Genomic DNA, 57,175 nt, shown 5'->3' on the forward strand with positions numbered 1-57,175 from the left:
GCCGCTTTGATGGTTCGCGTGAGAGCGTCCATGACCGGACTGTACGCGGTTGTCCCGCGCGTCCCTTGACGGCGCACCGCCTGTCGGAGAAAGTGATGACGAGAGGAGGCTCGGGTGGGAACGCTGATCTACGACGGAGCCGATGGCTTCGCATTCGACGACCGCGTGCTGGCGCACCTTCAGGCGGTGATCCAGCAGAAGCTGCGCCGCCGTGAGGGATTCCTGCTGGTCTGGACCGACCGCACGGCGGAGCCGATCGGCGTCCTCCGCTCGATCTGGCTCGACCCGGCCATCTCCGTCCAGTTCGTGTTCACCGGCTCGACGCTGCCCGAGCTGAACCGCGACTGGCTGACCCTGCTGAGCGAGCGGGCCAACAGCAACTCGGGACTGATCCTGGAGGATGACCTGCGGGCGGAGATCCGCGAGGAAATGCCCGAGGGCAGCTACCGGGCGAGCAAGACCAAGCCGGCTGCGCGGCACGGGGGCTCCTGACGTGGGGAAGCTCGTCTACGGCTACGGGGCGCAGGAGTACGAGTTCGACGACCGGACGCTGTCTCACGTCAAGATCGCGATCGTCACCAAGCTGCGCCGGCACGAGAGTTTCCTGCTGAACTGGCAGGTGCCCGGCGAGCACGGCGGCGGCCGGGTGAGCCTCTGGATCAGCCGCGAGATCCCGATGGCGTTCATCTTCTCGGGCAGCCGGCCGCCGAAGCTCAACGAGCGGTGGATGGAGGCACTGCTGCAGTCCAGCCAGCGGACCGGCGGCATGGTCATCGTGCCGGAGGTCGAAGCGGAGACGCGGTAGGCTCATCCCGCCCGGCAGGTGGCCGGCGGAACACGCACAGGGGGAGTGGATGTCGTTCCAGGCATACCTCGACACGATCGAGGACAAGACAGGACGAACGCCGCGGCAGCTGGTGGACGAGGCGACCGCCAAGGGTTTCGGCCCCGGTAGCAAGGCGGGGGAGATCCTGGCCTGGCTGGCCGATGACTACGGGCTGGGCCGCGGTCACGGGATGGCCCTGGTGCACGTCATCACCAAGGGGCCGACGATCTCCAGCAAGCACGTGGGGACGGACGGCGTGCACCGCGACGAGTCGGAGACGCTCTGGCTGGACGGCCAGGCGACGAAGCCGTCCCCCTGAGCGACTCTCCGGTTGGCGAGGCTAGGGCAGCAGGGCGAGTTTGCCGCCGGGGTGGCCCTGCCTGAGGAAGGCGAGCGCTTCGGGGGCGTCGGCCAGTGGGTAGGTGCGGGCGACGGGGACCTGAAGGCGGCCCTCGGCGGCGAGGTCAAGCAGCCGGCCGCGCACGGAGTCGCGGTACGCCTGGCTTTCGGGCTGGGCGCCGAACACCGCGTGGAAGCCCTCCTGCTGGGCGCGCGCGGCGGCCACGATGGTGACGATGCGCTGCCGGTCGGGCACGAGCTGGAGCGAGACGTCGACCGCCTCGTCGGTGCCGACGGTGTCGAGCGCTGCGGCCACGGAGCCCTGGGCGGCCTCGGCGACGCGGTCGGCGAGACCCGGACCGTAGGCGACCGGCAGCCCGCCGAACCGCCGTACCCGGGCGAAGCTCGACTCGCTCGCGGTGCCGACGACCCGGGCGCCGAGTTCGGCCGCCTGCTGCAGGATGCTGACGCCGACCGCACCGGACGCCCCGTGCACAAGGATGGTCTCGCCCGGACGGACGTCGGTCACATGAAGCATCTGCGCCGCGGTCGTGCCGACCAGCAGGAGATTCGCGGCCTCCTCGTCGGAGAGCCGGGCGGGTTTGGCGAAGACGTCCTTCGCCGGGACGGTGACCTCGGTCGCGTAGCCGCCGCTGATGCGGAACGCCACCACGGCGTCGCCCACCGCACCCCCGCCCGAGGCGATCTCGGTGCCGGGACCGATCGCGGAGATGACCCCGGACACCTCGTAACCGATCGGGACCGGCAGCTCGAGGCCCTCACGCGGGGCCGAGACGTGCTTGTAGTCGGCAGGGTTCACGCCGGCCGCGCGCACCGCGATGGTGACCTCGCCCGCACGCGGCTCCCGCGTTTCCACCTCCGCGAACTCCCACGTCTCCGGCGAGCCCCAGGTCGTCGCCCTCCACTGTCGTGCCATGCCCGCAGCCAACTCCTTGCCGACCGGAGGCTCAAGACGCCGAGACCGCGTCGCTCGCCCGGCCGCTGTGCCGGACGCGGCGAGAACGGGTGGGAGCCAGCCGCAGCATCTGCGCGGTGGAGCTGTCGTCGAGCTCGACCAGATCGCTGCGCGACTTGATGAAATCGCTGAACGAGCGGTAGCCGAGGGCCTTCTCGCTGAACGACGGGTCCATCCGTTTCATCTGGCCCTTCACCGTCGAGCTGTGCAGCCACTCCGAGTCGTCCTTCTCGTGGCCGAGCTGCATCGCACGGGCCAGCAGCCGGGTCGCGACGAGCTGGCGGTCCTCCGACGGCTCCTCGGCCGTGTCCTCCGGCTCCGCCGGCGCTGCGGCGCGCCTCCGGCCGCCCCTGCGTGCAGGCTGCTCCGCCTCCTCGGCGACCGCCGGTGTCGCGTCGCCGCCACCCTCGGTCGATGCCTCGGCGGCCGGCTCCGCCGTGGTGGACGTCTCGGCAGCGGCCTTGGCCCCCCGGCGGCGGCCGCGTGCCGGCGCGGCGGCAGCTTCCTCCGCCGCGGCGCCGACCCCGGACACCTCGACCTCGTCGGCCTCCGCCGCCTCGTCGCGGGCGACACCGGGCAGGTCGTCGTAGCTCACGAACTCGTCGCACGCCGCGGCGAGCGACTTGGCGGTCGATCCGGCCACGCCGATGCCGATGACGTACCGGCCGAGCCGCTTGACCCGCTGCGCGAGCGGGACGTAGTCGGAGTCGCCGGCCACGATCACCACGTGCGTGAGCTCGGGCAGCCGGAACAGGTCTTCGACCGCGTCGACGGCGAGCCGGATGTCGGCGCCGTTCTTGGCATAGGCGGCGGCGGGGAACAGCTGCACCAGGTCGACCGCGCGGCCCACCAGCTGGCCGCGGTACTCGGCGTTCACGGCGGAGGACCAGTCGGCGTAGGCCCGGGTCAGCACCAGCGTGCCGAACGACGAGGAGAAGTCGATGACGGCGCCCAGATCGACCCGCGCCTCCTCCAGCTTCTCCGCGAACCCGGCCTTGGGCTGGGTGGAGCTCGACTTCGGGCGGTCGCGCATGTACGAGCCGCGGCCGTGCACCTGGTCGTAGCGCGAGATCACGATGTTGTCGAAGTCGATGTAGACGGCGACGCGGCCATCTCCGGGTTCAGTCATGCTGCAACGATATCCCGCGCCCGCCGCGGGAGATCCGGGCGGGCGCGGGGTGGGGAGAAGCCGCTCCCTGGGGAGAGGCGCACCACGGTCGTCAGGCGCGGGCGTAGCGGTCGGCCACGTCGAGCGCCGCATCGATCGCGGCGAGTCCGCTCCGCAGCTCGTCCTCCTCGATGATCAGCGGAGGCGCGACGTGCACCCGGTTGAAGTGCGTGAACGGCCACACCCCGGCCGCCTTGCAGGCCGCGGCGACCTCCGCCATCGGCGCGGCGTCCGCCCCTGCCGCGTTGAACGGCACCAGCGGCTCGCGGGTCTCGCGGTCGCGCACCAGCTCCAGCGCCCAGAACAGGCCGCGGCCGCGCACCTCCCCGAGCGACGGATGCCGGTCGAGCCACGACCGCAGCTCCGGCTCGACCACGCGCGAGCCGAGGTCGCGCACGCGGTCGAGGATGCCGTCCCGCTCGAACACCTCGAACGTGGCGACGCCCGCCGCGCACGCCAGCGGGTGCCCGGAGTAGGTCAGGCCGCCCTGGAACGGCACCTCGTCGAAGAACGACGCGATGGCGTCCGAGATCACGACGCCGCCCAGCGGCACGTAGCCCGAGTTGACGCCCTTCGCGAAGGTGATCAGGTCGGGCACGACGTCGAACGCGTCGACGGCGAACCACTCGCCGACCCGCCCGAAGCCGACCATGACCTCGTCGGCGATGTACACGATCCCGTACCGGTCGCACAGCTCGCGCACCCCGGCCAGGTACCCGGGCGGCGGCACGAGCACGCCGTTGGTGCCCACGACCGTCTCCGCGATGATCGCGGCGATCGTGCCCGCGCCCTCGAGCACGATGACGTTCTCCAGGTGCTCCAGCGCCCGCGCGGTCTCCTCCTCCGGAGAGGCGGAGTGGAAGGCGCTGCGGTACGGGTAGGGCCCGAAGAAGTGCGCGACGGAGGGATCGGTCGGCTCGTTCGCCCAGCGCCGCGGGTCGCCGGTCAGCGCGATCGCGGTGGCCGTGCCGCCGTGGTACGAGCGGTACATCGACAGCACCTTGCGGCGGCCGGTGACGCGGCGCGCCAGGCGCACGGCGTACTCGTTCGCGTCCGCTCCGCCGTTGGTGAAGAACACCTTGTTCAGGCTCCCCGGCGCCACCTCGGCGATGCGGCGGGCGAGCTCCCCGCGTACGTCGTTGGCCATCGACGGCTGGACTGTGGCGAGCCGTCCCGCCTGCTGCTGGATGGCCGCGACGAGATCAGGATGCTGGTGCCCCAGGTTGAGGTTGACCAGCTGCGAGCTGAAGTCGAGGTACGCGTTGCCGTCGTAGTCCCAGAAGGTGGAGCCATCGCCCGCCGCGATCGGCAGCGGGTCGATCTTCGCCTGCGCGCTCCAGGAGTGGAAGACGTGGCCGCGGTCATCGGCGCGCACCTGCGCCTCGGCCGCCGCGTCGCCGAACGCGTGCTCGGCGCCGTGCCGGTCGACGTATCCCGTGCGGGTCCGCGCCGCGGAGTGGATGGTGTCGGTCATGTCGTGGTCCTCTTCGGTCTCAGGAGTTGCCGGGGAAGGCGAGCTCGATGCGGGAGTGCACGGGGTCGGGCCAGCGCGTGGTGACCACCTTGCTGCGCGTGTAGAAGTGGAACGACTCCGGCCCGTAGATGTGCGAATCGCCGAACAGGGAGTTCTTCCAGCCGCCGAACGAGTACGCCCCGACCGGGACGGGGATGGGCACGTTGATGCCGACCATCCCGACCTCCACCTCGAACTCGAAGCGGCGGGCCGCCCCGCCGTCGCGCGTGAACAGGGCGACGCCGTTGCCGTACGGGTTCGCGTTGATGAGCTCGATCGCGTCCTCGAAGGTGTCGACGCGCACGACGGAGAGCACCGGGCCGAAGATCTCGTCGTCGTACGCCTTCATGCCGGGTCTCACGTGGTCCAGCAGGCTGACGCCGACGAAGAAGCCGTCGCCCTCGAAGTCGCGCTGGGTGCCGTCGGCGACGACGGTCGCGCCCTCGGCGGCGGCCCCCGTGACGTAGGAGGCGACCTTGTCGCGGTGCTCCCGCGTGATCAGCGGACCCATCTCGCTGGCCGCGTCCGTGCCCGGTCCGATCCGCAGCGCGTCGAGGCGCGAGTGGATGGCGGGGACCAGCCGGTCGGCCACGTCGCCGACCGCGACGACCACGCTCACGGCCATGCAGCGCTCGCCGGCGGAGCCGTACGCGGCCGAGACCGCGGCGTCGGCGGCGGCGTCGATGTCGGCGTCCTCCAGCACCACCATGTGGTTCTTCGCACCGCCCAGGGCCTGCACGCGCTTGCCGTTGGCGGACGCGCGCTGGTAGATCGAGCGCGCGATCGGGGTCGAGCCGACGAAGCTGACCGCGGAGACGTCCGGCGAGTCGAGGATGGCGTCCACCGCCTCCTTGTCGCCGTGCACCACGTTCAGCACGCCGTCGGGGAGCCCGGCCTCGCGGAACAGCTTGGCCAGGTAGACGGACGCGCTCGGGTCCTTCTCGCTCGGCTTCAGGACGACGGTGTTGCCGCACGCGATCGCGCTCGCGACCATCCACAGCGGCACCATGACGGGGAAGTTGAACGGGGTGATGCAGCCGACGACGCCGACCGGCTGCTTGACGCTGTGCACGTCGACGCCGGTGGAGACCTGCTCGCTGTACTCGCCCTTGAGCTTGTCGATCAGGCCGCTCGCGAACTCCACGTTCTCCAGGCCCCGGCCGATCTCGCCAGCGGCGTCGGAGAGCACCTTGCCGTGCTCGCTCGTCACGATCGCGGCCAGCTCCTCCTTGCGCTCGGTGAGGAGGTGGCGGAGGCGGAACAGCACGTCCGCGCGCTTGGTCAGGCTGGTGGCGCGCCAGGCGGGGAAGGCGGCGCGCGCGGCCGCGATGGCTCGCTGGGTCTCGGCGGTGTCGGCGAGCGCGACCTCGTGCTGCCGCTCACCCGTCGCGGGATTGAAGACGGGGCCGGTGCGCACGGCGCCGGTCGGCTCGGCGGGCGACTCCTCGCCGGCGATGAAGTGTCGGATCAGGGCCACGGAGGTCCTCCTCGAGGGTTCGGCCGGACGTTCTGCTCGGCCGGGGCGGTAGGCTTTCCTCCCAATGATCACAGAGCGGGGGCCGGAGGAGCGATGCCAGATCGTCGGGACCACAGAACGGGTCGGACAGTTCGTCCGGATGCGGGCGAGGCGTCGTCGTCCGTGCTGCCCACCGTGCGCGAAGTGCTGCGGATGGAGCCGGTCGCGCGCGCGCTTCCGGAGGTGCTGACCGGTCGGGAGCGGCTCGACGCGCCGGTGCGCTGGGTACACGTCGCCGAGACCGCGGAGGCGGCGCGGCTGGGCTCCGGCGGGGAGCTGCTGCTCGCCACGGGCGTCGGCTGGCCGTCCGACGACGCGTCGCTGCGGCGGCTGGGGCGCGTGCTGATCGAGGCGGACGTCGCCGGGCTCGTGCTCGAGCTCGGGCCGCCGATGCCGGTGCCTCCGCCCGCGCTCGTGGACGAGTTCCGCACCGCGGGGCGGCCGTTCGCGGTGCTGCACAGGGAGGCCCGGTTCGTGGCGATCACGGAGGCCGTGCACTCCCGGATCATCGCGGAGCAGATGGGGGCGCTTCGGGCGAGGGACGACATCCACGCGCTCTTCACCGACCTCAGCCTGCGCGGGAGCCCGGCCGACTTCATCGTCGACCAGGCCGCGCGGGTGCTCGGCTGCCCGGTCGTGCTGGAGGACACCAACCACCGCGTGATCGCGGCGGGCGGGGTGGACACGGGCTCGCGCACCGGGCAAGGCGCGGAGCTCGCGGACTGGGAGCAGCGGTCGCGCGCCGAGCACCGCTCCCGAACGGGCGGCTGGACGATCGTGCCGGTGGAGGCGCGCGGGATGCGGTGGGGGCACCTCATCGCGCTGCCGGGGGAGCCGCACCCGGCCGGGCGCTCGAACGTGCTCGAGCAGGCGGCGGTCGCGCTCGCGCTCAGCCGGCTGACCGACCGCGACGACGACGAGTGGACACGGCGCAGCCACGACGCGCTGCTCGCGGCGCTGCTCGGCCGCCGGTTCGCCGGGGAGGGCGGCGTGACTGCGCGGTTCGAAGCGGCGGGGTTCCCCCTCAGCGGGCGGACGGTGGCGGGCGCGGCGGTGCGAATGCGGTCGGGCACGCTCCCGGTGTCCGCAGCGCCGCGGGCGGTGGAGGCGGCCCGGGCGGCGGGCGTGGACGCGGTCGCCGGGCGGCATCCCGAGCATGCCGGAACGCTCGTCGTCGCGGTGTCGCCGCGGCCGGGTCGGACGCTCGGCGACGCGGTGTTCGCCGCGATCGCGGAGGCCGCCGCGTCGGCGCGCACGGACGACCCTGCGGCGGTCGTGGCAGTCGGGTCGGACGCGAGGGGCATCGCGGGGCTGCTCTCGTCGCTGGAGGAGGCGGTCGCGCTGGCGACCGGCTCCTCGGCGGGGCGGCCGGAGGGGCGGCTCGGCCGCACGGTCGCGGTGCAGCGCGTGTCGCACCGGCCGCTGCTGCGGCTGGTGAACGCGCTCGGCGGCGACCCGCGGATGCTGGAGCACACGGAGCAGATGCTGCGGCCGCTGATCGAGCACGACCTCGCCACCGGCGGCGACCTGGTCGAGGTGCTGCGGGCGTACCTCAGCCACCCGGGCAACCGCACCCGCGCCGCCGCGGCGAGCCACCTGTCCCGATCGGTGTTCTACCAGCGGATCGCCCTCATCGAGGAGCTGCTCGGGATGGACCTGGACGACGGCGAGACCGTCGCCGCCCTCCACGCGGCCGTGCTGGCGCGGGGGCCTGCGCGCTGACGCGCCCGCCGCGTCCATGGGACGCAACACGCCGTTATGCGCGACGCATAACGGCGTGTCGCGACCCATGGATGCGTCTGGTTGACGCGACACGCCGTCGCCGGGCGCCGCCGCGCGGCGTGTTGCGTCAACCAGGCGGGGAGCGCGGCGCGTTAGGAGTCGAAGCCGAGGCCGACGGCGTCGAGGGTGCGGAGGAAGGCGTTGCGCCGGCCGCCGCGGTGGTCCGCCTGGTCGAGCGACCAGCGGGTGAGGTTGATGCCGACCGCGGCGGCCGGCTCGGGCGGGAAGGGGAGCGGGCGCGTCCGCACCATCTCCAGCTCGGTGCGCTCGGTGGTGCGGCCGGCCAGCAGGTCCAGCATCACCTGCGCACCGAAGTGCGTCGCCGCGACGCCGAGCCCGGTATAGCCGGCGGCATACGCGACCTTCCCCTCGCGGGCGGAGCCGAAGAACGCGCAGAACCGGCTGCAGGTGTCGATCGCTCCGGCCCAGCGGTGCGTGAAGGTGAGCCCCTCCAGCTGCGGGAACGTCGTGAAGAAGTGGCTCGCGAGCTTCCGGAACGTCTCCGGCCGCTCCTCGTACGACTCCCGGATGCGGCCGCCGTAGTGGTAGATGGCGTCGTAGCCGCCGAACAGGATGCGGTCGTCGGCGGTGAGCCGGTAGTAGTGGAACTGGTTGGCCGAGTCGCCGATGCCCTGCCGGCCCTCCCAGCCGATCGACGCCCGCTGCGCCGCGGAGAGCGGTTCGCTCATCAGCACGTAGTCGTACACGGGGACGGTCGCGAGCCGGTTGCGGCGCAGCAGGCTGGGGAAGACGTTCGTGGCGAGGGCCGTCCGCCGGGAGCGGAGGGTGCCGGTCGGCGTCTCCAGCACGGTGCCGTCGCCGATGCTCTCCACCGGGCTGTGCTCGAAGATCTCGACGCCGGCGTCCACGCAGGCGCGGGCGAGCGCCCTCGCGAGCTTGGCGGGGTGGACGAGGGCCGAATCCCGCGTGCGCAGCAGCCCCGCCTCGTAGGTGGGCGAGTGGACGAGGGAGCGGACCGCGTCGCGGTCGAGCAGCGTCGCCTCGGGACCCGCCGCCTCCCGCAGCCACTCCACCTGGTGCGGCTCGGTGGCGACGTCGAGCGCGCCGTTGCGTTCGAACTCGGCGTCCAGGCCGAGCTCGGCGACGGTGCGCTCGATCTCGTCGAGGTTGCGCATCCCGAGCCGCTGCAGCTCGTCGAACTCGCCGGGCCAGCGGCTTCGCCCGTTCTCGTCGCCGTGCGTCAGGCTCGCCTCGCAGAAGCCGCCGTTGCGGCCGGATGCGGCCCAGCCGACCCGACGGCCCTCCAGCACCACGACGCGCGCGGACGGGTCCTCGCGCTTGGCGAGCAGGGCCGTCCAGAGACCGGTGTAGCCGGCGCCGACGACGGCGAGGTCGCAGCCCAGGTCGCCGCGCAGCTGCGGGTAGCGGTCGCCCGGGGCGTCCTCGGTCCAGAACACCGCCTGACGGCTGGGCGCGAGGGCGTGGCGCACCACCGCGTCGGCCGGGCGTGCGCGTTCGAAGACGGTGCTGGTCCGGGAGGGGCTCACGCCGCCATTCTGCCCGACCGGGTGGTGGACGATCGTCGGGAATGGGGTGCGCGTCCAGGCAATCCGTCCGGTCCGATGAGCACGTTCGCAGCGAAATGCTGGGATGCGCAGCGGAGTCGAGCCAGTAGTGTAAGCCGCGCACCAGGAAGGGAGGCGGCCGTGAGCAACGCAGGGCGCGTGACGATCGCGGGGCTCGCCGAGCAGCTCGGCCTGTCCAAGGCGTCCGTGTCGTACGCGCTCAACGGCCTCCCCGGGGTCAGCGACGAGACCCGGGAGCGGGTGCTCGCGCTCGCCGAGCAACTCGGCTGGCACCCCAGCTCGTCCGCGCGGGCCCTGTCGCGGGCGCGCTCCGACACGATCGGGATCGTGCTGCGCCGCGACCCCAGCCTCCTCGGCACCGAGCCGTACTACATGAGCCTGCTCGCCGGCGTCGAGAGCGAGCTGTCGGAGACCGGCCGGTCGCTGCTGCTGCGCATGGTCGGGACGGACTCGGGCCAGGAGGTCGCGGCCTACCGGCGGTGGAGCGCCGAGGCCCGCGTGGACGGCGTCATGCTCTTCGACCTCACCTTCGACGACCCGAGGCCCGCGCTGCTCGAGCAGCTCGGCCTCGCCTACGTGCTGCACGGCAACCGCGAGACGCTCGCGCCGGGCAAGGTGCTGCTGTACGACGCCCGGGCGGACGCCGAGGTGCTGGTGACGCACCTCGCCGCCCTCGGACACCGGAGGGCGCTGCACATCGCCGGTCCCGCCGAGTTCGAGCACGAGGCGGACCGGCGCGACGCGGTCGGCGCCACCGGGCGCGAGCTCGGGCTGGAGTTCGCGTTCGCGGCCTCCGACTACTCGATGGGTTCGGGGGAGCGGATCGCCGCGGAGGCGATCGCGGCGGACCCGGGGATCACTGCGGTGCTCACCTCGAACGATCTGCTCGCGCTCGGCGCGCAGACCGCCCTCAACCGTGCCGGCAGGGAGGACGTGGCGATCGCCAGCTGGGACGACTCCCTGCTCTGCCGTCTCGGGACGCGGCCGATCACCGCGCTCGACCGCTCGCCGGAGGAGCAGGGCCGCCGGTCGACCCGGATGCTGCTCGACCAGCTCGCGGGCGCGCCGACGCCGGACCACCGCGCCCGCGCCAGCCACCTCATCCCGCGCGCGACCAGCGTCCCGGCCCCGGCCCCCGCCGCCCGCTGACGCGGCCTGCCGGCTCGCGCTGGGCCGCGACTGGTGACGAATCGCGCCCATTCGTCACGAATCGCGCCCATTCGTCACGAGTCGCCCGCGGAGGTGGTGCGTTCCCACCGTGACCGTAGCGTCGCCGAAGCGTGACCGGAGCGTGACCGCAGCCGCCCGGGGAGCGAGACCGGCCGGTATACCCTCGGACGAGGCGAAGTCAAGGATTGACACCTGAACCGGTTAAGTTAGGCTCAGCGTGCGTCCCGTCCGCCGTAGCACCCGCGGCGGGATCGCCCCCATCAAGAGACGAAGGAGTCACAATGAGGAAACGCGCCATCGCCGTCGCGGCACTGGCCGCTGCGGTCTCGCTCGTGGTCGCGGGCTGCAGCAGCTCGGGGTCAGGAGGGTCGTCCAGCGGGTCGACGCTCACCTACTGGGCCAGCAACCAGGGGACGAGCCTCGACAACGACAAGCAGGTGCTCACCCCGGTGCTCGACGACTTCACGAAGCAGACCGGCGTCAAGGTCAAGCTCGAGGTCATCGGGTGGAACGACCTGCAGACCCGCATCCAGACCGCCGTCACTTCCGGCCAGGGCCCCGACGTGCTCAACATCGGCAACACGTGGGCCGCGTCGCTGCAGGCGACCGGCGCCTTCCTGCCGTTCGGCGACAGCGAGATGAAGGCCATCGGCGGCAGCGACAAGTTCGTGAAGACCGCCCTCGAGACCGGCGGCGCCGCAGGCAAGACCCCGACCAGCGTCCCGCTGTACGGGCTCGCCTACGGCCTCTACTACAACAAGAAGATGTTCACCGACGCCGGCGTGCAGCCGCCCACCTCGTGGGAGGAGCTGGTGGCCGCGGCCAAGAAGCTCACCAACGGCACCACCTACGGCTTCTCGCTCGCCGCGGGCAGCTACACGGAGAACGCGCACTTCGCCTTCATCAACTCGGCCCAGAACGGCGGCGCCTGGTTCGACAGCAAGGGCGAGCCGACCTTCACGACCGACGCGAACGTCACCGGCATCAAGCGCTACCTCGACCTGATGCAGACCGACAAGGTCGTCAACACCTCCAACGCCCAGTACGACAACGGCGTCCAGGCGGTCAACGACTTCGCCACCGGCAAGGTCGCGATGATCCTCAGCCAGAACAACGCCGACTCGTCGATCGTGGCCAACGGGATGACGTCCGACCAGTACGGTGTCGTCCCGTTCCCGGCTCCCGACGGCGGCAAGCCGGTCGCCAGCCACGTCGCCGGCATCAACCTGTCGATCTTCAAGAACACGAAGAACAAGGACGCGGCGCTGAAGTTCGTGAAGTACATGACGAGCAAGGACGTCCAGACCACCCTCGGCAAGCCGTACGCGAGCCTGCCGGTGCTGAACGACGCCAAGCCCGTCTTCACGGACAACGCCGACGAGGCCGCCACGTTCCAGAAGATCTACAACGAGATGTCCAAGCCGCTGCCGCTGGTGCCGGCCGAGGACCAGTTCGAGAACACCGTCGGCAAGGCGATGAACGACATGTTCGCCAAGATCGCCACCGGCGGCACGGTCTCCGACGCCGACATCAAGTCGGCGCTGAAGAACGCGCAGGACCAGGTCAAGCAGTCCCTGGGCGGCTGATCCGCCGAAGCATCGCACGCCGGGCGGGGCGCAGCCGCGTCCCGCCCGGCGGTCAGCCACACCTGTAAGGAGACCCATGTCGACGACGACAGACGTCCGCGGCCCCGCCGTCACCGTGCCGGCCGCCGCTGCCCCTCCGAAGCCGAAACGGCGCCGCCCCAAGGGGTGGTGGCTGCCGTTCGTGCTGCTCGCACCGGCCATCGTGTTCGAGCTGCTGATCCACGTGGTCCCGATGCTCACCGGCATCTGGATCAGCTTCACCCAGCTGACCAAGTTCTACATCGCCAATTGGGGCGAGGCGCCCTTCGTCGGCTTCAAGAACTACGCGGTCGCGCTCGACTTCTCCGGCTCGGTCGGCCAGGGACTGCTCAAGTCGTTCTTCGTGACCGTCGGGTTCACCATCCTGGTCGTCGGCCTCTCCTGGGTGCTCGGGATGGCCGCGGCCGTCGCGCTGCAGGGGCGGTTCCGGGGCCGAGCGTTCTTCCGGACGCTGTTCCTGGTGCCCTATGCGCTGCCGCTGTACGCCGGCATCATCACCTGGAAGTTCATGTTCCAGAAGGACACCGGCGCGATCAACCACTTCCTGTTCGACAACCTCGGGCTGCCGGGCGACAAGCCGTTCTGGCTGATCGGCGGCAACGCGTTCTGGTCGATCGTCATCGTCGCGATCTGGCGACTGTGGCCGTTCGCCTTCCTGATGCTGATGGCCGGCCTCCAGTCGATCCCGTCGGACGTCTACGAGGCCTCGGCGGTGGACGGCGCGAAGCCGTTCCGGCAGTGGCGCTCGATCACGCTGCCCATGCTGCGGCCGGTGAACCTCGTGCTGCTGCTTGTCATGTTCCTGTGGACCTTCAACGACTTCAACACGCCCTACGTGCTGTTCGGGAGCACAGCCCAACCCGCGGCGGGCGACCTGATCTCCTTCCACATCTACAACGCGTCGTTCCTGACCTGGAACTTCGGCTCGGGGGCCGCGATGAGCGTGCTGCTGCTGCTGTTCCTGCTGGTCGTGACCGGCATCTACCTGCTCGTCGTCAACCGGAGGAGCCGCAATGCGTGAGACCCGCTCATCCCACGTCTTCCGCTGGGTCACGATCGTCGTGCTGACCGTGTTCACGGTGGTCCCGCTGTACGTGATGATCACGTCGTCGGTGAAGCCGCTGTCGGAGGTGCAGTCCGCCTTCACCTGGTGGCCGCAGACGATCACCTTCCAGCCGTTCATCGACATGTGGTCGACGGTGCCGCTGGCGTCGTACTTCGTGAACAGCCTCATCGTGTCGAGCGCGGCGACGCTGATCTCGCTGGTCATCGCCGTGTTCGCCGCGTACGCGGTGTCGCGCTACCGGTTCAAGGGCCGCAGCGTCTTCACGACGACGGTGCTGTCGACCCAGATGTTCCCCGGCGTGCTGTTCCTGCTGCCGCTGTTCCTGATCTTCGTCAATATCAACCAGGCGACGGGCATCCAGCTCGTCGGCACGCGCTGGGGCCTCATCATCACGTACTTCACGTTCGTGCTGCCCTTCTCGATCTGGATGCTCGCCGGCTACTTCGACAACATCCCGCGCGAGCTCGACGAGGCAGCGAAGGTGGACGGCTCCGGCGCGATGGGCGCGCTCTGGCACGTGGTCATCCCGGCCGCCCGTCCCGGGCTCATCGCGGTCGCGATCTACTCGTTCATGACCAGTTGGGGCGAGGTGCTGTTCGCGTCGGTGATGACGACGGACGAGAACAGGACGCTCGCGGTCGGGCTGCAGCTGTACTCCACCCAGACCAACGTCTACTGGAACCAGATCATGGCGGCGTCGCTGGTGGTGTCCATCCCGATCGTGGTGGCGTTCCTGCTGCTGCAGCGCAACTTCGTCGCGGGCCTCACCGCCGGCGCGGTCAAGTGAGCCGCGGCTCCTCCCCGAAGAAAGGCATCATGGATCGTCCCTCCCCGGTCTTGCAAGTCGGCGACGCCCCGGTGGTGTGGCTCGGCGCCAACTTCTGGTCGCGCACTGGCGGCCCGCTGATGTGGACCCGCTACGACCCCGCGGTCGTGCGCGAGGAGCTGCGCGTGCTCGCCGACCACGGCCTCAACATGACGCGCTCCTTCTTCTACTGGCCCGACTTCCATCCGACGCCCGACTCGCTCGACGAGCAGTGCGTGGCGAACTTCGCCGACTTCCTCGACGCGCACACCGAGGCGGGCATGACGACGGTGCCGACGTTCCTGGTCGGGCACATGTCGGGCGAGAACTGGGACCCGGTGTGGCGGGAGGGGCGCGACCTGTACCGCGACGTCTGGTTCGTCGGGCGGCAGGCCTGGTACGTGCGGGAGCTGACGGCGCGGTTCGCCTCGCACGCCGCGGTCGCCGGGTGGCTGCTGACCAACGAGGTGCCGATCTACGGCGGGGAGGCGCCGCGTCCCATCGTCGACGCCTGGGCGTCGCTGCTGGTGGATGCGGTGCGCGCGGGCGGCGGGACGCAGCCGGTCGCGGTCGGCGACGGCGCGTGGGGGATCGAGACGACGGGACACGACAACGGCTTCTCGGTGCGCGACCTGGCGGAGTTCAACGACTTCATCGGGCCCCACGTGTACCGGATGGAGACCGACCAGATCCGGCAGCACCTGAAGGCGGCGTTCATCGCGGAGCTGTCGGCGACCCACGGTCTCCCGGTGATCATGGAGGAGTTCGGGCTGACCAGCGACTTCGTGTCGGACGCGGGCGCTGCCTCCTACTACCGGCAGCTGCTGTACTCGACGCTGCTGGCGGGCGCGACCGGCTGGATCGCCTGGAACAACACCGACTACGACGACCTCGCCGACCAGCGGCCGTACTCGCACCATCCGTTCGAGATGCACTTCGGCATCACCGACCGGCACGGCAACCCGAAGCCGCCGCTGCGCGAGCTGGCGCGGTTCGCCGCGGACCTCGCCGCGATCGACCTGCCGCAGGTGCGCCGGTCGCCGGTGGATGCCGCGCTCGTCGTGCCGTCGCACCTCGCCGAGGACTACCCGTTCACCAACGAGGCCGAGCGCGCGCACATCGTGGCGACCGGCGAGCAGGCCTACGTGGCGGCGCACGAGGCGCACATCCCGGTCGCCGTGGTGCGCGAGAAGGCCGACGGCGGGCTGCCGGCCGGGTACGGGCTGTACCTGCTGCCCTCGGTGAAGCAGCTGTGCGCGACCTCGTGGGAGCAGCTGGTGTCGCTCGCGCGCGACGGCGCGACCGTGTACGCGTCGTACTCTCACGGGACGAGCGGCGTGCAGCGCGGGCCGTGGTGGGCGCACACCGAGGAGCTGTTCGGGGTGCGGATGGACTCGGCGTACGGCCTCGCGGAGCCGGTCGCGGACGACACCGTGGTGCTGCGGTTCACCTCCGACTTCGGTCCGCTCACGGCCGGCACGGAGCTGCGCTTCGCGGCCGCCGGCAACGAGAACGGGCGCACGTACCTGCCGGTGCGGGCGACCTCGGGAGAGGTGGTGGCGGTCGACGCGCACGGCCGCCCGGCGATCGTGGTGCAGGAGCACGGTGCGGGACGCGCGGTGCTGTCGACGTATCCGCTCGAGTTCTTCGCGTCGGCGCAGGCGCGGGTGAACCCCGAGCAGACCTGGCGGCTGTACGACGCGCTTGCGGCGGTGGCGGACGTCGAGCGGGACGTGCTCCTCGACGATCCGCGAGTCTTCACCGACACGCTGGTGCACGCCGACGGCCGCCGGTTCGTCGTGTTCCTCTCGCAGCACGAGACCCCCGTCACCGTGACCCCGTCCGTCCCCGGCGGCACCCTCACGGCCCTCGACGGCACTCCGTCTCCCGCGCTCGAGCTCGCCCCCTACGGCGCCGCCCTCCGCCTCCTCACCCTCGACTGACCCACTCCCTCCGTCGAGTCCGCAAAGACTACACGCGACACGCCGTCGGAGCGTGCAGTCTTTGCGGACTCGATGGTGGGGTCAGGCGGGGGCGTGGCGGTCGAGGAAGGCGTAGACCTCGGTGGGGTCGACGCCGGGGAAGGTGCCGGTCGGGAGGGCCGCGAGCAGGGAGGTGGGCGTGCGGGCGGCGGGCCACGCCATCCCGGTCCAGCGGTCCGCGAGCGCGGCGGGCGGCCGCCGGCAGCACGACTCGTCGGGGCAGCGCGACACGGCGCGGTGCGGCGTCTCCCGGCCGCGGAACCACTTCACGTGCGCGAACGGGACGCCGACGCTGACCGAGTAGTCGCCCTCCTTCGCCTTCTCCACGCGTGACGTGCACCAGAACGTGCCGCTCGTGGTGTCCGTGTACTGGTAGTACGGGCTGAACCGGTCGGCCACATCGAACACCGTGCGCGCGGTCCAGCTGCGGCACACCGGCGTGCCCTCCACCGCTCCGAGCGCATCCGAAGGGAACACCACCGCGTCGTTCTCGTACGCCTTGATGATGGTGCCCGACTCGTGCACCTTCATGAAGTGCACCGGGATGCCGAGCCGCGCGGTGGCGAGGTTGGTGAACCGGTGCGCGGCGGTCTCGTACGACACCGCGAACGCGTCGCGGAGGTCCTCCATCGAGATGCGGCGGAAGTTCTTCGCCTCGGTGAGGAACGCCACTGCGTCCTTCTCGGGAAGGAGCAGCGCCGCGGTCAGGTAGTTGGTCTCCACCCGCTGTCGCAGAAAATCGGCGTAGTTTCTCGGCTCGTCGTGGCCGAGCACGTGCGAGGCGAAGGCCTGCAGGATGGGCGAGCGCGAGTCCCGTGAGGCCGACTGCTCGGTGGGCAGGTAGATGCGCCCGTTCCGCCGGTCGGTCACCGAGCGGGTGGAGTGCGGGAGGTCGCCGACGTAGTGCAGCGAGTACCCGAGGTGGTCGGCCATGTCGGTCACCGTCTGGTGCGACACCGGCCCTCCGGTGTGCCCGACGGCGGAGAGCAGGTCGGCCGCGATCGTCTCGAGCTCGGCGAAGTGATTGTCGCGCGCCCGCATGGTCGCGCGCAGCTCCGCGTTGGCGCGGCGGGCCTCCTCCGGGGTGGCGGCGCGCTCGCGGTGCAGCCGCTCGACCTCCTGGTGCAGCGCCAGGATCGCCTGCAATGTCGCGTCGGGAACGGTCCGCCCCACCCGCACGGGGTCGATCCCGAGGGAGGCGAACACCGGTCCGCGCTGCGCCCGCTCGACCGCGATCTCGAGGGCCGCGCGCTCGTCCGGCGGCTCCGGCGCGAGCAGGTCGTCGACCGTGACCTCCAGTGCGGCCGCGATCTGCCGCAGCTGCGCGAGCCGCGGCTCGCGGTTGCCGTTCTCGATCGTGGACACCTGCGACGGCGCGCGGTCGAGCGCCGCGGCCAGCGCCTCCAGGGTCATCCCGCGCCGCTGCCGGAACGCGCGGATGCGGCGGCCGAGGGTGAGCGCGTCGGCCGCGGGGGCCTCGTCGTGCACGTCGTCGATGACGGTCATGCCAGCCATGGTGACACCGCCGCGAAGTTCTGGCAAACAGAAGAACGGCCGGATTTCTGTCCGCCGATCCGGTCACGGGGCGGTGCGCAGGGCGAAGGATCGTGTCATCCGATCAGACCGATGATCCGACCGATGGAGGTCACCATGAGCACCGACAACCGTCCAGGCGACACCACGCAGACCCCCGCCGAGCTCCAGCTGGAGTGGGACGCGGACCCGCGCTGGACCGGCATCCGCCGCGACTACACGGCCGACGACGTCGTGGCCCTGCGCGGACCGGTCCGCGAGGAGCAGACCCTCGCCCGCCGCGGCGCCGAGCGGCTCTGGCAGCTGCTGCAGCGCGAGAGCACGCCGGAGGATCCGCGCTGGGTCGCCGCCCTCGGCGCACTGACCGGCAACCAGGCCGTGCAGCAGGTGCGCGCAGGGCTCGAGGCGATCTACCTCTCCGGCTGGCAGGTCGCCGCCGACGCCAACCTGGCCGGGCAGACCTACCCCGACCAGAGCCTGTACCCGGCGAACTCGGTCCCCGCCGTCGTCCGCCGCATCAACAACGCGCTGCTGCGCGCCGGTCAGATCGAGGGCACCGACGGGCCGGTCGCCGAGTGGATGGCGCCGATCGTCGCCGACGCCGAGGCCGGCTTCGGCGGCCCGCTGAACGCCTACGAGCTCATGCACGGCATGATCCAGGCGGGGGCCGCGGGCGTCCACTGGGAGGACCAGCTGGCCAGCGAGAAGAAGTGCGGGCACATGGGCGGCAAGGTGCTCATCCCGACCGGGCAGCACATCCGCACCCTGAACGCCGCCCGGCTCGCGGCCGACGTGGCGGGCGTGCCCACCATCGTCATCGCGCGCACCGACGCGCTCGCCGCCACCCTGCTCACGAGCGACCACGACGAGCGCGACCGGCCGTTCCTCACCGGCACCCGCACGGCGGAGGGCTTCTACGAGGTGCGCAACGGGATCGACCCGGTCATCGCCCGCGGCCTCGCCTACGCGCCGTACGCGGACCTGCTCTGGGTGGAGTCCGCCGAGCCCGACCTGGAGCTCGCCCGCCGCTTCGCGGAGGCCGTGCACGCCGAGTTCCCCGGCAAGAAGCTCGCCTACAACTGCTCGCCGTCGTTCAACTGGCGCCGCCACCTCGACGACGAGACGATCGCCCGGTTCCAGCGGGAGCTGGCGGCGATGGGCTATGCCTTCCAGTTCATTACGCTGGCCGGCTTCCACGCCCTCAATCACTCCATGTTCAGGCTCGCCCGGGACTACTCCACCCGGCACATGAGCGCCTACGTCGACCTGCAGGAGGCGGAATTCGCCTCCGAGGCCGACGGGTACACGGCGACCCGCCACCAGCGGGAGGTCGGCACCGGCTATTTCGACCGCGTCGCGAGCGCGCTCAACCCCGACAGCGCAACGCTCGCCCTGGCCGGATCCACCGAAGCACACCAGTTCTGAGGAGAACGACCATGATCCAGATCACCGGGCCGCGGATCGACCGCGGCGACGACATCCTGACCCCGGAGGCCATCGCCTTCGTCGACCACCTGCACCACGCGTTCGCCGCCCGGCGGCAGGAGCTGCTGGCCGAGCGCCGCCGCCACCGCGAGGAGGCCGGCAACGGCCGCGACCCCCGCTTCCTGAGCAGCACGGCCGCCATCCGCGAGGACGGCAGCTGGCGTGTGGCGGGCGCCGGCCCCGGCCTCGAGGACCGCCGGGTCGAGATCACCGGCCCGACCGACCCGAAGATGGCGATCAACGCGCTCAACTCGGGCGCCCGGGTCTGGCTCGCCGACCTGGAGGACGCGACCAGCCCCACCTGGGCGAACATCGTCGGCGGCCAGCGCACCCTGTACGACGCCGTGCGAGGTCGGCTCGCCTTCACCAGCCCGGAGGGCAAGGACTACCGGGTCACCACGCCGTTCGAGCACACGCCGACCATCGTGATGCGCCCGCGCGGCTGGCACCTGGTGGAGAAGCACCTCGCCTTCACCGACCGGGCCGGCCGCTCCACCCCGGCCAGCGCCTCGCTCACCGACTTCGGGCTGTACTTCTGGCACAACGCCCAGGCGCTGGTGGATGCGGGACGCGGGCCGTACTTCTACCTCCCGAAGCTGGAGTCGCACCTGGAGGCGCGGCTGTGGAACGACATCTTCGTCTTCGCGCAGCAGCGCATCGGGATGCCGGTCGGCACCATCCGGGCGACCGTGCTCATCGAGACGATCCCCGCGGCCTTCGAGATGGACGAGATCCTGTACGAGTTGCGCGACCATTGCGCGGGCCTGAACGCCGGCCGCTGGGACTACATCTTCTCGATGATCAAGACGTTCCAGGGCCGCGGGCGCCGGTTCGCGTTCGGCGACCGCGACCGCATCACGATGACCGTGCCGTTCATGCGGGCGTACACGGAACTGCTGGTCGCCACCTGCCACCGCCGCGGCGCGCACGCGATCGGCGGGATGAGCGCCTTCATCCCGAACCGGAGGGATGCGGAGGCGACCGAGCGGGCGCTGCGGAAGGTCGCCGACGACAAGCGGCGGGAGGCCGGCGACGGCTTCGACGGCACGTGGGTGGCGCATCCCGACCTCATCCCGACGGCCCTGGCCGAGTTCGACGCGGTGCTGGGGGAGCGCCCGAACCAGGTGGAGCGGCAGCGGGACGACCTCCACGTCACGGCGGACGACCTGCTGGATGTGGCCGGCGCCGACGCGACCGTCACCGACGGTGGGGTGCGCTCGAACGTCTCGGTGGCGCTCCGCTACCTGGAGGCGTGGCTGCGCGGCACGGGCGCCGTCGCGATCGACGGGCTGATGGAGGACGCGGCGACCGCCGAGATCTCCCGTTCGCTGTTGCGGCAGTGGATCGACAACCGCATCGTCACCGCGGAGGGCACCCCGGTCGACGCGGCGCTGGTCGCGAGCATCCTCGACGAGGAGCGGGCGCGGCTGGAGACGGACGGCTCGCGCTTCGCGGACGCCGCCGACCTCCTGCGCGAGGTGGTGCTGGGGGAGGACGTCCCGACGTTCCTCACGATCCCGGCCTACGCGCGGTACCTGGTCGACACCGCGCCGGCGGAGGAGGACCTGGCGCTCGCCGGCTGACCCCGACCGGTCCGGATCAGGAAAGGTGCTCGAGGTACTCCTCGAGCACCTTTCCGTGGTTCAGCTCCGGGTCGCGGGCGCCGACGAGGAGCGTGACCACCGGATGCGCCCGCACCAGCTCGCGCAGCGTCCCGACGGCCGGATTCGTGGCCAGCTCGTCCTCGTAGCGGGCGCGGAACGCGTCGAACAGCTCCTCCTCGGCCGCCGCATCCTGGTGGAACCACCGCCGCAGCTCGGTCGACGGCGCCACCTCCTTCAGCCAGAGGTCGATGTCGGCGCGCGCCGTGCTGACGCCGCGCGGCCAGAGCCGATCGACCAGCACGCGGTAGCCGTCGTCGGCCGCAGGCGCCTCGTAGATGCGCTTGACCCGGATCACGGGATGCTCCTCTCGGTCAGCCCGCCGCCAGAGCCGCGTCGGTCTCGGCCGCCGTCGGCGCGGTCGCCGGACCTTCCCTGGTCACCGCGATCGCCGCGGCGGCGGTCGCCCGGCGCGCGGCGGAGAGCGGGTCGGCACCGCGGGTGAGGGCGGCCGCGAGCACGCCGCCGAACGCGTCCCCGGCTCCCGTCGTGTCGACGGCGGTCACCGGCAGCGCGGGCACGTGCGTCGGTGCCGGGTCGCCGGTGGCCACCCAGCACCCGGAGGCGCCGTCGCGGACCACGGCGACGCCGCCCTCGCGCAGCATCCCGCGCAGGGCGCCGGCGGCGGGCGCGGGGTGGGCGTGCGAGCGCAGGATGCGCGCCTCCCGCGAGTTGGCGCTGAGCACGTCGGTGCGCCGCAGCACGGTCTCGAGCAGGTCGCGGTCGAGCGTCCCGACCAGCGGAGACGGGTCGAAGACCACGCGCGTGTCCGGGCCGAGCGCCTCCACCCAGCCCGCCACCGCCGGGCCCGCGGCGGCGTGCGCGAGGCTGTACCCGGAGACGTAGACGACGTCGCCCGGCCGGGGGTGGACGGCGTCCAGGTCGGCGCGGCTCAGCATCCCCTCGGCCCCGGCCGCCGTGACGAAGGTGCGCTCGGCGCCCGCGTCGACGAGGACGACCGAGTACCCGTTGTCGGCGGACTCCAGCGGAGGGTTGGCGACCGAGATGCCCTCGCGCCATAGCGCCTCGGCGACGACCTCGCCGAACGGCCCGGTGCCGGAGCGGCCGGCGAAGACCACCTCGACGCCGTCGCGCGCGGCGGCGGCCATGACGTTGAAGCCGCCGCCCGCCGCCATCCCGGCCGACGAGGCGAGCACGTCGCCGCCGCGCTCGGGCAGCGCGTCGACGCGCAGCAGCAGGTCGACCACCACGGTCCCGGTGAAGATCAGCCGTCCCTCAGCCACGTCGCCTCCTCAGCTCCAGCAGTCCGTCGACCAGGGGCTCCAGGTCGATGGCGTTCACGCGGCGCACCGTCTCGAGCGCGGTGCGCGGCCAGTCGGCGGCACCCGTCGCCCCGAGGACTGCGCCCGCCATCGCGGCGATCGTGTCCGTGTCGCCGCCGAGGGAGGCCGCGCGGCAGAGCGTCTCCCAGGCCGCGTCGCGGTCCGGATGCGCCGGGTCGCCTGCCGCGACCGCCACGCCGACCAGGGCGAGCGCGGCCACCACCGACTCCTGCGCGGCGACCGAGGTGCCGATCACGTCCGCGAGCGCGTCGTCCTGCGCGTCCTCGTCGAGTTCCAGCAGATACGGGACGGCCCACTCCAGCCGGGCCGCGATGTCGCCTCCCGCCACCCAGTGACCGCGGCGGGCGCCCTCGCGCGCGGCGGCGACCGCGACATCCAGAGCCTCCGGCGTCTCCGCTCCGTCGATCCCGGCGCTGACGGCGGCGCCGACCGCCGCGGCTCCGGCGATGCCGATCCCGGTGTTGTGCGTGAGCGCGCTCACGGACGCGACAGCGTCGACGAAGAGGCCGAGCGGCTCGACCGGCACGGCGATCCCCACGGGCGCGATGCGCATCGCGGCGCCGTTGGTCGCGCCGAACCGGCCCGCCTCCTCCGGCGGCATGCCGTCCTGCAGCCGCTGCAGGGCGGCGCGCGTGCTCGGGCCGAGCAGGTCGAGCGAGCCCTTCGCCTCCATCGCGCGCTCCCAGGCGAGCAGCTCGCCGGCGAGCACGCCGGGACGCACCGTCCCTCCGCCGTCGATCAGCAGTCGCGCCAGCAGCACGGCCTGCTCGGTGTCGTCCGTCACCGAGCCCGCCGGCATCCCCGCGGCGATCTGCTGCCGCGGACCGGCGGCGACGAGCCCCGTGATGCGCCCGTGGTCGGCGAGGATGCGCTCGCGCGAGAGCGACTGGGTCGGCATCCCGAGGGCGTCGCCGAGCGCCAGGCCCTGCAGTGCGGCCAGGGCTCTGGCGCGGGTGGAGTCCCTCACAGCGGCGCCAGCAGCGCCCCGCGCAGCCGATCGCTCAGGCCGGGCGGCACCTGCACGGCCGCGCCCAGGGCCTGGATGGCGCGGCTGTAGTAGTTGCGCGCCGCGGCCGCGAGGGTGATGTCGACGATCTCGCGGTCGGTGAAGCCCAGATCGCGCAGCAGCTCGGTGTCCGCGTCCGTCATGTCGTGGGAGGCGCGGCTGACCTTCTGGGCGTAGTCCATCATGGCGACCTCCGCCTCGCTCAGGTCGGCGTTCCGGTAGTCGCGCGCGATGCGCTCCAGCTCGTCCTCATCGATCAGGGAGAGGGTCTTGAGCCCGTGGGCGAGGCGGCAGTGCTCCGAGTGCAGCGCCTGCGCCGCCGCGAGCGTGACGAGCTCGTAGCGGCGCTTGCCGAGCTGCGCGACGATCGAGCGGACCAGCGCCTCGAAGGCCCGGACCGCCTCGGGGTTCACGCTCATCACCCGCGTGTAGTCGGCGACGTAGCCCAGCTCGTCCAGGTCTTCCCGGTAGAGCACGGCGACCTCTCCGGTCGCCTCGGACGGTTCCGGCGTGCGGATGATGCTCACGGCTGCCTCCTCGCGTAGGTCTCCCATTCTCACGCGCGGTCGCGGGTGGATGCTAGGGCGGCCGAACGATTGACAGGGGCCTGTCGGTTAAGCGAGGGTGGTGGCATGACCAGCGCCCCCGTCCTGCACCGCCCCGTCCTGCACCGTCTCGTCCTGTCCGCGAAGTCGCTCCCCGCGGCTCTCGACCTCTACGCCGGCGCGCTCGGGCTCGCCGTGGAGCGGACGGCCGACGGGTTCGCCTGGCTGCGCACGGCCGACGGGGTGGAGCTGATGGTGCACGAGCGCCCGGCCGTCGCCTCCGACGCCGCCGTGGCGGTGACCTTCGCCCTCCCGGAGCTCGACGCCGCGGTCGACCGCTGGGTGGCCGCAGGGGGCACGGTGGTGGATGCGCCCGCCGCTCAGCCCTGGGGTGAGCGCATGGCGGTGGTGCGGGACGCCGACGGGCACATCGTCTGCCTGGTGGAGCAGCCGTGAACGAGGGCGGCCGGCGGCTGACCGAGCTCGTCGACGAGGTGTTCCGGCTCGCGGACGCGTTCGCCCGGGCGGGCGACGAACTCGTGGCTGCCGAGGGACTGACCTCGGCGCGCTGGCTGACGCTGGGGGCGGTCGCGCACGGTCCGCTGAGCGTCGCGGCGATCGCGCGCCGCCGCGGGCTGCGCCGTCAGTCGGCGGCCGAGGGTGTCGCGGCGCTGGAGCGTGCGGGACTCGTGGAGCGCATCCCGGACCCGGCGGACGCCCGCGCTCCGCTGGTGCGGCTCACCGGAGCCGGCCGTGCCGCGCTGGAGCGCATCCGCCCGCTGCGCACGGAGTGGGCCGAGCGCACCGCCGAGGTCGCGGCTCCGTCCGAGCTCGCGGCCGCCGCGACCCTCGCGCGCCGCCTCCGCGACGCGATCGACCCCCGCTGAGGTGCTCGATGCGGTACGCGAGTTGCACGTTGTGGCGGCTATCCGGGCCGAATAGCCGCCACAACGTGCAACTCGGCGCGGTTCAGTGCGCGAACGCGGGCTCGGAGGGGGAGTCGGCGGGCTTGCGGATGAAGAAGGAGCCGGCGACCCCGAACAGCGAGATGATCGCACCGGCCAGGAACGCCGTCCGGATGCCGCCCGCCTGCGCCGCGTCGGCGCCCGCGCCACCCGCGGCCAGCGCGGTCGACTGCAGCGTGAGCACGGCGATGAGCAGCGCCGTTCCCGCGGCGCCGCCGACCTGCTGGATCGTGCCCAGGATGGCGCTGCCGTGCGAGTACAGGTGCGGCGGCAGAGCCCCGAGCCCGGCCGTGAACAGCGGCGTGAACATCATCGCGAGCCCGAGGCTCAGCACGACGTGGGCCGCGACGACCATGGCGATCGGCGTGTGCTCGGTGACCATCGTCAAGCCCCACAGCACCAGGCTGACCAGGATCGACCCCGGCACCACGAGCACCCGCGGGTCGAAACGGTCGTAGATGCGCCCGACGAAGGGCGCGGCGAGGCCCATGATCAGACCGCCCGGCAGCAGGATGAGCCCGGTCGCCAGCGTGTCGAGGTGCAGCACGTGCTGCAGGTAGAGCGGGAGCACGATGATCACGCCGAACATGGACGCCGTCGTGATCGCCATGAGCACGATCGCCACGGTGAAGATCGGGAAGCGGAACGTCCGCAGGTCGAGCAGTGCCCGGTCTTTGCGCTGCAGCAGGAGCTGACGCGCCACGAACGCCGCGAGCCCGATCACGCCGACCGCGAGCGAACCCCAGAGCATGAACGGGCTGGCGGACGCGCCTCCGGACTCGCCCGACAGCGTGAGCCCGTAGACCAGCCCGCCGAAGCCGAGCGCCGACAGGATGACCGAGAGCACGTCGATCCGAACCTTCTCGGTCTCGGTGACGTTCTCGACGAAGCGCATGCCGATGAACAGCATGATCAGCGCGATCGGCAGCACGATCAGGAAGATCCACCGCCAGGCCAGGAAGTTGAGGATCAGGCCGGAGATGGTCGGGCCGATCGCCGGCGCGACCGAGATCACGATGGAGACGTTGCCCATCGTGCGCCCGCGCAGGGCCGGCGGCACCAGCGTCATCAGTGTGGTCATCAGCAGCGGCAGCATGATCGCCGTGCCGGAGGCCTGGACCACGCGCGCGGCGACCAGCACGAGGAAGCCGGGCGCGAGGGCTGCCGAGAGGGTGCCGAGCGAGAACAGCGACATCGCGGCGATGAACATCTGCCGTGTCGTGAACCGCTGCAGCAGGATGCCCGTGATCGGGATGACGACCGCCATCGTCAGCATGAACGCCGTGGAGAGCCACTGCGCCGCGAGGGCGTCGATGTGGAGGTCGTCCATCAGCTTCGGGATGGCGACCGTCATGATCGTCTCGTTGAGGATCACGACGAACGTGGCCGCGAGCAGCAGCCAGATCACGCGCTGGTCGCGCGGCGCGATACGCGGCGCGGCCGCAGCCGGCCCGGGGAGGGCGCCGGCGTCGACCGAAGGCACTGGTGAGGTCTTCTCAGTCACTGGTCAACCGTAGCGAGGACGACCGACATCGGGGTGTCCGTGGCCGGAACGATTCCGCGGTTTCGCTCTCCGCAGAACGCGGGAATAAACGGGCGCCGGTCAGCGCCCGAGCGACGCCACCGTCCGCACCGCCTCGCCGACCGCCGGGGCGACCGCGAGCAGGGCCTGCGCATCCACGTCGCCGCCCCAGGAGAACCGCACGGCGGTACGCGCGAGGTCCTCGGGGTAGCCGAGCGCGAGGAGTACATGCGAGGCGTCCTCGCTTCCGGCCGCGCAGGCCGAGCCGCTGGAGGACACGATGCCGCGGCGCTCCAGCTCCAGCAGCACCGCCTCCCCGTTGGTGCCCGGGAAGACGAAGGACGCCGTGCCCGGCAGGCGCGAGGCCGGGTGCCCGGTGAGCTGCGCGCCGGGCGCCTCCGCCAGGACCGCCGCCACGAACGCGTCACGCGCCGCGGTCGCCGCCTCCGCGCGCTCCGCGAGCCCCTCCGCGGCGAGCCGCACGGCTGTGGCGAGGGCCACCGCGCCGGCGACGTTCTCGGTGCCCGAGCGCCGGCCGCGCTCCTGGCCGCCGCCGTGGATGACCGGCTCGACCGGGATGCGCCCGCGCACGTACAGCGCCCCCACGCCCTTGGGTGCACCGATCTTGTGGCCGCACACGCTCAGCGCGTCCACGCCGAGGGCGCCGACGTCGAGCGGCAGCCAGCCGGCCGCTTGCACCGCATCCGTATGAAGAGGGACGCCGCGCTCGTGGGCGAGCGCCGCCAGCGCAGCGATCGGCTGCACCGTCCCGACCTCGTTGTTGGCGAGCATCACCGACGCGAGCGTGGTGTCCGGCCGCAGAGCGGCGGCGAAGTCCGACGGTGCGACGAGCCCGTCGCGCCCGACCGGCACGAAGGTGACCTCGAAGCCGTGCAGCCGCACCAGGTGGTCGACCGACTCCAGCACCGCCTCGTGCTCGATCCGGGTCGTGACCAGATGGCGGCCGCGCGGATTCGCCAGGGCGATGCCCTTGATCGCGAGGTTGTCGGCCTCCGTCCCGCCCGAGGTGAAGGTGACCTCCGACGCCCGGCAGCCGAGCCAGGCGGCGACCCCGGCGCGTGCGTCCGCCAGCCCGCGGGCGGCCGATTCGCCGACGGCGTGGTGACTCGACGGGTTGCCGAAGTCGCCCGTCAGGTAGGGCCACATCGCCTCCAGCACCTCCCGGCGGACCGGGGAGGTGGCGGCGGCGTCGAGGTAGATCACTCGACCACCACGTCCAGTCCGAGGTCGAGCGAGCGGACGCTGTGCGTGAGGCTGCCGGACGAGATCACATCCACGCCGGTCTCGGCGATGGCGCGCACGGTCCCGAGGCCCACGTTGCCGCTCGCCTCGACCAGCGCGCGACCGCCGACGAGTGCGACACCCTCACGCAGCTGCTCGACGGTGAAGTTGTCGAGCATGATCGTGTCGACCCCGGCCGCCAGCACCGGCTCGATCTGGTCGATCCTGTCCACCTCGACCTCCAGGTGCGTGGTGTGGCCCAGCTGCTCGCGCACGCGGAGCAGCGCGTCGGTGACCGACAGCCCGCTCTGGGCGGTCAGGACCGCGAGGTGGTTGTCCTTCGCCATCACGGCGTCGGAGAGCGAGTAGCGGTGGTTGTGGCCGCCGCCCGCCCGGACCGCGTGGCGCTCGAACGCCCGCAGCCCCGGGGTGGTCTTGCGGGTGTCCACGATGCGGGCCGAGGTGTGCGCCACCTCGGCGACGAACGCGGCGGTCTGGGTCGCGATCCCGGACATCCGCTGGGTGAAGTTGAGCGCGACGCGCTCGGCCTGCAGCACCGAGCGGGCCGGTCCCGTGACGGTCGCCAGCGCTTCGCCCGCCTCGATGGCGGTGCCGTCGGGCACGTGCAGCGCGACCTCGATCGCCGGGTCGGTCAGGGTCATCGCCGCGGCGAACACCTCGCCGCCCGCGAACGTTCCCGGCTCGCGCGCGACCAGGCGGGCGGTCGCGGTCGCGGTCGCGGGGATCAGCAGCTCGCTGGTCACGTCGCCCCACGGCGCGTCCTCGACCAGGGCGGCCTGGACGACGGTCTGGATGATGTGGCGGGTCAGCATGCTGCGGGCACCTCGATGCGGGTCGACGACGGAAGCGGAACGGGACGGGGGAGCAGCACGGTGTGCGCCGGAGCGCCCTCGGCGGGGAGCGGCGCGTCGGAGCGGAAATGCGCCCCGCGGGATTCCTCCCGCGCGAGCGCCGCGCGCACCACGAGACGCGCCAGGGTGAGCAGGTCGGCGTCCTCTCCGGGTTCCGGATCGCGCACGGCGGCGAGCTCCTCGGCCGCGGCGGCGAGGCGGGCGCCGTCGCGGTGCAGCCCGGCGGCCTCCCACATCAGCGCGCCGAGCCGGGCGCGATCGAACGGGAGGGACGGCGTGGCCGCAGGCGAGGGGTCCGCGTCCACCACGACCGCCGCCTCCGTCACCCACCCCGGCGGCGCAGGCCACGGCTCGTCCACGACCCCGGCGGCCCGGTGGGCGAACACCAGCCCCTCCAGCAGCGAGTTGGAGGCGAGGCGGTTCGCCCCGTGCGCTCCGGTGCAGGCGACCTCGCCGACGGCGAACAGCCCGGGGACGGTCGTGCGCCCCTCGGTGTCGGTGGCGACGCCGCCCATGGCGTAGTGCGCGGCGGGCGTGACGGGCACGGGATGACGGCCCCAGTCGTACCCGGCCGCGCGGCAGGCCGCGTCGATCGTCGGGAAGCGCCGGGCCAGCAGGTCGGAGCCGAGCGCCGTCGCGTCCAGCAGCACGGGCTCTCCGCCCTGCGCCGCCATCTCGATCGCGATGCCGCGGGCGACGACGTCCCGCGGCGCGAGCTCGGCGTCCGGGTGGAGGTCGAGCATGAACCGCTCACCCGCGCGGTTGCGCAGCACGGCGCCCTCGCCGCGGACCGCCTCCGAGATGAGGAACGCCGTCCCGCCGTGATCGCCGGCGAGGGCGGTCGGGTGGAACTGGGTGAACTCCAGGTCGGCCAGCGCCGCGCCCGCGCGCCAGGCCGCGGCGACGCCGTCGCCGGTCGCCACAGCGGGGTTCGTCGTGTGGGCGTACAGGCGGCCCCAGCCGCCCGTGGCGAGCACGACGGCGTCGGCCTCGACCGTCGCCGTCCCGCCGCCCGTGCGCAGCACCACCCCGGCTGCGCGGCCGTCGCGGACGACGACGTCGCGCAGGAAGGCGCCCTCGAGCACGGGGATGCGGGCCTCCCGCAGCGCCGCGACCAGCGTGCGCTCGAGCTCCGCGCCGGTGGCGTCGCCCCCGGCGTGCAGCACGCGCGAAGTCGAGTGCGCCGCCTCCCGTCCGCGGGCGAGCGCATCGCCGTCGCGGTCGAACGCGGCGCCGCGGGCGATGAGCTCGCGGACGCGCTCCGGGCCGTCCGTGCAGAGCACCTCGACGGCCTCGCGCACGTTCAGCCCGGCGCCGGCGCGGAGCGTGTCGGCGACGTGCGCCTCGACGCTGTCGTCGGGGAACACCGCCGCCGCGACGCCTCCCTGCGCGTAGCGGGTGCTGCCGTCGGCCAGCGCGGCCTTGGTCACGACCGTGACGTCGTGACCGAGGTCGTGCGCGCGCAGCGCCGCGGTGAGCCCCGCGATCCCGCTGCCGACCACGACCACGCGGCTCATGTCAGGCCGCCATCGTCGTGTCGGGCCGTGCGGCGAGCATCCGCTCGAGCGCCACCCGGGCGGGCTCGGCCACCTCGGCCGGGACGGTCACCTGGTTGAGCACCTCGCCGCGCACCAGCCCCTCCAGCACCCAGGCCAGGTAGCCCGGGTGGATGCGGTACATCGTCGAGCACGGGCAGACGACCGCGTCGAGGCAGAAGATGGTGTGCTGCGGGAACTGGGCGGCGAGCCGCTGCACCAGGTTGATCTCGGTGCCGATCGCGAATGTCGAGCCGGCGGGCGCCGCCTGGATCGCCTTCACGATGTAGTCGGTCGAGCCGTACTCGTCGGCCGCGTCCACGACGTCCATCGGGCACTCGGGGTGAACGATCACCCGGACGCCGGGGAACTCGGCCCGCGCGTGCTCGATCTGGCCGACCGTGAAGCGCTTGTGCACCGAGCAGAAGCCGTGCCAGAGGATGACCTGCGCGTCCTGCAGCGTCGCGGCGTCGGTCCCGCCCCAGGCCTTGCGCGGGTTCCACAGCGGCATCCGCTCGAGCGGGACCCCCATCGCCTTCGCGGTGTTGCGGCCGAGGTGCTGGTCGGGGAAGAACAGGACGCGCTGCCCGCGCTCGAAGGCCCACTCCAGCACGGTCGCGGCGTTGGAGGAGGTGCAGACGATCCCGCCGTGCTCGCCGCAGAACGCCTTCAGCGCAGCCGAGGAGTTCATGTAGGTCACCGGGATGACGGGCACGCGGCCGTCGGCGTCCGGCTCGGTGCCGTACAGTTCCTCCAGCTGCTCCCAGCACTCCTGCACCGAGTCGAGGTCGGCCATGTCTGCCATCGAGCAGCCGGCGGCGAGGTTCGGGAGGATGACCCGCTGCTCCGGGCGGGACACGATGTCCGCGGTCTCAGCCATGAAGTGGACGCCGCAGAAGACGATCGCCTCCGCCTCGGGCCGCGCCTTGGCGGCGTTGGCGAGCTGGAAGGAGTCGCCGACGAAGTCCGCGTACTGCACGACCTCGTCGCGCTGGTAGAAGTGGCCCATCACGGCGACACGGTCGCCGAGCTGCGCCTTGGCCGCGCGGATGCGGTCGCCCAGCTCCTGCGCGGAGGCGGTGCGGTACTCCTCGGGCAGCTCGCCCTGCCGCGGCGCGTTCGCCGGGATCGGGTCGCCGAGCGAGGCGCCGGGGCCGTAGGAGGGCGCGAGCGCGTCGAACTCCCACGGCGCCTCCGCGAGGTCGGGCGTGCAGGTCTCGCCGTCCAGCTGTCCCGACGCGATGAGCCGGATGGTGGTGTCGACAGATGCGATGGTCATGCGCTTCTTCCTTCGAACGGATGCTGCTGGCGGGGGAGCGGCCCCGCGTCGGCGAGGTCGATCGAGTCGTTGTAGCGGTACAGCCGCGGCGGGCGGTGCGGGGTCCCGGTGAGGTACTCGTCGGTCGCGACGACGGTGCCGGAGGCCTCGATGGTGCGGCGGAAGTTGGCCGGGTCGAGCGCCTTGCCGAGCACGGCCTCGTGCACGGCGCGCAGCTGGGCCAGGGTGAAGCGCTCGCCGAGGAAGGCGTGGGCGATGCGGGAGTACTCCATCTTGGTGCGCAGCCGCCAGAGCGCGTACTGCACGATGACGTTGTGGTCGAAGGCCAGCTCGGGCAGGTCGTCGGCCGGGAACCAGGCGACGTTCTCTCCGACGCTCGCGCGCTCCGCCTCCTCGCTGCGCACCAGAGCCCAGTAGACGACGGAGACGACCCGTTCGGCGCCGGGGGACCGGTCGGCGTCGCCGAACGCGTACAGCTGCTCGAGGTAGCTCGGCGTGAGACCGGTGGTGTCGTTGAGCGTGCGGGCGGCGGCGTAGGCCAGGTCCTCCCCGACGCGCAGCGGTCCACCCGGCAGCGCCCAGCGTCCCTCGAAGGGCTCCCGGATGCGGCGCACCAGCGGCAGCCACACCTGCGGGACGCCCGCGGTCTCCTCGTCGGTGCGCAGCGCGAAAATGACCGTGGACACGGCGAGGATCGCGCTCGCGCGTTCGTGCCGTGCCGTCATGCTGCTCCGACCCCCTAAAGGTCACCGTGACTCTAACGTGCCCACCATCTTAGTGTCACCTCGACCAAAACCACAAACGTCCGAGACCCGTGACGATTTGCCACAAAACTCGGTTCTCGCGCGGTCTTGACCGAGATTTGCGGCAAATCTCATGGGGCGGAGCGGATATGCTGGCCCGACAAGCGAATATCGGGCCGACATGGTCGATGCGGGAGAGTCGCGCGAAACGAGCGCGGCACCGAAGGAGCAATCCTCCCCGACAATCTCTCAGGTACGCGTACCGCATCGAACGGGCCACTCTGAAAAGCAGGACGGCATCCCGCCGCCCTCGCCGACGGTGAAAGCCACGACCTCGTCCGAGGCGCGGTGAAACTCTCAGGCCGGATGACAGAGGGGGAGTTCTTCCCGGGAGCGGCGACGCTTCCGCCGCCCCCGGCCGCTCGGCCGGCGAAACGGAGAACTCATGTCCTCGCCCCACAGCGACACGAACAGCAGCGATACACCCGGCACCGACGGCACACCGCAGGAGCGCCTCTCGCCGCTGCACGACGTCCACACCGCCGCCGGCGCGTCGTTCACCGACTTCGCCGGCTGGCAGATGCCGGTCCGCTACTCGTCCGACCTCGCCGAGCACCACGCCGTGCGCACCGCCGCGGGGCTGTTCGACCTCTCCCACATGGGCGAGATCGTCCTCATCGGCCCGGAGGCCGGCGCCGCCCTCGACTACGCGCTCGCCGGCAAGCTGTCGGCGCTCGCCGTCGACCAGGCCAAGTACAGCCTCCTGCTGTCCCGCGCCGGCGGCATCGTCGACGACCTGGTGGTCTATCGCACCGGCGAGGACCGGTACATGGTGGTCGCGAACGCCTCCAACCGCGAGGTCGTGGCCGAGGAGCTGCGCGATCGCACCGCGCCGTTCGACGTCGAGGTGTTCGACGAGTCCGACGACATCGCGCTCATCGCGGTGCAGGGCCCCGCAGCCCTGTCGATCCTGCTCGCCACCGACGGTCTCGCCGCCGACGAGGGCGCGCTCGACGGCGAGGACTTCGGCGAGCGGCTCTCGGCCCTCAAGTACTACTGGTCGCTTCCCGCGCTCTTCCAGACCCATCCCGTGCTCATCGCCCGCACCGGCTACACCGGCGAGGACGGCTTCGAGCTGTACATCGCCCCCGACAACGCCAAGGCGCTGTGGGAGGCCCTCACCGAGGCAGGCACCGAGCAGGGGCTCGGCCTTGTCCCGGCGGGCCTCGCCAGCCGCGACACCCTGCGCCTGGAGGCCGGGATGCCGCTGTACGGCCACGAGCTCGGCCGCGACACCAAGCCGGCGCAGGCCGGGCTCGGCCGGGTCGTCAACCTCGCCAAGGACACCGACTTCATCGGGCGCGCCGCGAGCGAGGAGGGCCCGCATCCCGAGGCCCGCGTGCTCGTCGGCCTGACCGGCGAGGGCAAGCGCGCCGCCCGCGCCGGCTACCCGGTCTTCGCGCACGACGACGTCACCGGCGACGACGCCGAGGTCGGCGTCGTCACCTCCGGCGCCCTGTCGCCGACGCTCGGCATGCCGATCGCGATGGCCTACGTCGCGCCCCGGTTCGCGCGCGAGAACACCGTGCTCCAGGTGGACGTCCGGGGCACCCGCCTCCCGTTCACCGTCACCGCCCTCCCCTTCTACAGCAGAAAGAAGCGTTAGCCATGGCCGCAGAACGAGACCTGAAGTACACCGCGGAGCACGAGTGGCTCCTCGTCGAGGGCGACGTCGCGACCGTCGGCATCACGGCCTACGCGGCCGAGAAGCTCGGCGACGTCGTGTTCGTCGAGCTGCCGGAGGAGGGCAGCGACGTCGCCGCGGGCCGCGTCGTCGGCGAGATCGAGTCGACGAAGTCGGTCGGCGAGCTGTTCGCGCCGGTCGACGGCACGGTGACGGAGGCCAACTCCGCCGTCGTGGACGCCCCGGAGCTCGTCAACTCCGACCCCTTCGGCGACGGATGGCTGGTGAAGGTCCGCTTCACCGAGCTGCCCGACGGCCTCCTCAGCTACGACGAGTACGCCGCCCTGACCGGCGAGTAAGGTTCCGAACCCGCACATGACCGACCTCTTCCCCGCGCGTCACATCGGCACCGACGGCGACGCGCAGAGCACCATGCTGTCCGCGATCGGCGCCGCCGCCACCCGCGACTGGTCCTCCGTCGAGGACCTCGTCTCGGCCGCCGTGCCCGACTCCATCCGCGTCGACTCCGACCGCACCTCGGTGCTGCCGGCGCCGCTGGGGGAGCGCGCCGCCCTGCGCGAGCTGCGCGCGATCGCCGCGCGCAACACCGTGAACCGCAGCCTGATCGGACTCGGCTACTACGGCACCATCACCCCGGCGGTGATCAAGCGCAACGTGCTCGAGAACCCGGGCTGGTACACCGCGTACACGCCGTACCAGCCGGAGATCTCCCAGGGCCGGCTCGAGGCGCTGATCAACTTCCAGACGATGGTCTCCGACCTCACCGGGCTCGACACCGCCAACGCGTCGATGCTCGACGAGGGCACGGCCGTGGTCGAGGGGATGCTGCTCGCCCGCCGCGCGTCGAAGGCGAAGTCGTCCCGGTTCGTGGTGGACGCGGACACCTTCCCGCAGACCATCGCCCTGCTCCGCAACCGCGCGGACGCCGTCGGCATCGAGTTGGTCGTGCTCGACCTCGCGAGCCTGGCGGCGGACGCTCCGGAGCTGAGCGACGCCTTCGGCCTGTTCGTGCAGTACCCGGGCGCCTCCGGCCGGGTCTGGGACCCGAGCGCCGTCGTCGCCACGGCGAAGGAGGCCGGCGCGGTCATCGTCGCCGCCGCCGACCTGCTCGCCCTGACCCAGCTGCGGGCTCCGGGGGAGTTCGGCGCCGACGTCGCGGTCGGCACCAGCCAGCGCTTCGGCGTCCCGATGGGCTTCGGCGGACCGCACGCCGGCTACATGGCTGTGCGGAAGGGCCTGGAGCGCCAGCTCCCCGGCCGCCTGGTCGGCGTCTCTCAGGACGCGGTCGGCAAGCCCGCCTACCGGCTGACGCTGCAGACGCGCGAGCAGCACATCCGGCGCGAGAAGGCCACCTCGAACATCTGCACCGCCCAGGTGCTGCTGGCCGTCATGGCGGCGATGTACGCGGTCTACCACGGCCCCGCCGGGCTGCGCGCCATCGGCCGCCAGGTGCACCTGTCGGCGGCGGGCGTCGCCGAGGCACTGCGCGCGTCCGGCGTCGAGGTCGTCTCCCGGTCGTTCTTCGACACGCTCCAGGTGGAGGTGGACGACGCCGCCACGGTCGTCGCCCGCGCGCACGACCGCGGCCTGCTGCTGCACGCCACCGACGCGGGCCTGGTCTCGCTCAGCCTGGACGAGGAGTCGGCCGCCGACCTCCGCGACGGCACGTTCCCGCTCGCCGACCTGATCGAGGTGCTCGGCGGGACCGTCGAGGGGGAGCCGGCCGTGGAGCTCCCCGGGGAGACGTCATTCGACCCGGCGCTCGCCCGCGAGTCGGACTACCTGACGCATCCGGTGTTCAACACGCACCACTCGGAGACCTCGATGATGCGGTACCTGCGCCTGCTGCAGGACCGCGACTACGCGCTCGACCGCGGCATGATCCCGCTCGGCTCCTGCACGATGAAGCTCAACGCGGCGACCGAGATGGAGGCGGTGACCTGGCCCGAGTTCGCGGCGCTGCACCCCTTCGCGCCCGCGGCCGACGTGGCGGGCTCGCTCGAGCTGATCGACCAGCTGGAGGGCTGGCTCGCGGAGGTCACCGGCTACGACACCGTCTCCCTGCAGCCCAACGCGGGCAGCCAGGGTGAGCTCGCCGGGCTGCTCGCGATCCGCGGCTATCACCGCTCGCGCGGCGACCTGCAGCGCACGGTGTGCCTCATCCCGCAGTCCGCGCACGGCACGAACGCCGCGTCCGCGGTGCTCGCCGGCATGAGCGTCGTCGTGGTGGCGACGGACGAGCTCGGCAACGTCGACCTCGACGATCTGCGCGCGAAGATCGCCGAGCACGCGGACACCCTCGCGGCCCTCATGATCACCTACCCGTCGACGCACGGCGTCTACGAGCACGAGGTCGTCGCGATCACCCAGGCCGTGCACGACGCCGGCGGCCAGGTCTACGTCGACGGCGCCAACCTGAACGCCCTGCTCGGCTACGCCCGGTTCGGCGACTTCGGCGGCGACGTCAGCCACCTGAACCTGCACAAGACCTTCTGCATCCCGCACGGCGGCGGCGGTCCAGGCGTCGGCCCGGTGGCGGCGAAGGCGCACCTCGCGCCGTTCCTGCCCGGGCACCCGCTCGCGCAGGACGCGACGCACCCGCTCGCGGGCGGCGGCCGCGTGGAGCACGGCGGCGCGCCGGTGTCGGCGGCCCCGTACGGCAGCCCGAGCATCCTCCCGATCAGCTGGGCGTACGTCCGGATGATGGGCGCGGAGGGCCTGAAGGACGCGACCGGTGCGGCCGTGCTCGCCGCCAACTACGTCGCCGCACGGCTGCGCGAGCACTTCCCGGTGCTCTACGCGGGCGAGGACGGCCTGGTGGCGCACGAGTGCATCCTCGACCTCCGGCCGCTCACCGAGCGCACCGGGGTGACCGTGGACGACGTCGCGAAGCGGCTGATCGACTACGGCTTCCACGCACCGACCATGTCGTTCCCGGTCGCGGGCACGCTCATGGTGGAGCCGACCGAGAGCGAGGACCTCGCGGAGCTCGATCGTTTCGTGGCCGCGATGATCGCGATCCGCGAGGAGGCCGACGCTGTGGCGGCGGGAGATTGGCCCTCCGACGACAACCCGCTGCGGAACGCGCCGCACACCGCGGAGTCGGTCGTCTCGTCCGCCTGGGACCACCCGTACTCGCGCGAGCAGGCCGTCTACCCGACGCCGTCGCTCGTGCGGAACAAGTACTGGCCCCCGGTGCGGCGCATCGACCAGGCCTACGGCGACCGCAACCTCTTCTGCGCCTGCCCGCCGCCCGAGGCCTTCGCCTGACCCCAGCTCCCCGCCATCGAGTCCGCGAAGACTGCACGTTTTCGGCCGGATTCCGCGCAGTATTCGCGGACTCGACGGTGGGGAGTCAGGCGAAGATCGAAGGGAACCAGGCGACGGCGAGGGGGTAGCCGACGAAGGAGACGATGTCGATCACGGTGTGCGCGACCACGAGCGGAGCGACGCGTCCCCAGCGCGTGTAGCACCAGCCGAAGACCACGCCCATCACGGCGTTCCCGACGAACGGGCCGAAGCCCTGGTACAGGTGATAGCTGCCGCGCAGCACGGCGGCGGCCAGGATGATCGTCCACGTGCCCCAGTTCAGCTGGCGCAGCCGCGTGAACAGGTAGCCGACGACGATCACCTCCTCCTGCAGCGCCGCCCGCAGCGCCGCCAGGACGAGCACGGGAACGGTCCACCAGTGCGCGTTCAGGGTGGACGCCTCCACGGTCACGGTGATCCCGAGCAGCCGCGTCAGCGCGTAGAACAGGATGCCCGGCACCCCGATCGCGAGGAACAGCAGCATCCCGCCGCCCAGGTCGCGCGCAGGCCGCGTCAGGTCGAGCCCGATCCGGCGGAACCCGCTCCGCTGCGGCTGCCAGAGCAGGTAGATCACGAGCGCGACGGCGAACAGCGGGAACAGGTTGCCGAGCACCTGGTAGAGGAAGTCGAACACCTCGCGGGTCGACTGGACCGGGTTCACCTGGGTCTTCTGGTCGGCGAGCGGCGTACTCTGCGTGGAGCGGTCCACGATGGTGACGATCGAGTAGACGGCGGACTGGCCGAGCGAGAGGCCGAGCACGATCGCGATCTCCCACCACAGGCGGGGGCGCTGCGCGCGCTCGACGGGGGTCTCCGCGGCGAAGGTCGACGTGTTCGGCATAGCTGCATCCTGCCAGGCCGGGCACGGAACCGTCGGATCGTTGCATGATGCGAACGAATCCATCGTTTTTGTGCGCTTCGCGCAGGAATCCGCCGGCTGAGTTACCAGTCTGTAACGTTTTCTCGCCCTGTTTTGCAATCGCTGGCGGCGATACCTAGGGTCATTCTTATCCCGCGCGGACCAGGCTTCTCGCATGCCTGTGCCGTCGCACACTTCGCACAGGAGGAACATTGCACATCAACGGAAGAAGGGGCAGGTTCGCTGTCGGTGCGGTCGCCGTCGCCGGCGTCGCCGCGCTCGCCCTGTCTGCCTGCACCACGTCCGGGAGCACCAGCACCTCGTCGGCTGCCAAGGGCGGCACCGTCACGGTCGCGGTCGTCAACGACCTGACCTCGCTGAACTCGCAGACCCCGCAGGGCAACCTGGACACCAACGGCCAGGTCGGTTACCTCGACGGCTCGTACGGCTCGGGGTTCCAGTACATCGACAACAACTACAAGATCGTCCACGACAAGAGCTTCGGGACCTTCGAGAAGACGTCGGACGACCCGCTGACGGTCAAGTACACCCTCCCCTCCAACGCCAAGTGGTCCGACGGTGAGCCCGTCACGGCCGACGACATGGTCCTCGGTTGGGCCATGCAGTCCGGCTACTACGACTCGGCGACGCTCGACCCGAACTCGGGCGACGTCACCTCCGGCACGCAGTACTTCACCCCGGCCGCGGGCACCGCGGGCATCGACCAGACGTCGTACCCCACGGTCAGCAACGACAACCGCACCATCACGCTGAAGTACGCCAAGCCCTTCGTGGACTGGGAGCTCTTCAACCCGCTCGCGCAGCCGGCTCACATCGTGGCCAAGAAGGCGGGCCTCTCGTCGGCCGCCGACCTGACCAAGCTGCTGAAGAGCCTGCCCAAGGGCGACCCGAAGAACCCGGCGCCGGCCGACCCGACCCTCAAGAAGGCGGCCGACTTCGTCAACACGGGCTACGACATCACGGCGTTCCCGACCGACAAGGACCTCCTCGTCGCGTCCGGCCCGTTCGTGGTCTCCTCCTGGACCCCCGGCCAGTCGATCACCATGGTGAAGAACAAGTACTACTGGGGCGACAACAAGGGCAACGTCGACAAGATCGTCTTCCGCATCATCCCGGACGCGAACGCCCAGGTCACCGCTCTCCAGAACGGTGAGGTCGACATCATCAACCCGCAGGCCTCGGCCGACACCCTGACCGCTCTGAAGAACACGAGCGCCAAGGTGCTGACGGGCGACCAGGCGTCGTACGACCACCTCGACCTGAACTTCGGTTCGCAGGTCTTCTCCGACCCGAAGGTGCGCGAGGCGTTCCTGAAGACGATCCCGCGCCAGCAGATCCTGGACTCGATCGTCACCCCGGTGAACCCCAAGGCCAAGGTGCTCGACTCGCAGATCTGGCTGCCGAACCAGGACGAGTACGCGAACGCGATCAAGAGCAACGGCTCGGACGCCTACGGCAAGGTCGACATCGACGGCGCCAAGAAGCTCCTCAACGGTGCCACCCCGACCGTGCGCATCCTCTACAACACCAACAACCCGAACCGTGTCGACGAGTTCCAGGCCATCTCCGCCTCGGCGGCCAAGGCCGGCTTCAAGATCGTCAACGCCGGTTCGCCCGACTGGAGCAAGCTCCTCCCGGGTGGTGACTACGACGCGTCGCTCTTCGGCTGGATCAGCCCGGGCGCCGGCACGTCGCAGATCCCGCAGCTGTTCACCACCGGTGGCGGCGGCAACTACAACCGCTACAACGCGATGAACGATGTCGCGGTTCAGACCCAGACGACGCTGGACAAGGACGAGCTGACCAAGCTCGAGCTGCAGATCGACACGGCCACCTTCAAGGACGGCTACGGTCTGCCCCTCTTCCAGCTGCCCGGTGTCTTCGGTGTCAATGCTCGCGTCGACGGCGTGAAGTACATGGGCAACCAGACCGGTCCGTTCTGGAACTTCTGGGAGTGGTCGGTCAAGTCCTCCAAGAAGTAACAGCTCCGTAAGCGAGAGTGCCCGGGTGAACCCCGGGCACTCTCGTGCGGGGGCGTCGGTTCTCAGCCGGCGCCCCGTATCATGTATCGGTGGACGTGATCCGTCCTCCCCTTGAGATACGCGCCTGGCGGCAACCCCCCTTCCGCCGCACCCCGATACGGCGCGTCCTGTCAGTGAAGGTTTTGAACCTATGGCGAGTTTCATCCTGAGACGACTTCTGGTCTCAGTGCTCATCATCATCGCCGCTTCGTTCCTGATGTACATGCTGGTGGCTTACAGCGCCGACCCGCTCCAGGACCTGCGAAGCAGCAATTCCCCCAACAAGACGCAGCTGATCAGCGCGCGCGTCCAGCTGCTGCAGCTGGATGTGGTGCCGCCGCTGCGCTGGCTGCTCTGGCTCGGCGGTGCGGCGAAGTGCCTCATCCCGTTCGCCAACGCCTGCGACCTCGGGTCCACGGTGTCGAACGCGAAGGTCGTCGACATCCTGCCGCAGGCGCTCGGCTCGACGGTGCAGCTGGTCACGCTCGCCCTGATCCTCGCGATCCTCCTCGGTGTCACCATCGGCATCGTCACCGCCCTCCGGCAGTACAGCGGACTCGACAACGTCGTCACGTTCCTCAGCTTCTTCCTGTACTCGCTGCCGGCGTTCCTCGTCGCGGTTCTCCTCAAGGAGTTCGTCGCGATCGGGTTCAACAACTTCCTCGCGCACCCGACCATCCCGTGGTGGGCGGCGGTCATCATCGGCGTGATCGCCGGCCTGATCTGGCAGTCGCTGATCGGCGGCGACCGCAGGCGGCGGCTGATCACCTTCGGGATCGCGACCGTCGCCACCGCGGGCGTGCTGCTGCTGATGTCGGTGACCAACTGGTTCCTGACGCCCGGTCTCGGCCCGGTGGTCATGATCATCCTGATCGCGGCGACCGTGATCGGCGCGACCGCGCTGATCGCCGGCCTGCAGAACCGCCGGGCGCTGCTCTCCGCCGCCATCGCGGGCGCGGTCAGCCTGGTCTGCTACTTCGCGCTGCAGCCGCTGTTCAACGTCTCGACCGTCGGCACCATCGTGATCCTCGCCATCGTCGCGATCATCGTGAGCCTCGCCATCGGCTGGTTCGTCGGCGGCTACGACCGCGGCCAGAACATGCGGATCGCGGTCATCGTGACGATCGTCTCGGGCTTCCTGATCATCGTCGACCGCTTCATGCAGGCCTGGCCGCAGTACTTCCAGGACACCAACGGCCGCCCGATCGCGACGGTCGGCTCCTCGACACCGGGCCTCGAGGGCGACATGTGGGTCACCGGGCTCGACACGTTCACCCACCTGGTGCTGCCGACCATCGCGCTGCTCCTGATCTCGTTCGCGTCGTACACCCGCTACTCGCGGGCCGGCATGCTCGAGGTGCTCAACCAGGACTTCATCCGCACCGCGCGGGCGAAGGGCCTGCCGGAGCGCACGGTCATCGTGCGCCACGCCTTCCGCAACATGCTCATCCCGATCACGACGCTCGTCGCATTCGACGTGGGCGCCCTCCTCGGTGGAGCGATCATCACGGAGCGCGTGTTCGCGATCCCGGGCATGGGCTTCCTGTTCGCCAGCGGTCTCGACCGCGGTGACCTGAACCCCGTGATGGGCTACTTCCTGGTGATCGCGGTCATGGCGATCCTGTTCAACTTCCTCGCGGACCTCTCCTACGCCGCGCTCGACCCGAGAGTGAGGGTCCGCTGATGGCCGACAGCACTCGCATCGCCGATGAGCTCGAAGCACCGAGCTCGCCGCCCGTCAGCCAGGGAAAGCTGGTCTGGAAGCGGTTCCTCTCCAACCGCCTGGCCGTCGCCAGCGCGATCCTGTTCATCCTGATCCTGATCTTCTCGATCTCGGCGATCGGGCTCGGTCCGATCCCCGGATGGTGGCGCTACAACTACAAGGAGCTGAACGACCAGTTCCAGCAGGGCGCCCCCACCTGGCTGCACCCGTTCGGCCAGGACCGCATCGGCAAGGACTACTTCGCTCTGACGATGCGCGGCATCCAGAACTCGATCCTCGTCATGGTGGTGCTCGGCCTGATCGCCAGCGTCGTCGGCGTGGTGGTCGGCGCGGTCGCGGGCTACTTCCGCGGCGTGGTCGACGCGATCCTGATGCGCATCACCGACGTGTTCATCGTCATCCCGGCGCTGGTCATCGGCTCGGTCGTCGGTCACATCTTCGGCGGCCTCGGTGCGTTCTTCCTGGCGCTCATGCTCGGGTTCTTCTCGTGGATGGGCATCGCCCGACTGGTGCGCGGCGAGTTCCTCTCGCTGCGTGAGCGGGAGTTCGTGGAGGCGGCGCGCGTCGCCGGCGCCTCGGACACGCGCATCATCTTCAAGCACATCCTGCCGAACGCCATCGGCGTCGTGATCGTCTCCTCGACGCTCATCATGGCCTCGGCCATCCTGCTGGAGACCGCGCTGTCGTACCTCGGCTACGGCATCCAGCCGCCGGACGTCTCCCTCGGCCTCCTGATCAGCTCGAACCAGTCGGCGTTCCAGACCCGGCCGTGGCTGTTCTGGTGGCCGGGTGCGTTCATCGTGACGCTCGCGCTGCTCGTCAACTTCGTCGGCGACGGCCTGCGCGACGCGTTCGACCCGCGCCACCGCCGGTTCAACCTGCGCAAGATGCGCGAGCAGGAGCCGGAGGAGGGCGAAGGCGACGGCCGTACGCCGAAGACCGGAGCGGCCCTCGCGGAGGACGTGCTGTGATCAGCGCACCCGCCGCGCTGCTCCCGGCCTCAGGCCAGGAGCAGCGCGGCGACGGTGCCGCCGAGGAGCAGCACCAGCACCGCGAGCGACGCGACGTGCCAGCGCACGGCGACCGGCGTCTCGTCGGCGCGGCCGGCCTCGATCGCGCCGGAGTCCTGCAGCTCCGCCCAGCGGCGGCGCACCACCTCGGCGGCGGCGCCCGACTCGGTGGAGAGCAGGTCGCCCGGACGGCGCAGGCTGTCCTCGACGCTCGGCCGGCCGACGCGTCCGCGCGTCTCGTTGCGGGTGGCGCGGAGCGTGCGGGTCGTCCCGGGCGCCGGAGCCGCCCAGACCGGGAACTTGCGGCCGGGCGTGTACAGCGTCAGCGCGTACTTGGTGTCGACCGCGATGAGCGCCTCCCACGGGATGCGCACGGTCTGCGTCACGTTGACGACGAGCAGTCCGTCGTCGCCCACCGTGAGGTTCGGTCGCCACAGCATCGCCCAGGCGACGAAGGCGAACAGTGCGACCGGCACGATGTACAGCAGCCGGGCGTCGTGGACGCTCAGCAGCAGGCCGACGGTCAGCGCGGCGGCGGCCGCCCAGATCAGCACGGCAAGGACCCGGTTGAACCGGGACACGAAAACCTCGCGTTCGGCGGGGGAGACGTAGGGCATGGACCCATGCTCTCATTCCCCGAGAACGCCCCCGAAAGGAACCTCTGAACATGACCGAGACCAACGCGACAGGAACGGCGACCGTGACCGGCGGCCCCGTCCTCGAGGTGACCGGCCTCTCCGTCGACTTCGGTGTGGACAACACGTGGGTGCCCGCGGCGAAGAACCTGAACTACCAGATCCGTCCGGGCGAGGTGCTCGCCATCGTGGGCGAGTCCGGCTCGGGCAAGAGTGCGAGCTCGATGGCGATCCTCGACCTCCTGCCGAAGAACTCCCGCGTGCGGGGCTCGATCAAGCTCGACGGGCGTGAGCTCACCGGGCTGACCCAGCCGCAGATGCGCCGTGTGCGCGGACGCCAGGTGGCCGTCATCTTCCAGGAGCCGATGACGGCGCTGAACCCCGTCTACACGGTCGGCTTCCAGATCGTCGAGACGCTGCGCATCCACTTCGGGATGTCGCCGCACGAGGCGAAGGAGCGCGCGCTCGAGCTGCTCGCCATGGTGGAGCTGCCCGACCCGCAGAAGGCGTTCAACTCCTACCCGCACCAGCTCTCCGGCGGTCAGCGCCAGCGCGCCATGATCGCCCAGTCGATCTCGTGCGACCCGAAGCTGCTCATCGCCGACGAGCCCACGACGGCGCTCGACGTGACGGTGCAGGCCGAGATCCTGGAGCTGCTGCGCAGCCTCCGCGACCGGCTCGACAGCGCCATCCTGCTGATCACCCACGACATGGGCGTCGTCGCCGACCTGGCCGACAACATCGTGGTGATGCGCAAGGGCGACATCGTCGAGGCCGGGACGGTGAAGGAGGTCTTCGCGAACCCGAAGCACCCCTACACGATCGCCCTGCTCGACGCCGTGCCCCACCTCGGCCAGCGCGAGGACGAGGAGATCGACACCACGGCGGCCCTCGCCGCGGGCACCGAGAACCCCGACGCCGCCTTCGCCGAGCGCATCCGCGCCAACGAGCGGGCGGCGCAGGCGGAGCACGAGAAGGCCGAGATGGACAAGCGTCCGGTCGTCGTCGACTTCGAGAAGGTGGCGATCGAGTACCCGAAGCACGGCCGCGTCCCGGCGTTCCGCGCCGCGACCGACATCGACCTGAAGATCCACGAGGGCGAGGTCGTCGGCCTCGTGGGCGAGTCGGGCTCCGGCAAGACGACGCTCGGCCGCGCCGCGATCGGTCTGCTGCCGATCCACTCCGGCAAGCTCGTCGTCGCGGGCCAGGACATCAGCAACGCCGGGCGCGACGAGATCCGCAAGCTGCACCGCAACGTCGGCATCGTGTTCCAGGACCCGTCGTCGTCGCTCAACCCGCGCCTCCAGATCGCGGACTCCATCGGCGAGCCGCTGCGGCTGGCGAAGGGCCTGAAGGGCGCGGAGCTCTCCAAGGAGGTCGACCGCCTGCTCGACAGCGTCGAGCTGCCGCGGGCGTACCGCAGCCGGTTCCCGCACGAGCTCTCCGGTGGCCAGAAGCAGCGCGTCGGCATCGCCCGCGCGCTGTCGCTGAAGCCGCAGGTGCTCATCGCCGACGAGCCGACCAGCGCTCTCGACGTCTCGGTGCAGGCGCGCGTCCTGGAGCTGATGCAGCAGCTACAGCGCGAGATGAACTTCGCCTGCCTCTTCATCACGCACGACCTCGCGGTCATCGACGTGCTCGCCGACCGCATCGCGGTGATGCACCACGGCCGCCTGGTCGAGGTCGGGACGCGCGACGAGATCCTGCGGTACCCGAAGGAGGCGTACACGCAGCGCCTGCTCGCCGCGGTGCCGCTTCCCGACCCGGACCAGCAGCGCGCGCGCCGCGCCCTGCGGCTCGAACTGCTCGCCGCGGGCGCCGACGAGACCGGCGCGGTTCCGGCCGTCACGCCCGAGCCGCAGCAGCCGGAGCCCCCGGTCGCGCAGGGGCTGTAGTCGCCGTCCGGCGCTCGCTCACAGCGGACACGGCGGAAGGGGAGCGGATCCACGATAGAATGGACCGTTCCCCTTCTTCCTTCTGACGAGAGTCGAGTCTGCACGCATGTCCGAGAACGCCGTCGCCCGCCGCGACGATCTGCGAAACGTCGCGATCGTCGCCCACGTCGACCACGGCAAGACCACGCTGGTCGACGCCATGCTCAAGCAGACCAACTCCTTCGACGCGCACGCGCACGTCGAGGAGCGCGCGATGGACTCCAACGAGCTGGAGCGTGAGAAGGGCATCACGATCCTCGCCAAGAACACGGCGATCTCGTACAACGGAAAGTACGCCACCGACGGGCCGATCACCATCAACGTGATCGACACCCCGGGCCACGCCGACTTCGGCGGCGAGGTCGAGCGCGGCCTCTCCATGGTCGACGGCGTCGTGCTGCTGGTGGACGCGTCCGAGGGCCCGCTGCCGCAGACCCGGTTCGTGCTGCGCAAGGCGCTCGAGGCGAAGCTGCCCGTCATCCTCGCGGTCAACAAGACCGACCGAGGCGACGCCCGCATCGAGGAGGTCGTCGGCGAGAGCCAGGACCTGCTCCTCGGCCTCGCGAGCGACCTCTCCGACGACGTGCCCGACCTCGACCTCGACGCCATCCTCGACGTGCCCGTCGTGTACGCGTCCGGCCGTGCCGGCGCCGCCAGCCGCAACCGGCCCGCGAACGGCGAGCTGCCGGACAACGACGACCTCGAGCCGCTGTTCGAGGCGATCCTGGAGCACATCCCGGCTCCCAGCTACGACCCGGAGGCGCCGCTGCAGGCGCACGTCACCAACCTCGACGCGTCGCCGTTCCTCGGCCGCCTCGCACTGCTCCGCATCTTCAACGGCACCCTGAAGAAGGGCCAGACCGTGGCCTGGGTGCGCCACGACGGCGATGTGCACAACGTCCGCGTCACCGAGCTGCTGATGACGAAGGCGCTCGACCGCTACCCGGCGGAGTCCGCCGGCCCGGGCGACATCGTCGCCGTCGCCGGGTTCGCCGACATCATGATCGGCGACACCCTGGCCGACCCGGAGGACGTGCGTCCGCTTCCCGCCATCCACGTCGACGAGCCGGCGATCTCGATGACGATCGGCACCAACACCTCGCCGCTGGTCGGCAAGGTCAAGGGCCACAAGCTGACGGCGCGCATGGTGAAGGACCGGCTCGACCGCGAGCTCATCGGCAACGTGTCGCTGCGCGTCCTCGACATCGGCCGCCCCGACGCGTGGGAGGTGCAGGGCCGCGGTGAGCTGGCGCTGGCCATCCTGGTCGAGCAGATGCGCCGCGAGGGGTACGAGCTGACCGTCGGCAAGCCGCAGGTGGTCACCAAGAAGATCGACGGCAAGACCCACGAGCCGTACGAGCACCTCACGATCGACGCTCCCGAGGAGTACCTGGGCGCGATCACGCAGCTCCTCGCCGCCCGCAAGGGCCGCATGGAGAACATGGCGAACCACGGCACCGGCTGGGTCCGCATGGAGTTCATCGTGCCCTCGCGCGGTCTGATCGGCTTCCGCACCGAGTTCCTCACCACGACCCGCGGCACCGGCATCGCGAACGCGATCTCGCACGGCTACGACGAGTGGGCCGGCCAGATCATCACCCGCAGCAACGGCTCCATCGTGGCCGACCGCGCGGGCGTCGTCACGCCGTTCGCGATCATCGCGCTGCAGGAGCGCATGACCTTCTTCGTGAACCCCACCGAGGAGGTCTACGAGGGCATGGTGATCGGCGAGAACTCGCGCGCCGACGACATGGACGTGAACATCACCAAGGAGAAGAAGCTCACCAACATGCGCTCCTCCACGGCCGACACGTTCGAGTCGATGACGCCCTCGCGCCAGCTCACGCTGGAGGAGTCGCTCGAGTTCGCCCGCGACGACGAGTGCGTCGAGGTCACCCCGGAGGCCGTGCGCATCCGCAAGGTGGAGCTCGACGCCACCGCGCGCGGCCGCGCCGCCGCACGCCTCAAGCGCCAGGACGCCTCCGTCTGACCCTGCCCATCCGTGGGTCGCAACACGCCGCTATGGTCTCGCCATAGCGGCGTGTCGCGTCCCACGGATGCGGGTGCGGGATGCTGTGGTGCGGGGCGCGCGCCCGTCGGCGAGAATGGGGGCATGAACCGCCGCACCCGCCTCCTGGCCCTCCCGCTCGCCGCCGCCCTGCTCCTGGGTACCGCGCCCGCGCTGGCCGGCTGCAGCTTCCAGAGCGTGGTGAAGGACGTCTCCGGCGGCAACGTCGACATCGGCGGCACATCGGTGCCGAGCGACTTCCCGAGCGAGGTGCCGCTCGCGAGCGGCGACGTCGTGTTCGGCGCCGCGCTCGGCTCCGGCGAGAGCAAGGTGTGGAACGTCACGGTGAAGGTCTCCGGCAGCGACGCGTACACCGGCATCCAGAAGCAGCTCACCGACGCCGGCTTCAGCGGCGAGTTCGGCGCGCAAGGGCCCAACGGCGGCGGCACCGGAACGTTCTCGAACGGCACGTACGGGGTCCTCGTCGTGGTGACCGACGCCGGCGACAACGGCTGGGTCGCCAACTACTCCGTCTCGAAGGGAGCGGTGCCGAGCCCGACGCCGAGCGCCGGATCCTGAACGCACCCGCATCGCCTGCATTGCCGCCATTGCCGCCATTGCCGTTATAGGAGCGGCCACCGCGTCGTCGCCCGCCCGCCGCCACCGTCTTAACAGGCGAGGGGGTGAGGCATCCCCGGCTGAGGAGTGGGGATGACGTCGTTTCATGGCGGCCGGCGCAGACGTCGCCGCGCCAGGACCGCGCTGGCTTTGACCGTGTGGGCCGTGCTCGGGGTGCTGCTGGCGATCGGCGCGGCGCCGCAGCACGTGTCCCTCGCGGCGGCGATCCCGACCATCGGGTGCGACGCCGACCCGAACATCTTCAACACCGGCTACTCGCAGAGCAAGCGAGGCATCGCGGCCGACGGCGCGGTGGAGGAGCGCTGGAGCGTCGCCGCGGGCACGGGCGACCTCGGGCTGAACTGGGGCTACGCCCCCACGCCGCAGGGTCCGCTGAACCCCTCGCTGCCCGGGACGGTGTCTTACAGCAACGCGTACGTGGGGAAGGTCAACAACGCCTGGCTGACCAGCCCCTTCAACAACGCGCAGTGGATCTCGGGGCGCTACGTGCCACCGGCGACCGGCCGCAACCAGAACAGCGACTGGGGGAACTTCTACTACCAGTACACCTTCCAACTCGACCCGAAGGTCGACGCCGCCACGTTCCGGCTCGCCATGGACTGGTATGCCGACAACACCGTGCGCGGTGTCTGGGTCAACGGACGGCTGGCGGCCTCGACGACGCAGAGCCCGTACGACGGCTGGGGTTTCAAGGCGGGGAACCAGGTGAGCACGGTCCTCGGCGGATTCGTCTCCGGCGCGACGAACACCATCCTGGTCCAGGTGGGCAGCACGTCGAGCGCGGAGGGGTTCATGGCGCAGGTGACGTCGACGGCGCTCTGCCCGACGCTCACGGTCGCCAAGACGGTGAGCGGAGCGCGCGTCTACGCGGCCGACCAGTTCACCGTCGCGGCGAAGGACGGCGCCGGAGCGACGCTCGCCGCGGCGACGACCAGCGGCACGGGCGTCAGCGCGAGCGCCGCGACGCGTGTGGCTCCCGGCACGTACACGATCGCCGAGACGCTCGCTCCCGGTTCTCAGGCGGCACCGGAGCACTACAACGGCGTCCTCACGTGCGCGGACCGGACGAACCCCGGCACCACGGTCGCGACGAGCGGGGCCTACCCGAGCTGGACGGTCACGATCCCGGTGGGCGCCCCGCACGACTACCTCTGCACCGTCATGAACGCGGCGAAGTCGTTCTCGGTGAGCAAGACGGTCGAGCCCCCGCCGCCCGCCGTCGTGCATCCGGGCGAGAAGGTGTCTTACACGGTGGTGGTGAAGAACACCGGCGGCACGGCGTTCAGCGGGGTCGGCGCCGACGTCGCCTCGTTCGTCGACGACCTCTCGCGGGTGCGCGACGACGCGACGTACAACGGGGACGCGACGGGCGGCGCGGTCCTGAACGGCTCGGTCCTCTCGTGGAAAGGGGCCCTCGCCGTCGGAGCCAGCGCGACCATCACCTACTCCGTGACGGTGAATCAGCCGGGCGCGGGCGACGGCGCCCTGGTCAACACCGTGGCCGGCGGTCCGTCGTGCGCCGTCCAGTGCAGCGCATCCACCTCGACGTCCGTGCAGTCCTACCTCGTGGAGAAGACGGCTTCGACCGACGCTGCGCTCCCGGGTGACACGGTCCGCTACACGGTGCGAGTGACGAACACGAGCCGGCTCGATTTCACCGCGGCAGCTCCGGCGACCTTCACCGACGACCTCTCGGACGTGCTGCGGGAGGCGACCTACAACGGCGATGCCACCGGTGGGGCCGTCTACACGGCTCCCGTGCTGTCGTGGTCGGGTGCGCTGGCCGCGGGCGGAACGGTGACGATCGGCTACTCCGTCACGGTCACGAGTCCCGTGAAAGGCGACCGGTCGATGGTGAACACCGTCGTGTCGGCGCCCTCCGGAAGCAACTGCTTCCCCGGATCCACCGACCCGCGGTGCACTGCGACCGTCGCGATCCGCGTCGGCGACCTCTCCTGGTGGAAGGTGGACGCGACGCCGGGCCGCAATCTGCTTGCCGGATCGGCGTGGCGGCTCGAGCCGACCGGCGGCGGAGCGGCGGTCGAGCTCGAGGACTGCGCCGCCGCACCGTGCGCCGGCGCCGACGAGGACCCGCTGGCCGGCGAGTTCCGGCTGACCGGGCTGCGGCCGGGGGAGTATCGGCTCGTCGAGACCCGGGCGCCGGCGGGGTTCCTGCTCCTGACCACTCCCGTCGTCGTCACCGTCACGGCGGACGGTGCCACCGAGCTCGACCCGATCGTGAACCACCAGGTGCCGGTGCCCGTCCTGCCGTTCACCGGCGGGGTCGGAGCGGACACGCTGACCCTGGTCGGCGGTGGGTTGCTCATCGCGACCGCGGCGCTCGCGGCGGTGCGGCCGCTCCGGGCGCTGGTCCGGAGGAGGCGCCGGATGGGCTAGGCGAACAGGCCCGCGCCGACGTACGACCCTTCGGTGGCGCCGGGTGGCACGGCGAACACGCCGGAGCCGACGTGGCGGACGTACTCGTTCATCAGGTCGTTGGTCGCGAGGCGCCGCTGGATCGGGATGAACTGCGTGCGCGGGTCGCGCTGGAACGCGATGAAGAACAGGCCGGCGTTCAGCCGCCCCAGCTCGTCGTTGCCGTCGACGAAGTTGTAGCCGCGGCGCAGCAGCTGGGCGCCGCCGTTCACGCTGGGATGCGCCAGGCGCACGTGCGAGTCGGGGTCGATCTTCGTGCCGCCGTCCTTCGCGACCGCGAGGAAGTTCGGCTCGGTGAACTCGGTCCCTCCGGAGAGCGGCGCGCCCTCGCCCTTGTCCCGCCCGATGATGCGCTCCTGCTCGCCGAGCTGCTGCCGGTCCCAGGTCTCGATGACCATGCGGATCTTGCGGGCGACGAGGTACGAGCCACCCGCCATCCACCCCGCGCCGTCGCCGGCGGACGCCCACACCTGGTCCTCGACGACCGACTGGTCCTCGGACTTGATGTTGGCCGTGCCGTCCTTGAAGCCGAACAGGTTGCGCGGCGTGGTCTGGCTGCGGGAGGTGGAGGAGGTGCGGCCGAAGCCGAGCTGCGACCAGCGGATCGAAGCCCGGCCGAAAGCGATGCGGGAGAGGTTCCGGATGGCGTGCACGGCGACCTGCGGGTCGTCGCTGCAGGCCTGCACGCACAGGTCGCCGCCGCTGATCGCCGGGACTAGCGCATCGCCGGCGAACCGCGGAAGGTCGACGAGCGCCTCCGGCCGACGGGACGCGATGCCGAAGCGGTCGGTCCCGTCCGCGGCGCGGAACAGCGTGGGCCCGAACCCGAAGGTCAGCGTCAGACCGCCCGGCGGCAGGTCGAGCGCCTCCCCGGTGTCGTCCGGCGGAGCGTCGCTCGGCCCGGAGGCCGGGCCGTACTTCCCGGCGGGCCGGCCCTGCGTCATGCGGGCCGCCGCGACCGTCCAGTCGTGCAGCAGCTCGATCAGGCCGTCGCGGTCGAGGCCGGGCGCCGCGTCGAAGGCGGCGAAGTGGAGGCGGTCCTGCGCCGGCGTGGTGATGCCGGCCTGGTGCGTGCCGTAGAACGGGTAGGTGGCCGAGTCGGGCGAGCCTCCGGCGACCGCGCGGTCCACCGCCATGCCTGCGCCGAAGCCCACGAGTCCGGCGCCGACCGTCGCCCCGGCGAGGCCGAGGACGCCGCGGCGGGAGAGCCCGCGGCCGCGCTCGGCCGGCGCGCCGGAGCGCCCGGCGGCCTCTTCGGCCTCCGGGCGCTCGGCGTCGGGCTGGTGCTGGGTCACGCGAGCCCTACTTGACGACGATCGAGGTCAGCTGGCTGAGCGGCTCGCTGAGTGCGTTGACCTGGTCGGACAGCTCCTTGACCTGCTCGGTCGTGAGCTCGGTGTACGGGACGAACCCGGTGCCGCTCTTGTAGATCGCGAGCGTCGCCGCGATGGTCTTGAACTCGGAGTCGAGCTTCGTGACGACGCTCTTGCCGGCGCTGCCCTTGTTCTCCGCGATGTCGCGAACGACCCCGTACGCCACCTGCGCGCCCTCCAGGTTCGCCTGGAAGTCGTCGAGGTCGGTGTGCGAGAACGCCTCCTCCTCACCGGTGATCTTGGAGCCGGCGACCTCCTCCATCAGGCCGATCGCACCGTTGGAGATCTGGTCGATCGTCAGGCTGAAGTCCTTCGCCCGGACCAGGTCGTAGAGCTTCTGGGTGTCGGCGACGAGCTTGTCCGCGATCGGGCCGCGCGCCGCGACTCCGGTGGCGGTGTAGCCCGCCGGCGGCCAGAGGTCCTTCTCGATGCGGTGCCAGCCGGTCCACTCCTGGCCCTGCTCCAGGTCGGCCTCGCGCAGGTCGAGGGCGGGGTCGAGGTCGCCGAACTGCTCGGCGGTCGGCTCGATGCGCTCGTAGAAGGAGCGGGCCGAGGCGTACTGCGAGCGCGCGGCGGCGTCGTCGCCCGAGGAGTAGGCGGCGGCGAAGGTCTTCGTCGCGGTCAGCAGCGCGCCGGCCTGGTCGCGGACGTAGCCGGTGTAGTTGGCGACGGCCTGGGCGACCTGCTTGCTCTCGCTCTCCGGCACCTCCTTGGTGTCGCCCGGGGTCACGGTGAACTTCGCGACGTTGGTCGGCTGCCCGACCATGCCCTTGCGGCAGGCGGAGAAGTAGTCTCCCTCCGCGAGCTGCACGACGTAGTTGACCGTCGTCCCCGGCCCGATGTTCTCCTTCTCGCCGACGATGCGGAGCTTGTCGGTCGCGAGCAGCTCGAACTCGTTCACGTCCTGGCCCTTGTTGGTCACCTGGAACGTGATCGGGCCGGCCTTCGCCGTGTCGGTGGAGACGCTGCACTTCGCGTCGTCGAGCGTGACGGCGATGGCCTCGTCGGTGGCGGACGCCTGGTTGGGGACGCAGCCGCTCAGCGCTGCGGCGAGCGCGGCGGTGCCGGCGATCGAGCCGGCGACGGCGACCAGGCGGCGGCGGACCGGGCGGTTCTGGAGGACCGGACGGGCTCGGGGCATGGGTGTGCTGTGCTTTCTGTCTCGGGTGGGTGAGGTGGTGCGGTCAGGACGCGATCGGCGCGTGCGGCGCCGAGGTCGTGGTCGCCGCCGGCTTCGTGGGCCGGGCGGAGGCACGGTGCTGACGCACGTAGAAGAAGCCGACGACGGCCAGGTAGCCGACCCACCCTGCGACCTGCAGCAGGGTCGGGCTGGGGTTGAAGTTGAGGATGCCCGCGGCGACGGTGCCGTACCAGCTGGAGGAGGGGATCGCGCGGCTGATGTCGTAGGCGTGGGCCGCGCCACCCGGGAGCAGCCCGGCCTCCTGCAGGTCGCCGAGCCCGTAGGCGAACACGCCCGCGGCGACGAGGACGAGGAAAGCGCCCGTCCAGGTGAAGAAGGTGCCGAGGTTGATCTTGACCATGCCGCGGTAGAGCAGGAAGCCGAGGACGGCCGCGCTGGCGAGGCCGAGGAGCGCGCCGACCGCGGGCTCCCAGCTGCCGCCGGTGCTCGCGACGGTCGCCCAGACGAACAGCGACGTCTCGATGCCCTCGCGGCCGACGCTCAGCATGGCGAGGAGCACGACGCCCCAGCCGGCGCCGACCAGGGCCGAGTCGAGGCGGTTGTGGAGGGTGGACTTCATCGTGCGGGCGGTCTTGCCCATCCAGAACACCATCCAGGTGACGAACCCGACCGCGACGAGCGACAGGGTGCCGCCGAGGATCTCCTGCGCCTGGAAGCTCATGCCGTACGGGCCCCAGGTGAGCACCGCGCCGATGCCGAGCGGCACGACGAGGGCGATGCCGATGCCGATCCAGAGCTTGGAGAGCACGTCCGTGCGGCCGACCTTCACCACGTAGGCGATGAGGATGGTGACGATCAGGGCCATCTCGAGGCCTTCGCGGAGGCCGATCAGGTAGTTCGCGAGCACGGGGGACCTTCGACGGATCGGTGGGTGGGGGTTGGTAAGGCTAACCTTACTCGATCGAGCGTAAAGCACGACACCGAGAGTGTCTAGATAGGATGCGAGGATGCTCAGCCGGATCGTCAGCGCCGTCCTGCTCGTCCTCGCCGGTGCGGTGTTCGGGGCCATCGGAACGGTCGCGCACCAGCTGACCGTGACCTGGGGCGTGCCCGTGACGCTCGGGCTGATCGGCTCGCTGCTGGCGTTCACGGCGCTCCTCGTCGGGCTGCGCCTCCTCGGGCAGAGCCGTCTGCCCGCCCTGCTGGCGGCGCTCGGCGCGATCGCGGTCGTCCTGCTGTTCACCCAGCAGAGCGCGGGCGGCTCGGTGCTGATCCCGAACAACCTGCTCGGCCAGATCTGGCTCGTCGCGCCGATCCTCATCGCGGCCGTGGTGGTCGCCTGGCCGGATGTGCGCGGCCGGCGGACGGCCGGGCCCGCGAGCGGCGTCTAAGCTAGGAGGACAGCTCCTTCGTGAAGGGATCGGATCCACTGTGACCTACGTCATCGCTCTCCCGTGTGTCGATGTGAAGGACAGGGCGTGTATCGACGAATGCCCTGTCGACTGCATCTACGAGGGCGAACGGTCGCTGTACATCCACCCGGACGAGTGCGTGGACTGCGGCGCCTGCGAGCCGGTCTGCCCGGTCGAGGCGATCTACTACGAGGACGACCTGCCCGAGGAGTGGAAGGACTACTACCGCGCCAACGTGGAGTTCTTCGACGACATCGGCTCGCCCGGCGGCGCCTCGAAGGTCGGCGTGATCCAGAAGGACCACCCCGTCATCGCCGCGCTCCCGCCCCAGGCGCACTGACGTGGCTCTGCAGGAGCTGCCCGACTACCCGTGGGACCTGATGGCCCCGTACGCGGAGCGGGCGCGATCCGTCGTGCCGTTCGGCGACGCCTCCGGGATCGTCGACCTGTCGATCGGTTCGCCGGTCGACCCGACCCCCGAGCTGATCCGCGACGCGCTCGCGGCCGCGACGGACGCGCACGCCTACCCGCTCACGGTCGGCACGCCGGCCCTGCGCGAGGCCATCGCCGGCTGGTTCGAGCGCAGGCGGGGCGTGCCGGGTCTGACGGTGGAGAACGTGCTCCCCACGATCGGCTCGAAGGAGCTCGTCGCGCTGCTGCCGTTCCTTCTCGGTCTGGGGGAGGGCGACGTGGTCGTGCACCCGCGCGCCGCCTACCCGACGTACGCCATCGGCGCCGCCATCGCGGGCGCGACCAGCCTGGCGAGCGACGACCCGGCCGAGTGGCCGGAGCGCACCCGCCTGATCTGGCTGAACTCGCCGGGCAACCCCGACGGGCGCATCCTGTCGGTCGACGAGCTCCGGGCCGCCGTCGCCCGCGCCCGTGAGCTGGGGGCCTACCTGGCGAGCGACGAGTGCTACGCCGAGCTGGGCTGGGACGAGCCGTGGGATGCGGAGCGCGTCCCGAGCGTCCTCGACCCGCGCGTGATCGGCGACGACCGCCGCAATATCCTCGCCGTCTACTCCCTGAGCAAGCAGTCGAACCTCGCCGGGTACCGCGCGGCGTTCGTCGCCGGCTGCCGCACGGTGATCGCCCGGCTGGTGAACGTCCGCAAGCACGCGGGCCTCATGCTCCCCGCTCCATTGCAGGCCGCGATGGTGGCGGCGCTCGCCGACGACCACCACGTCGCCGAGCAGAAGGAGCGCTACCGCGCCAGGCGGGAGCTGCTGAAGCCGGCGCTCGAGTCGGCGGGGTTCCGGATCGACCGCAGCGAGGGCGGACTCTACCTGTGGGCGACGGAGGGCCGGGACGCCTGGGAGAGCATCGGGCGGCTGGCCGATCTCGGCATCCTCGCCGGTCCGGGTCACTTCTACGGCGTCCACTACCCCGAGCACGTGCGGTTGTCGCTGACCGCGACCGACGAGCGCATCGCCGCCGCCGCGTCCCGGCTGCGAGCGTTTGGAGACTCCCTCTAACGGGATGTCGCAGCCTTTGCGCGATGCGACAGTTGTCGCCGTCGTTCGTTAGGCTGTACCGGCACGGATTCTTCCGCAGCGTCGCCACGAGCGCCGCTGCATCCTGATCACCAGCAGGACTATCCCACCAGGAGGCGTTGTGAGCGGACTCGGCACCGAGAGCACTGGGACCGAGAAGGCCCAGGCGGAGACGGAGCTCGCGACCGCCGAGCTCAGGTACCCCGGCGGCGTCGCCGAGTTCCCGATCCGGCCCAGTGTCGACGGGGCGTCGAGCATCGACTTCTCGACGCTGACCAAGCAGACGGGGCTCACCAGCCTCGACTACGGCTTCGTCAACACCGCCGCGACGCGCTCGTCCATCACGTACATCGACGGCGAGCAGGGCATCCTGCGCTACCGCGGGTACCCGATCGAGCAGCTGGCCGAGAACTCCACCTTCCTCGAGGTGGCCTGGCTGCTCATCCACGGCGAGCTCCCCACTCCGTCGGAGCTGTCCGACTTCGACGAGCGCATCCGCCGGCACACCCTGCTGCACGAGGACCTGCGCCGCTTCTTCGACGCGCTGCCGCACGACGCGCACCCGATGTCGGTGCTCTCGAGCGCGGTCTCCGCGCTGTCGACCTTCTACCAGGACTCGCTGAGCGTCTCCGATCCGGAGCAGGTGGAGCTCTCCACCATCCGCCTTCTCGCGAAGCTCCCGGTGATCGCGGCGTACGCCCACAAGAAGAGCCTCGGCCAGGCGTTCCTGTACCCGGACAACTCGCTGAGCTTCGTGGACAACTTCCTGCGCCTGAACTTCGGCACCCTGGCCGAGCCGTACGAGGTGAACCCGGTGCTGTCGCGGGCGCTGGAGCGGCTGCTCATCCTGCACGAGGACCACGAGCAGAACGCCTCCACCTCGACCGTCCGCCTCGTCGGCTCGACGCAGGCGAACCTCTTCGCGTCCGTCTCCGCCGGCATCAACGCCCTGTACGGGCCCCTCCACGGCGGCGCGAACGAGGCCGTGCTCCAGATGCTCGCGGGCATCCGCGACTCGGGCGAGAGCGTCGCCACCTTCGTCGAGCGGGTGAAGAACAAGGAGGCCGGGGTGAAGCTCATGGGCTTCGGCCACCGCGTCTACAAGAACTTCGACCCGCGCGCCAAGCTCGTGAAGCAGTCCGCCGACGAGGTGCTCGAGGCCCTCGGCGTGCACGACCCGCTGCTCGACATCGCGAAGGAGCTGGAGGAGGTCGCGCTCGCCGACCAGTACTTCATCGACCGCAAGCTGTACCCGAACGTCGACTTCTACACGGGCGTCATCTACAAGGCGATGGGCTTCCCGACCCGGATGTTCACCGTGCTGTTCGCGATCGGCCGCCTCCCCGGCTGGATCGCCCACTGGCGCGAGATGAACCTCGACCCGCAGACCAAGATCGGTCGTCCGCAGCAGCTCTACGTCGGTTCGCCGGAGCGCGACCTCGGGCGCTG

49 protein-coding genes and 2 riboswitches (2 of these 51 only partly in view) are annotated in these 57,175 nt (G+C 71.3%); of the genes, 27 read left to right on the top strand and 22 right to left on the bottom strand.

Annotated features, from left to right (window positions below):
* Nucleotides 1–32 carry the start of a hypothetical protein gene (locus tag P5G59_RS00825; RefSeq protein ID WP_175338036.1) on the bottom strand. It extends 214 nt beyond the left edge of the window, so the window shows 32 of its 246 coding nt (coding positions 1–32); the start codon lies at nt 30–32; its stop codon lies beyond the left edge, outside the window.
* Between the two features lie 82 nt (nt 33–114).
* Between P5G59_RS00825 and P5G59_RS00830 the strand changes: the two genes are divergently transcribed.
* Genes P5G59_RS00830 through P5G59_RS00840 form a run of 3 tightly spaced genes read left to right on the top strand, consistent with a single transcriptional unit; the run spans nt 115 to nt 1,145 of the window.
* Entirely contained in the window at nt 115–492 is a 378-nt protein-coding gene (locus P5G59_RS00830; RefSeq protein ID WP_301215079.1) for a DUF7882 family protein, read from the top strand.
* Nucleotide 493: 1 nt separating this feature from the next.
* Complete coding sequence (locus tag P5G59_RS00835) at nt 494–805, top strand: DUF7882 family protein (protein ID WP_301215080.1); 312 nt, start codon at nt 494–496, stop codon at nt 803–805.
* A 49-nt stretch (nt 806–854) separates the two neighbouring features.
* Nucleotides 855–1,145 (top strand): DUF4287 domain-containing protein, encoded by a 291-nt coding sequence (locus P5G59_RS00840; RefSeq protein WP_301215081.1) that lies wholly within the window; start codon nt 855–857, stop codon nt 1,143–1,145.
* Between the two features lie 21 nt (nt 1,146–1,166).
* On the opposite strand, the gene P5G59_RS00845 is transcribed toward P5G59_RS00840, so the two are convergent.
* From P5G59_RS00845 to P5G59_RS00860, 4 genes are all read right to left on the bottom strand, one after another.
* Entirely contained in the window at nt 1,167–2,102 is a 936-nt protein-coding gene (locus P5G59_RS00845; RefSeq protein WP_301215083.1) for a quinone oxidoreductase family protein, read from the bottom strand.
* Between the two features lie 31 nt (nt 2,103–2,133).
* Nucleotides 2,134–3,270, bottom strand: a complete 1,137-nt coding sequence (locus P5G59_RS00850) for an NYN domain-containing protein (RefSeq protein ID WP_301215084.1) — start codon at nt 3,268–3,270, stop codon at nt 2,134–2,136.
* Nucleotides 3,271–3,361: 91 nt separating this feature from the next.
* Complete coding sequence (locus P5G59_RS00855) at nt 3,362–4,783, bottom strand: aspartate aminotransferase family protein (RefSeq protein WP_301215086.1); 1,422 nt, start codon at nt 4,781–4,783, stop codon at nt 3,362–3,364.
* 19 nt (nt 4,784–4,802) lie between these two features.
* Nucleotides 4,803–6,299 carry a CoA-acylating methylmalonate-semialdehyde dehydrogenase gene (locus tag P5G59_RS00860; protein ID WP_301215088.1) on the bottom strand — a complete coding sequence of 499 codons (1,497 nt, stop codon included), beginning with the start codon at nt 6,297–6,299 and terminating at the stop codon, nt 4,803–4,805.
* A gap of 162 nt (nt 6,300–6,461) precedes the next feature.
* Here P5G59_RS00860 and P5G59_RS00865 point away from each other — a divergent pair, with 162 nt between their 5' ends.
* On the top strand, nt 6,462–8,060 hold the full coding sequence (locus P5G59_RS00865) for a PucR family transcriptional regulator (RefSeq protein WP_301215090.1): 1,599 nt from the start codon (nt 6,462–6,464) through the stop codon (nt 8,058–8,060).
* Between the two features lie 152 nt (nt 8,061–8,212).
* On the opposite strand, the gene P5G59_RS00870 is transcribed toward P5G59_RS00865, so the two are convergent.
* Entirely contained in the window at nt 8,213–9,628 is a 1,416-nt protein-coding gene (locus tag P5G59_RS00870; protein ID WP_301215092.1) for an NAD(P)/FAD-dependent oxidoreductase, read from the bottom strand.
* A 159-nt stretch (nt 9,629–9,787) separates the two neighbouring features.
* Between P5G59_RS00870 and P5G59_RS00875 the strand changes: the two genes are divergently transcribed.
* The 5 genes from P5G59_RS00875 to P5G59_RS00895 all read left to right on the top strand — a co-directional run bounded on the left by P5G59_RS00875 (nt 9,788) and on the right by P5G59_RS00895 (nt 16,276).
* Nucleotides 9,788–10,816: a LacI family DNA-binding transcriptional regulator gene (locus tag P5G59_RS00875; protein WP_301215094.1), complete on the top strand. Its 1,029-nt coding sequence runs from the start codon at nt 9,788–9,790 to the stop codon at nt 10,814–10,816.
* 302 nt (nt 10,817–11,118) lie between these two features.
* The gene (locus tag P5G59_RS00880; protein ID WP_301215096.1) at nt 11,119–12,423 is read left to right on the top strand and encodes an ABC transporter substrate-binding protein; all 1,305 of its coding nucleotides are present in this window, start codon (nt 11,119–11,121) and stop codon (nt 12,421–12,423) included.
* A gap of 76 nt (nt 12,424–12,499) precedes the next feature.
* Nucleotides 12,500–13,483 (top strand): carbohydrate ABC transporter permease, encoded by a 984-nt coding sequence (locus tag P5G59_RS00885; RefSeq protein WP_301215098.1) that lies wholly within the window; start codon nt 12,500–12,502, stop codon nt 13,481–13,483.
* Nucleotides 13,476–14,315 (top strand): carbohydrate ABC transporter permease, encoded by an 840-nt coding sequence (locus P5G59_RS00890; RefSeq protein ID WP_301215099.1) that lies wholly within the window; start codon nt 13,476–13,478, stop codon nt 14,313–14,315. Before P5G59_RS00885 ends, P5G59_RS00890 begins: the two co-directional genes overlap by 8 nt.
* A gap of 29 nt (nt 14,316–14,344) precedes the next feature.
* Nucleotides 14,345–16,276 carry a cellulase family glycosylhydrolase gene (locus tag P5G59_RS00895; protein ID WP_301215101.1) on the top strand — a complete coding sequence of 644 codons (1,932 nt, stop codon included), beginning with the start codon at nt 14,345–14,347 and terminating at the stop codon, nt 16,274–16,276.
* Between the two features lie 81 nt (nt 16,277–16,357).
* Here the strand turns inward: P5G59_RS00895 and P5G59_RS00900 are convergent, their stop codons facing one another.
* The gene (locus P5G59_RS00900) at nt 16,358–17,830 is read right to left on the bottom strand and encodes a helix-turn-helix transcriptional regulator (protein WP_301215102.1); all 1,473 of its coding nucleotides are present in this window, start codon (nt 17,828–17,830) and stop codon (nt 16,358–16,360) included.
* Nucleotides 17,831–17,965: 135 nt separating this feature from the next.
* Here P5G59_RS00900 and aceA point away from each other — a divergent pair, with 135 nt between their 5' ends.
* Together aceA and aceB are read left to right on the top strand one after the other, a co-directional pair.
* Nucleotides 17,966–19,273 carry an isocitrate lyase gene (aceA, locus tag P5G59_RS00905; protein ID WP_301215103.1) on the top strand — a complete coding sequence of 436 codons (1,308 nt, stop codon included), beginning with the start codon at nt 17,966–17,968 and terminating at the stop codon, nt 19,271–19,273.
* Nucleotides 19,274–19,284: 11 nt separating this feature from the next.
* Nucleotides 19,285–20,916, top strand: a complete 1,632-nt coding sequence (gene aceB / locus P5G59_RS00910; RefSeq protein WP_301215104.1) for a malate synthase A — start codon at nt 19,285–19,287, stop codon at nt 20,914–20,916.
* 16 nt (nt 20,917–20,932) lie between these two features.
* Here the strand turns inward: aceB and P5G59_RS00915 are convergent, their stop codons facing one another.
* Genes P5G59_RS00915 through P5G59_RS00930 form a run of 4 tightly spaced genes read right to left on the bottom strand, consistent with a single transcriptional unit; the run spans nt 20,933 to nt 23,831 of the window.
* On the bottom strand, nt 20,933–21,292 hold the full coding sequence (locus P5G59_RS00915) for a DUF488 domain-containing protein (protein WP_301215106.1): 360 nt from the start codon (nt 21,290–21,292) through the stop codon (nt 20,933–20,935).
* A gap of 16 nt (nt 21,293–21,308) precedes the next feature.
* Nucleotides 21,309–22,238 carry a PfkB family carbohydrate kinase gene (locus tag P5G59_RS00920; RefSeq protein ID WP_301215107.1) on the bottom strand — a complete coding sequence of 310 codons (930 nt, stop codon included), beginning with the start codon at nt 22,236–22,238 and terminating at the stop codon, nt 21,309–21,311.
* Nucleotides 22,231–23,265, bottom strand: a complete 1,035-nt coding sequence (locus P5G59_RS00925) for an ADP-ribosylglycohydrolase family protein (RefSeq protein WP_301215108.1) — start codon at nt 23,263–23,265, stop codon at nt 22,231–22,233. The genes P5G59_RS00920 and P5G59_RS00925 overlap by 8 nt, the downstream gene beginning before the upstream one ends.
* Entirely contained in the window at nt 23,262–23,831 is a 570-nt protein-coding gene (locus P5G59_RS00930) for a carboxymuconolactone decarboxylase family protein (RefSeq protein ID WP_301215110.1), read from the bottom strand. The genes P5G59_RS00925 and P5G59_RS00930 overlap by 4 nt, the downstream gene beginning before the upstream one ends.
* A 105-nt stretch (nt 23,832–23,936) precedes the next feature.
* Between P5G59_RS00930 and P5G59_RS00935 the strand changes: the two genes are divergently transcribed.
* On the top strand, nt 23,937–24,305 hold the full coding sequence (locus P5G59_RS00935) for a VOC family protein (RefSeq protein WP_301215112.1): 369 nt from the start codon (nt 23,937–23,939) through the stop codon (nt 24,303–24,305).
* A complete protein-coding gene (locus tag P5G59_RS00940; RefSeq protein ID WP_301215114.1) occupies nt 24,302–24,736 on the top strand; it encodes a MarR family winged helix-turn-helix transcriptional regulator in 435 nt (144 codons plus the stop codon). The genes P5G59_RS00935 and P5G59_RS00940 overlap by 4 nt, the downstream gene beginning before the upstream one ends.
* A gap of 82 nt (nt 24,737–24,818) precedes the next feature.
* Here the strand turns inward: P5G59_RS00940 and P5G59_RS00945 are convergent, their stop codons facing one another.
* The 6 genes from P5G59_RS00945 to P5G59_RS00970 form a co-directional block, all read right to left on the bottom strand.
* On the bottom strand, nt 24,819–26,297 hold the full coding sequence (locus tag P5G59_RS00945) for an MDR family MFS transporter (protein WP_301216953.1): 1,479 nt from the start codon (nt 26,295–26,297) through the stop codon (nt 24,819–24,821).
* A 120-nt stretch (nt 26,298–26,417) separates the two neighbouring features.
* Nucleotides 26,418–27,560: a cysteine desulfurase family protein gene (locus tag P5G59_RS00950; protein WP_301215116.1), complete on the bottom strand. Its 1,143-nt coding sequence runs from the start codon at nt 27,558–27,560 to the stop codon at nt 26,418–26,420.
* Nucleotides 27,557–28,411: a carboxylating nicotinate-nucleotide diphosphorylase gene (nadC, locus tag P5G59_RS00955; protein WP_301215119.1), complete on the bottom strand. Its 855-nt coding sequence runs from the start codon at nt 28,409–28,411 to the stop codon at nt 27,557–27,559. Before nadC ends, P5G59_RS00950 begins: the two co-directional genes overlap by 4 nt.
* A complete protein-coding gene (nadB, locus tag P5G59_RS00960) occupies nt 28,405–29,967 on the bottom strand; it encodes an L-aspartate oxidase (RefSeq protein ID WP_301215122.1) in 1,563 nt (520 codons plus the stop codon). Before nadB ends, nadC begins: the two co-directional genes overlap by 7 nt.
* Nucleotide 29,968: 1 nt before the next feature.
* Nucleotides 29,969–31,264 (bottom strand): quinolinate synthase NadA, encoded by a 1,296-nt coding sequence (nadA, locus tag P5G59_RS00965; RefSeq protein WP_301215124.1) that lies wholly within the window; start codon nt 31,262–31,264, stop codon nt 29,969–29,971.
* Nucleotides 31,261–31,989, bottom strand: coding sequence for an NUDIX hydrolase (locus P5G59_RS00970; RefSeq protein ID WP_301215125.1), 729 nt, complete (start codon nt 31,987–31,989; stop codon nt 31,261–31,263). Before P5G59_RS00970 ends, nadA begins: the two co-directional genes overlap by 4 nt.
* Nucleotides 31,990–32,188: 199 nt before the next feature.
* A riboswitch (glycine riboswitch) is annotated at nt 32,189–32,282 on the top strand.
* A gap of 1 nt (nt 32,283) precedes the next feature.
* Nucleotides 32,284–32,387: riboswitch (glycine riboswitch) on the top strand.
* 65 nt (nt 32,388–32,452) lie between these two features.
* Here P5G59_RS00970 and gcvT point away from each other — a divergent pair.
* From gcvT to gcvP, 3 genes are read left to right on the top strand one after another with little or no spacing between them, the layout of a single operon-like run.
* Entirely contained in the window at nt 32,453–33,673 is a 1,221-nt protein-coding gene (gene gcvT / locus P5G59_RS00975) for a glycine cleavage system aminomethyltransferase GcvT (RefSeq protein WP_301215127.1), read from the top strand.
* A gap of 2 nt (nt 33,674–33,675) precedes the next feature.
* A complete protein-coding gene (gene gcvH, locus P5G59_RS00980) occupies nt 33,676–34,050 on the top strand; it encodes a glycine cleavage system protein GcvH (protein WP_301215129.1) in 375 nt (124 codons plus the stop codon).
* A gap of 16 nt (nt 34,051–34,066) precedes the next feature.
* Nucleotides 34,067–36,982, top strand: a complete 2,916-nt coding sequence (gene gcvP / locus P5G59_RS00985) for an aminomethyl-transferring glycine dehydrogenase (RefSeq protein WP_301215131.1) — start codon at nt 34,067–34,069, stop codon at nt 36,980–36,982.
* A gap of 85 nt (nt 36,983–37,067) precedes the next feature.
* Here gcvP and P5G59_RS00990 read toward each other — a convergent pair whose 3' ends face one another.
* A complete protein-coding gene (locus P5G59_RS00990) occupies nt 37,068–37,862 on the bottom strand; it encodes a CPBP family intramembrane glutamic endopeptidase (protein WP_301215132.1) in 795 nt (264 codons plus the stop codon).
* Nucleotides 37,863–38,092: 230 nt separating this feature from the next.
* Here P5G59_RS00990 and P5G59_RS00995 point away from each other — a divergent pair, with 230 nt between their 5' ends.
* The 3 genes from P5G59_RS00995 (at nt 38,093) to P5G59_RS01005 (ending at nt 42,616) form a co-directional block, all read left to right on the top strand.
* Nucleotides 38,093–39,883, top strand: coding sequence for an ABC transporter family substrate-binding protein (locus tag P5G59_RS00995; RefSeq protein ID WP_301215134.1), 1,791 nt, complete (start codon nt 38,093–38,095; stop codon nt 39,881–39,883).
* Nucleotides 39,884–40,073: 190 nt separating this feature from the next.
* Nucleotides 40,074–41,606: an ABC transporter permease gene (locus tag P5G59_RS01000; RefSeq protein WP_301215136.1), complete on the top strand. Its 1,533-nt coding sequence runs from the start codon at nt 40,074–40,076 to the stop codon at nt 41,604–41,606.
* A complete protein-coding gene (locus P5G59_RS01005; protein WP_301215138.1) occupies nt 41,606–42,616 on the top strand; it encodes an ABC transporter permease in 1,011 nt (336 codons plus the stop codon). The genes P5G59_RS01000 and P5G59_RS01005 overlap by 1 nt, the downstream gene beginning before the upstream one ends.
* Before the next feature lie 29 nt (nt 42,617–42,645).
* Here the strand turns inward: P5G59_RS01005 and P5G59_RS01010 are convergent, their stop codons facing one another.
* Nucleotides 42,646–43,272 carry a PH domain-containing protein gene (locus P5G59_RS01010; RefSeq protein ID WP_301215139.1) on the bottom strand — a complete coding sequence of 209 codons (627 nt, stop codon included), beginning with the start codon at nt 43,270–43,272 and terminating at the stop codon, nt 42,646–42,648.
* A gap of 50 nt (nt 43,273–43,322) precedes the next feature.
* Here P5G59_RS01010 and P5G59_RS01015 point away from each other — a divergent pair, with 50 nt between their 5' ends.
* The 4 genes from P5G59_RS01015 (at nt 43,323) to P5G59_RS01030 (ending at nt 50,268) form a co-directional block, all read left to right on the top strand.
* Nucleotides 43,323–45,185: an ABC transporter ATP-binding protein gene (locus P5G59_RS01015; protein ID WP_301215140.1), complete on the top strand. Its 1,863-nt coding sequence runs from the start codon at nt 43,323–43,325 to the stop codon at nt 45,183–45,185.
* A 106-nt stretch (nt 45,186–45,291) separates the two neighbouring features.
* Nucleotides 45,292–47,214 (top strand): translational GTPase TypA, encoded by a 1,923-nt coding sequence (gene typA / locus P5G59_RS01020; RefSeq protein WP_301215141.1) that lies wholly within the window; start codon nt 45,292–45,294, stop codon nt 47,212–47,214.
* 123 nt (nt 47,215–47,337) lie between these two features.
* Complete coding sequence (locus tag P5G59_RS01025) at nt 47,338–47,811, top strand: hypothetical protein (protein ID WP_301215142.1); 474 nt, start codon at nt 47,338–47,340, stop codon at nt 47,809–47,811.
* 132 nt (nt 47,812–47,943) lie between these two features.
* Complete coding sequence (locus tag P5G59_RS01030; RefSeq protein ID WP_301215143.1) at nt 47,944–50,268, top strand: DUF7927 domain-containing protein; 2,325 nt, start codon at nt 47,944–47,946, stop codon at nt 50,266–50,268.
* Here the strand turns inward: P5G59_RS01030 and efeB are convergent.
* From efeB to efeU, 3 genes are read right to left on the bottom strand one after another with little or no spacing between them, the layout of a single operon-like run.
* A complete protein-coding gene (gene efeB, locus P5G59_RS01035; protein WP_301215145.1) occupies nt 50,265–51,602 on the bottom strand; it encodes an iron uptake transporter deferrochelatase/peroxidase subunit in 1,338 nt (445 codons plus the stop codon). The genes P5G59_RS01030 and efeB overlap by 4 nt on opposite strands.
* A gap of 7 nt (nt 51,603–51,609) precedes the next feature.
* Complete coding sequence (gene efeO, locus P5G59_RS01040; RefSeq protein WP_301215147.1) at nt 51,610–52,821, bottom strand: iron uptake system protein EfeO; 1,212 nt, start codon at nt 52,819–52,821, stop codon at nt 51,610–51,612.
* A 43-nt stretch (nt 52,822–52,864) separates the two neighbouring features.
* Nucleotides 52,865–53,728 (bottom strand): iron uptake transporter permease EfeU, encoded by an 864-nt coding sequence (efeU, locus tag P5G59_RS01045; protein ID WP_301215149.1) that lies wholly within the window; start codon nt 53,726–53,728, stop codon nt 52,865–52,867.
* Between the two features lie 100 nt (nt 53,729–53,828).
* Here efeU and P5G59_RS01050 point away from each other — a divergent pair, with 100 nt between their 5' ends.
* The 4 genes from P5G59_RS01050 to P5G59_RS01065 form a co-directional block, all read left to right on the top strand.
* On the top strand, nt 53,829–54,212 hold the full coding sequence (locus P5G59_RS01050) for a hypothetical protein (protein ID WP_301215151.1): 384 nt from the start codon (nt 53,829–53,831) through the stop codon (nt 54,210–54,212).
* Between the two features lie 40 nt (nt 54,213–54,252).
* Nucleotides 54,253–54,573 (top strand): ferredoxin, encoded by a 321-nt coding sequence (fdxA, locus tag P5G59_RS01055; RefSeq protein WP_121261659.1) that lies wholly within the window; start codon nt 54,253–54,255, stop codon nt 54,571–54,573.
* A gap of 1 nt (nt 54,574) precedes the next feature.
* Nucleotides 54,575–55,708, top strand: a complete 1,134-nt coding sequence (dapC, locus tag P5G59_RS01060; protein ID WP_301215155.1) for a succinyldiaminopimelate transaminase — start codon at nt 54,575–54,577, stop codon at nt 55,706–55,708.
* Nucleotides 55,709–55,847: 139 nt separating this feature from the next.
* Nucleotides 55,848–57,175 carry the 5' portion of a citrate synthase gene (locus P5G59_RS01065; RefSeq protein ID WP_301215157.1) on the top strand. The gene runs 1 nt beyond the window's last position, so only the first 1,328 of its 1,329 coding nucleotides appear in the window; it begins with the start codon at nt 55,848–55,850; its stop codon straddles the right edge of the window (only 2 of its three bases are visible, at nt 57,174–57,175).

The sequence above is a fragment of the Leifsonia virtsii genome, assembly GCF_030433675.1.
In the GTDB taxonomy this organism is placed as follows: Bacteria; Actinomycetota; Actinomycetes; order Actinomycetales; family Microbacteriaceae; genus Leifsonia; species Leifsonia virtsii.

What these genes read in the sequence shown, in the direction of transcription:
- P5G59_RS01030 (WP_301215143.1), top strand. Translation starts at nt 47,944, where the DNA reads ATGACGTCGTTTCATGGCGGCCGGCGCAGACGTCGCCGCGCCAGGACC.
- P5G59_RS00855 (WP_301215086.1), bottom strand. Translation starts at nt 4,783, where the DNA reads ATGACCGACACCATCCACTCCGCGGCGCGGACCCGCACGGGATACGTC.
- P5G59_RS00850 (WP_301215084.1), bottom strand. Translation starts at nt 3,270, where the DNA reads ATGACTGAACCCGGAGATGGCCGCGTCGCCGTCTACATCGACTTCGAC.
- P5G59_RS01005 (WP_301215138.1), top strand. Translation starts at nt 41,606, where the DNA reads ATGGCCGACAGCACTCGCATCGCCGATGAGCTCGAAGCACCGAGCTCG.
- P5G59_RS00880 (WP_301215096.1), top strand. Translation starts at nt 11,119, where the DNA reads ATGAGGAAACGCGCCATCGCCGTCGCGGCACTGGCCGCTGCGGTCTCG.
- gcvP (WP_301215131.1), top strand. Translation starts at nt 34,067, where the DNA reads ATGACCGACCTCTTCCCCGCGCGTCACATCGGCACCGACGGCGACGCG.
- P5G59_RS00900 (WP_301215102.1), bottom strand. Translation starts at nt 17,830, where the DNA reads ATGGCTGGCATGACCGTCATCGACGACGTGCACGACGAGGCCCCCGCG.
- P5G59_RS00840 (WP_301215081.1), top strand. Translation starts at nt 855, where the DNA reads ATGTCGTTCCAGGCATACCTCGACACGATCGAGGACAAGACAGGACGA.
- nadA (WP_301215124.1), bottom strand. Translation starts at nt 31,264, where the DNA reads ATGACCATCGCATCTGTCGACACCACCATCCGGCTCATCGCGTCGGGA.
- gcvH (WP_301215129.1), top strand. Translation starts at nt 33,676, where the DNA reads ATGGCCGCAGAACGAGACCTGAAGTACACCGCGGAGCACGAGTGGCTC.
- P5G59_RS00970 (WP_301215125.1), bottom strand. Translation starts at nt 31,989, where the DNA reads ATGACGGCACGGCACGAACGCGCGAGCGCGATCCTCGCCGTGTCCACG.
- P5G59_RS01050 (WP_301215151.1), top strand. Translation starts at nt 53,829, where the DNA reads ATGCTCAGCCGGATCGTCAGCGCCGTCCTGCTCGTCCTCGCCGGTGCG.
- nadC (WP_301215119.1), bottom strand. Translation starts at nt 28,411, where the DNA reads ATGCTGACCCGCCACATCATCCAGACCGTCGTCCAGGCCGCCCTGGTC.
- aceA (WP_301215103.1), top strand. Translation starts at nt 17,966, where the DNA reads ATGAGCACCGACAACCGTCCAGGCGACACCACGCAGACCCCCGCCGAG.
- typA (WP_301215141.1), top strand. Translation starts at nt 45,292, where the DNA reads ATGTCCGAGAACGCCGTCGCCCGCCGCGACGATCTGCGAAACGTCGCG.
- gcvT (WP_301215127.1), top strand. Translation starts at nt 32,453, where the DNA reads ATGTCCTCGCCCCACAGCGACACGAACAGCAGCGATACACCCGGCACC.
- P5G59_RS01010 (WP_301215139.1), bottom strand. Translation starts at nt 43,272, where the DNA reads ATGCCCTACGTCTCCCCCGCCGAACGCGAGGTTTTCGTGTCCCGGTTC.
- P5G59_RS00890 (WP_301215099.1), top strand. Translation starts at nt 13,476, where the DNA reads ATGCGTGAGACCCGCTCATCCCACGTCTTCCGCTGGGTCACGATCGTC.
- P5G59_RS01025 (WP_301215142.1), top strand. Translation starts at nt 47,338, where the DNA reads ATGAACCGCCGCACCCGCCTCCTGGCCCTCCCGCTCGCCGCCGCCCTG.
- P5G59_RS00990 (WP_301215132.1), bottom strand. Translation starts at nt 37,862, where the DNA reads ATGCCGAACACGTCGACCTTCGCCGCGGAGACCCCCGTCGAGCGCGCG.
- nadB (WP_301215122.1), bottom strand. Translation starts at nt 29,967, where the DNA reads ATGAGCCGCGTGGTCGTGGTCGGCAGCGGGATCGCGGGGCTCACCGCG.
- efeO (WP_301215147.1), bottom strand. Translation starts at nt 52,821, where the DNA reads ATGCCCCGAGCCCGTCCGGTCCTCCAGAACCGCCCGGTCCGCCGCCGC.
- P5G59_RS01015 (WP_301215140.1), top strand. Translation starts at nt 43,323, where the DNA reads ATGACCGAGACCAACGCGACAGGAACGGCGACCGTGACCGGCGGCCCC.
- P5G59_RS00845 (WP_301215083.1), bottom strand. Translation starts at nt 2,102, where the DNA reads ATGGCACGACAGTGGAGGGCGACGACCTGGGGCTCGCCGGAGACGTGG.
- P5G59_RS00885 (WP_301215098.1), top strand. Translation starts at nt 12,500, where the DNA reads ATGTCGACGACGACAGACGTCCGCGGCCCCGCCGTCACCGTGCCGGCC.
- P5G59_RS00935 (WP_301215112.1), top strand. Translation starts at nt 23,937, where the DNA reads ATGACCAGCGCCCCCGTCCTGCACCGCCCCGTCCTGCACCGTCTCGTC.
- P5G59_RS01000 (WP_301215136.1), top strand. Translation starts at nt 40,074, where the DNA reads ATGGCGAGTTTCATCCTGAGACGACTTCTGGTCTCAGTGCTCATCATC.
- aceB (WP_301215104.1), top strand. Translation starts at nt 19,285, where the DNA reads ATGATCCAGATCACCGGGCCGCGGATCGACCGCGGCGACGACATCCTG.
- P5G59_RS00895 (WP_301215101.1), top strand. Translation starts at nt 14,345, where the DNA reads ATGGATCGTCCCTCCCCGGTCTTGCAAGTCGGCGACGCCCCGGTGGTG.